The following is a 54502-nucleotide window of genomic DNA, read 5'->3' on the forward strand; positions in this document are numbered from 1 at the left end:
TGCGATGCGTTGGCGTGGTGTTCGTCCTACCGTTCGCGGTGTGGTCATGAACCCGGTCGATCACCCGCACGGTGGTGGTGAAGGTAAGACCGCAGCTGGTCGTCACCCGGTATCGCCATGGGGTCAACAGACGAAGGGTAAGAAGACACGCCGTAACAAGCGTACTACTTCGATGATCGTCTCGCGCCGCGGCAAGAAATAAGGGATAAGACATGACACGTTCATTGAAAAAAGGGCCGTTCACGGACGCCCACCTGGTTAAAAAAGTCGAAACCGCGCAAGCGAACAAAGACAAAAAGCCAGTAAAAACCTGGTCGCGCCGCTCGACGATCACGCCTGACTTCATCGGCCTGACCATCGCGGTTCACAACGGCAAGCTCCACGTGCCAGTGTATGTTTCCGAGAATATGGTTGGTCACAAGCTCGGCGAATTCGCACTGACCCGCACGTTCAAGGGCCATGCCGCTGACAAGAAGGCGAAGAAATAATGGAAACTAAAGCTATCCTCAAAGGTGTGCGCCTGTCGGACCAAAAAGGCCGCCTGGTTGCTGACCTGATCCGTGGCAAGAAAGTCGGCGCTGCACTCGACATTCTGCAATTTAGCCCGAAGAAGGGTGCGACCATCATCAAGAAGGTTCTGGAGTCCGCAATTGCGAACGCAGAACACAATGACGGCGCCGATATCGACGAGTTGAAAATTGTCCAGATCTACGTTGAAAAGGGTCCTATCCTGAAGCGCTTTACTGCACGCGCTAAAGGCCGGGGTGATCGTATCTCGAAACAATCCTGTCACATCTACGTGACCGTTGGTAACTAAGGGGTCACGATGGGACAGAAGATTCATCCAACAGGCTTTCGCCTGTCAGTAACCCGTAATTGGGCCTCGCGTTGGTACGCTGGCAATGGCAACTTTGCCGCCATGCTCAACGAAGACCTGAAAGCACGTGCTTACCTGAAAAAGAAACTGAAGAACGCTTCGGTTGGCCGCATCGTCATCGAGCGTCCTGCCAAGAACGCGCGCTTCACGATCTACAGCTCGCGTCCGGGCGTGGTTATCGGTAAAAAAGGCGAGGACATCGAAGTACTGAAGTCCGCGCTGACCAAGATCATGGGCGTGCCAGTGCACGTCAATATCGAGGAAATCCGCAAGCCGGAAATCGATTCGCAGCTGATCGCCGATTCGATCTCGCAGCAGCTGGAAAAGCGCATTATGTTCCGCCGCGCAATGAAGCGCGCGATGCAGAACGCCATGCGCCTGGGCGCCCTCGGCATCAAGATCATGTCGTCGGGTCGTCTGAACGGCATCGAGATTGCTCGTACCGAATGGTATCGCGAAGGCCGTGTGCCACTTCACACCCTGCGCGCTGACATCGACTACGGCACCAGCGAAGCATCGACCACGTACGGCATCATCGGCGTCAAGGTCTGGGTATACAAAGGTGACCGCTCGCCTACCGGCGAAGCACCAGTCATCGATACCCCGGCTGAAGACAAGAAGAGCCGTGGCCCACGCCGCGACGACGGCAAACCAGGTGGACGTCCGCGTCCAGCCGGCCCAGGCGGCGCCCCAGGCGGCCGTGCTCCAGCAGCACCGCTCGTCAAAGCTCGCCCAGCCGTCAAGCTGCCTGTTTCAGCACCAGCAGCGCCAGTCGCTGCCGCTGAACCAGCTGAGAAAGCAGGAGAATAACCATGCTGCAACCAGCACGCAGGAAGTATCGTAAAGAGCAGAAAGGCCGTAACACCGGCATTTCGCACAGCCGCGGCACCGCGGTCTCGTTCGGTGAGTTCGGCTTGAAAGCAACGGTCCGCGGTCGTATCACTGCCCGTCAGATCGAAGCTGCTCGTCGCGCCATGACCCGTCACATCAAACGTGGCGGTCGTATCTGGATCCGTATTTTCCCGGACAAGCCAATTTCGAACAAGCCAGCTGAAGTTCGTATGGGTAACGGTAAAGGTAATCCAGAGTACTACGTCGCTGAAATCCAGCCAGGCAAAGTCCTGTATGAGATGGACGGCGTTGATGAAACACTGGCGCGCGAAGCATTCCGCCTGGCTGCCGCCAAACTGCCACTGGCTACGACCTTCGTCGTACGTCAAGTTGGTCAATAAGAGGAGTCGGATATGAATGCAACAGAACTCCGCGGCAAGGACCAGGACGCTCTGCAAAAAGAGCTGAATGAGTTGTTGAAAGCTCAGTTCGGTCTGCGCATGCAGATCGCAACCCAGCAGCTGGGCAACACGTCCCAGTTGAAAAAAGTACGCCGCGACATCGCGCGTGTGAAAACGGTCATGAACTCGAAGGATGCCAAATGAACGACACCACTACTGTCAAAACGGCGCTGAAGCGTACGCTGGTCGGCAAGGTCGTGTCCGACAAAATGGACAAGACGGTTACCGTCCTGATCGAGCGTCACGTCAAGCACCCGCTGTACGGCAAAATCATCATGCGCTCGAACAAGTATCACGCGCATGACGAAGCCAACGAAGTCAAAACGGGTGATACCGTCGAGATTTCGGAAGGTCGTCCGATCTCGAAGACGAAAGCATGGACGGTTACCCGTATCGTGCAAGTAGCTCCGATCGTTTAAGTTCGAAACAGCTGTGGTAACACGGCTGCAAAATTAGTTCTTGCGGGCCCGCCAGTATTCTGCGATACTAGCGGGCTTCGTTCATGTGTCGCCGAAATTTGTCACCCCGGTGGCTGCGGCCTGTAACGAAAGTTTTTGGAAAGTCCATCACCCAATCAATGCACTCCAGCAGGAGCGTATTGGCGGGACCAAGACTGACCGCAGGCCCACCTCCGTGGGATTTCTGAGGCTTAAGTTGGGAAAGAGAATACTATGATTCAAACTGAAAGCCGGCTCGAAGTAGCCGACAATACCGGTGCCAAGGAAGTTATGTGCATCAAGGTATTGGGTGGTTCCAAGCGCCGCTATGCAGGCATTGGTGACGTCATCAAGGTAACCATCAAGGTTGCTGCGCCACGTGGCCGTGTCAAAAAAGGTGAAATTTATAACGCTGTGGTTGTGCGCACCGCCAAAGGTGTGCGCCGCCAAGACGGCTCCCTGGTGAAGTTCGACAGCAACGCTGCTGTACTGCTCAACGCCAAGCTGGAACCGATCGGAACGCGTATTTTCGGACCAGTCACCCGCGAACTGCGGACTGAGAAGTTCATGAAAATCGTGTCCCTGGCACCTGAAGTTCTGTAAGGAGTCGTAATGGATAAGATTCGTAAAAACGACGAAGTCATCGTGCTGACCGGTAAAGACAAGGGCAAACGTGGCGTGGTTCAAGTGCGTGTAGACGCAGAACACGTTGTGGTTGAAGGCGTCAACGTCGCTAAAAAAGCGACCAAGCCTAACCCAATGACCGGCGTAACTGGTGGTATCGTCGACAAGACTATGCCGATTCACGTGTCCAACGTTGCATTGTTCAATGCAGCGACTGGCAAGGCAGACCGCGTGGGCTTTAAAGATGTTGACGGCAAAAAAGTCCGCATCTTCAAGTCCAGTGGCGAAGTAGTGAAAGCGTAAAAATCATGGCCCGTTTACAAGAGTTCTACCAAGCAAACGTCGTCGCCGCTCTGACCGAAAAATTCGGTTACACGTCGTCGATGCAAGTGCCACGCCTGACCAAGATCACCCTGAACATGGGTGTTGGTGAAGCGATCGCTGACAAGAAAGTGCTCGAGCACGCTGTGTCCGACCTGACGAAAATTGCTGGCCAGAAGCCAGTGACGACGAAGTCGCGCAAAGCTATCGCTGGTTTCAAAATCCGCGAAGGCTATCCAATTGGTACCATGGTCACCCTGCGCGGTGCCCGTATGTACGAATTCCTGGATCGCTTCATCACCGTGGCTCTGCCACGCGTGCGTGACTTCCGTGGTGTGAATGGCCGTTCGTTCGACGGTCGCGGCAACTACAATATCGGTGTCAAGGAACAGATCATTTTCCCTGAGATCGAATATGACAAGATTGACGCGCTGCGCGGCATGAACATCAGCATCACGACCACCGCAAAGACCGACGACGAAGCGAAAGCTCTGCTCGCCGCCTTTAAATTCCCGTTCAGGAACTGAGATCATGGCAAAACTAGCACTGATTAACCGCGAACAGAAGCGTGCAGACCTGGTGGAGAAATTCGCCCCGAAGCGTGCCGCTCTGAAAGCCATCATCGACGACCAGTCCAAAACGGACGAAGAACGTTACGAAGCTCGCCTGAAACTGCAAGCGCTGCCACGCAATTCGGCTCCGACTCGCCAGCGTAACCGCTGCGCGATCACGGGTCGTCCACGTGGTACGTTCCGCAAGTTCGGCCTGGGCCGTATTAAGCTCCGTGAATTCGCCATGCGTGGTGAAATTCCGGGCATGACCAAAGCAAGCTGGTAATAGGAGAATATGCAATGAGTATGAGCGATCCTATCGCCGATATGCTGACCCGCATTCGCAACGCCCAGGGCGTACAAAAGACGACCGTGGCGATGCCTTCGTCGAAAGTCAAAGTAGCGATTGCCAACGTCCTCAAGGACGAGGGTTACATTGAAGATTTCGCAGTAACTGCCGAAGATGGCAAAGCGGAACTCAAAATCGGTTTGAAGTATTACGTTGGCCGTCCAGTCATCGAGCGCCTCGAGCGCGTGTCCCGTCCGGGCCTGCGCGTCTACAAAGGCAAAGATGAAATCCCAACCGTGATGAACGGCCTGGGTGTGGCAATTGTGTCGACCCCGCAAGGCGTGATGACCGACCGCAAAGCTCGCGCCACTGGCGTGGGCGGCGAAGTCATCTGCTACGTGGCTTAAGGAGTAGACGATGTCTCGAGTAGCTAAGATGCCAATCGCAATTCCAGCTGGCGCCGATGTGGCGATCACTGCAACTGCGATTACCGTCAAGGGCCCGCTGGGCACCTTGACCCAAGCCCTGAACGGCCTGGTCAAAGTAGAAAACAACAACGGCAGCCTGTCGTTCGACATTGTCGACGACAGCCGCGAGTCGAATGCGATGTCGGGTACCTTGCGCGCCCTGGTCAACAATATGGTGACCGGTGTAACCAAGGGCTTCGAGAAGAAGCTGTCACTGGTCGGCGTGGGCTACAAAGCCCAAGCTGCTGGCGACAAGCTGAATCTTTCGCTGGGTTTCTCGCACCCTGTAGCGCACCAAATGCCTGCAGGCGTCACCGCAACCACGCCAACCCCTACTGAAATCGTTATCAAAGGTATCGATCGTCAGCAGGTAGGCCAAGTTGCCGCCGAAGTGCGTGCTTACCGCTCCCCTGAGCCTTACAAAGGCAAGGGCGTCCGCTATGTGGACGAAGTGGTTAAGCTTAAAGAAACCAAGAAGAAATAAGGGCTGACCATGGACAAGAAAGAATCACGTCTGCGTCGTGGACGCCAGACCCGCATCAAGATCGCGGAACTGAAAGTAAATCGCCTGTCGGTGCACCGCACCAACCTGCACATTTACGCCAGCCTGATCAGCCCGGACGCCAAAGTTCTGGTGTCGGCTTCGACCTTGGAAGCGGATGTACGCGCCGAGTTGGCTACCCAGAGCGGCAAAGGCGGCAACGCTGCTGCTGCAGCACTGGTCGGCAAACGCGTCGCCGAAAAAGCAATCCAAGCCGGAATCACCGAAGTTGCGTTCGACCGCTCCGGTTTCCGTTACCACGGCCGTGTCAAGGCGCTGGCTGAAGCCGCGCGTGAAGCCGGTCTGAAGTTCTAAGGAAGAATCGTCATGGCAAAAATGCAAGCAAAAATGCAAAGCGACAAGCCGGATGATGGCATGCGCGAAAAAATGATCGCGATCAACCGCGTGACCAAAGTGGTCAAGGGTGGTCGTATCATGGGCTTCGCAGCATTGACCGTGGTCGGCGACGGCGATGGCCGTATCGGCATGGGCAAGGGCAAGTCGAAAGAAGTACCAGTCGGTGTGCAAAAGGCAATGGAAGAAGCCCGTCGCAACCTGATCAAGGTACCTCTCAAGAATGGCACCCTGCACCACAGCGTGACCGGCCAGCACGGCGCGTCGAAAGTCATGATGTCCCCGGCCAAGCCAGGTACAGGCGTGATCGCCGGCGGCGCAATGCGCGCTATCTTTGAAGTGATGGGCGTGACTGATGTGGTGGCGAAATCCACCGGTTCGTCGAACCCATATAACCTCGTCCGCGCAACGCTGGATGGCCTGTCGAAGATGAGCACCGCTTCCGACATCGCCGCCAAACGTGGCAAGTCGGTCGAAGAGATCCTGGGTTAAGGAATACATCATGGCAAACACCATCAAAGTGCAACTGGTCAAGGGCCTTATCGGCACCCGCCAGGATCACCGTGCCACCGTGCGCGGCCTGGGTCTGCGTCGTGTTAACTCGGTTTGCGAGTTGCAGGACACCCCATCCGTTCGTGGCATGATCAACAAAGTCTCGTACCTCGTTAAAGTTGTCGCGTAAGCCTTCGGGCTTACGACACGGAGAAACATATGGAATTGAACACTATCCAACCAGCAGAAGGCGCGAAGCACTACAAGCGTCGCGTTGGTCGTGGTATCGGCTCGGGCATCGGTAAAACCGCTGGTCGTGGTCACAAAGGTCAGAAATCGCGTTCGGGCGGCTTTCATAAAGTCGGTTTCGAAGGCGGTCAGATGCCTCTGCAACGCCGTCTGCCTAAGCGCGGCTTCAAGTCCCTGAACGCTACGTTCAAGGCTGAAGTGCGTCTGTCCGACTTGAACAACCTGGCGGTCGGCGATGTCGACATCCTGGTGCTCAAGCAGGCCGGCATTCTGCCAGTGCTGGCGCGCGATGTGCGCGTTATCCTGTCCGGCGAGATCACCGTTGCGGTGAACTTGAAGGGCATTAAAGCAACCGTTGGCGCGAAAGCAGCCATCGAAGCAGCTGGCGGCTCGGTCGCTTAATTGCGACTGAACCTGATCGGAGCAGAAATTGGCGACTAATTCACAACTTGGTAAAAGTGCCGCTTCCGGATTCCCTTGGGGCCGGTTGTGGTTTTTGCTCGGCGCGTTGGTCGTGTACCGTATCGGTGCGCACATTCCGGTCCCCGGAATTGACCCGGTACAACTGGCCAACCTGTTCAAGCAGAACGAAGGCGGCATCCTGGGCATGTTCAACATGTTCTCGGGCGGCGCCTTGTCCCGCTTTACAGTGTTCGCACTTGGCATCATGCCGTACATCTCGGCCTCGATCATCATGCAGTTGGTGTCGATCGTTTCTCCGCAGATGGAAGCGTTGAAAAAAGAAGGCGAAGCAGGCCGCCGCAAGATTACCCAGTACACCCGGTATTTCACGGTGGCCTTGGCAACCTTTCAGGCGTTCGGCATTGCCGTGGCACTCGAGTCGCAACAGGGTCTGGTGTTAGATCCAGGCATGGCCTTCCGCTTCGTCACTGTCGTGACGCTGCTGACCGGGACCATGTTCCTGATGTGGCTGGGCGAGCAGATCACCGAGCGTGGCCTGGGTAACGGCATTTCGATCATTATTTTTGCGGGCATTGCGGCCGGTTTGCCGTCAGCACTGAGTGGCTTGTTCACTTTGGTGTCGAACGGTTCGATCAGCAGCTTTTCGGCGATTTTCATTGTGATCCTGGTCGCAGCGGTGACGTATTTCGTGGTGTTTGTCGAGCGTGGCCAGCGTAAAATCCTGGTCAATTACGCCAAGCGTCAAGTCGGCAATAAAGTGTACGGCGGCCAAACCAGCCACCTGCCTTTGAAGCTGAACATGGCCGGCGTGATCCCGCCGATCTTCGCGTCGTCGATCATCCTGTTCCCGGCGACCATTGTCGACTGGTTCACGAAGGGTAAGGACACCAGCAGCCCGGTGATTCGTTTCCTGAAGGACCTGGCGGCATCGATGGGACCTGGCGAGCCGATCCACGCTCTGCTGTATGCAGTGGCGATCGTGTTTTTCTGCTTCTTCTATACGGCGCTGGTGTTTAACAGCAAAGAAACAGCAGACAACTTGAAGAAGAGTGGTGCATTTGTTCCCGGGATTCGTCCAGGCGACCAGACCGCACGCTACATTGACAAGATTCTGATGCGCCTGACTTTGGCCGGCGCGGTGTACATCACTTTGGTGTGCCTGCTGCCAGAGTTCATGCAAGCCCAATGGAAGGTGCCGTTCTACTTCGGTGGTACTTCGCTGTTGATTATTGTGGTTGTCACCATGGACTTCATGGCACAAGTACAAAACTACGTCATGTCGCAGCAGTACGAATCGTTGCTGCGCAAGGCAAATTTCAAGGGCGGCATCCCGTCGCGTTAAGCGGCGCCAACCGGAGCAAATAGAACGCATGGCAAAAGACGACGTCATTCAAATGCAGGGCGAGATTCTTGAGAATCTCCCAAATGCGACATTTCGCGTAAAGCTGGAAAACGGGCACGTGGTGCTTGGACATATCTCGGGTAAAATGCGCATGAATTACATTCGCATTCTCCCTGGCGACAAGGTCACGGTGGAATTGACGCCGTATGACCTGTCCCGGGCTCGTATTGTGTTCCGGACCAAGTAAAAATATTTAAGTAATCGAACCAAGAAGAGAGTGCAAAAATGAAAGTTCTCGCATCAGTCAAGCGGATCTGCCGCAACTGCAAGATCATCAAGCGCAAAGGCGTAGTCCGCGTAATCTGCGTGGAACCACGTCATAAGCAGCGTCAAGGTTAATTTCGAGGAATAACGAATGGCACGTATTGCAGGGGTCAACATCCCAAATCATCAGCACACTGTTATCGGCCTGACGGCGATCTACGGTGTGGGCCGTCCACGCTCGCAGAAAATTTGCGATGCTACGGGTGTTCCGACCAATAAAAAGGTCAAAGACCTGGACGATAACGAACTCGAGAAACTGCGTGACGAAGTCGGCAAGTTTGTCGTAGAAGGCGACCTGCGTCGCGAGCTGTCCATGAACATCAAGCGTTTGATGGACTTGGGTTGCTACCGCGGCATGCGTCACCGCAAGGGCCTGCCAGTGCGTGGTCAGCGTACCCGCACCAATGCTCGTACCCGCAAAGGTCCGCGCAAGGCAGCTCAATCGCTTAAGAAATAATCTAGGAAGCAAACATGGCTAAGCAACAAAACAGCGCAGCAGCAGCGCGCGTCCGTAAAAAGGTCAAGAAGAACGTTGCCGAGGGCATCGCCCACGTGCACGCGTCCTTCAACAACACCATCATCACGATCACCGATCGTCAGGGCAATGCTCTGTCGTGGGCGACGTCCGGCGGCGCCGGCTTCAAGGGTTCGCGTAAATCGACCCCGTTTGCAGCGCAGGTTGCAGCCGAAGCAGCAGGCAAAGTCGCAGTTGAGTGCGGCGTGAAAAACCTGGAAGTGCGTATCAAGGGCCCTGGTCCTGGTCGTGAATCCGCTGTGCGCGCGCTGAACAACCTGGGCATCAAGATCACCGAGATCCAGGACGTTACGCCAGTTCCACACAACGGTTGCCGTCCTCCGAAGCGCCGTCGTATCTAAGACTCAGCTTAAGCGTCACCGCTTAAGTTGAACTTGGCGAGCCTTGGCTCGCCGATTTGTCGTTAGAGGGATACATCTTTGTGCGGTTACTTTTGTCTCCGTCAAAGAAGCGCCGATGCAGTGCCCCGAAATGGGCTATACTGCCCGGCTGTTATCGCCTGCCGTCACGCATTTGTGTGGGGCATCAGCAGGTTTATTGTTAGCCACCGTCCGTTCTCAAGCTGAACTGGACTAGCGCCCGTCACATCCCAGGATGGACTTGGGGCGTCATTTTTAAAGGAAATACCGTGGCACGTTATATCGGACCTAAAGCAAAACTGTCCCGCCGTGAAGGTACGGACCTGTTCCTCAAGAGCGCACGTCGCTCGCTGGACTCGAAGTGCAAACTGGACGTCAAGCCAGGCCAGCACGGTGTCAAGTCGGGTGCCCGCACCTCGGACTACGGCAATCAGCTGCGCGAAAAGCAAAAAGTCAAACGCATGTACGGCATCCTGGAACGCCAGTTCCGCCGCTACTTCGCTGAAGCAAACCGTCGCAAAGGCAACACCGGCGAAACCCTGCTGCGCCTGCTGGAAGCGCGTCTCGACAACGTCTGCTACCGCATGGGCTTTGGTTCGACCCGCGCTGAAGCGCGTCAATTGGTCAGCCACAAAGCTTTCACCGTCAACGGTAACGTCGTGAACATCGCTTCGTACGCTGTCAAGTCGGGTGACGTCATCGCCGTGCGCGAAAAAGCCAAAAAGCAAGTACGTATCATGGAAGCCCTGTCGCTGGCTGAACAGATCGGCATGCCGAGCTGGGTATCCGTTGACTCGAAGAAAATGGAAGGCACCTTCCGTTCGTTCCCAGAGCGTAACGAGATCGCCAACGACGTCAACGAAGCACTGATCGTCGAACTGTACTCGCGTTAAAAAACCCGTCACTCCTTTGTGGGTGACGATGCTATACCGCCTGCTCTTCGAGCGGGCGTTTTCACATTCCATCAGCCTTATCGGTGTAACGAGCCGAGGGTATTGAAGAGGACACTCATGCAAAACAGTTTGTTGAAGCCACGTATCATCGATGTCGAGGCGCTTGGCGCCGGTCACGCCAGAGTCGTGATGGAGCCATTCGAACGTGGTTACGGCCATACCCTTGGTAACGCGCTGCGTCGCGTTCTGCTGTCGTCGATGGTCGGCTACGCGCCAACCGAAGTGACGATCGCCGGCGTCGTGCACGAGTACTCGTCGCTCGACGGCGTTCAGGAAGACGTCGTCGACCTGCTGCTGAACCTGAAGGGCGTGGTCTTCAAAGTCCACAACCGTGATTCGGTGACGCTGACCCTGAAGAAGGAAGGCGAAGGCGCCGTCCTGGCATCGGACATCGACCTGCCGCACGACGTCGAGCTGATCAACCCGGACCACGTGATTGCCCACCTGACCGCTGGCGGCAAGCTGGACATGCAGATCAAGGTCGAAAAAGGCCGTGGTTATGTACCAGGTAACGTCCGTCGCCTGTCGGAAGACACCAACAAGACGATCGGCCGCATCATCCTGGACGCGTCGTTCTCGCCAGTGCGCCGCGTGTCGTACTTCGTTGAATCGGCCCGCGTTGAACAGCGTACCGACCTGGACAAGCTGATCATCAACATTGAAACCAATGGCGTGATCACCCCGGAAGAAGCAATTCGCCAGTCGGCCCGCGTACTCGTGGACCAATTGAACGTGTTTGCTGCCCTGGAAGGCACGGAAGCCGCCGCCGAAGCACCATCGCGTGCACCGCTGGTCGATCCGATCCTGCTGCGTCCAGTCGACGATCTCGAGTTGACCGTTCGTTCGGCCAACTGCCTGAAAGCCGAAAACATCTACTACATTGGCGACCTGATCCAGCGTTCGGAAAACGAACTGCTCAAGACGCCAAACCTGGGCCGCAAGTCGCTCAACGAAATCAAGGAAGTCTTGGCTTCGCGTGGCTTGACCCTCGGTATGAAGCTGGAAAACTGGCCGCCTGCCGGCCTGGAAAAGTAATTTTGTAGCACCTGTCCGGGCGCTTTTGCCCGGGCAATTAACCACCCCTTATAACCGGCCCGCGTCCAATCGACGATCGAAGAGCTGGGATAAACACACTCGAAAGGAATTACCATGCGTCACCGTCACGGCCTTCGCAAGCTGAATCGTACTTCGTCCCACCGCCTCGCCATGCTGCGCAACATGACCGTTTCCCTGCTGCGTCATGAAGCCATCAAAACCACCGTGCCAAAAGCCAAGGAACTGCGCCGCGTTGTCGAGCCAATCCTGACCCTGGGCAAGACCGATACCCTGGCAAACAAACGCCTGGCATTCGCTCGCCTGCGCGACCGCGAGATGGTTCTGAAACTGTTCGCTGAACTGGGCCCACGTTACGCCAACCGTAACGGCGGCTACCTGCGTATCCTGAAAATGGGTTTCCGCGTAGGCGACAATGCACCAATGGCTTACGTTGAACTGATGGACCGTCCAGAAGTCACCGATGCTGAAGAAGCGCCAACCGCCGAGTAATCGACGGCTGCTTCCATAAAAAACCAGGCCGCGTGCCTGGTTTTTTTACGCAGGTACGTGCTGGCGCGGAATGCGCGCCCGGCACACGCCGAGCACCAGTTGGCGCAGCCAACGGTGGGACGGGTCGGCCTCGGCGCGTGGATGCCACATCTGGGAGATGGTCAGCGATTCAACCGTCACTGGCAGCGCAAAGACCCAGCAGCCGTCCGGTTGTGCGGCCGGCAGATAGGAGCCCGGCAGCAAGGCCACCAGGTCGGATGCGCGCGCAATCGCCAGCGCCGCAGGAAAGCCGGGCACCACGGCGACCACCTGGCGTTCCAGTCCAAGCAAGGCCAAAGCCATGTCGACCGGCCCGCTCGCGCGCCCGCGCCGGGACGCGACCACGTGCAGGGCTGCCGCGTACCGCTCGGCCGTCATCGGGCCACTGGCCAGTGGATGTCCTGCGCGGACCACGCCGACATAATGGTCGCGAAACAGCGCCTGCACGCGTACTTCCGGGCCCATATTTCCGACCACCCCAATTTCGAGGTCGGCCGAGCCATCGCGCAGGTAAGCCGAGGTTTTTTCGATTTTGGGCGCGAAGCGCAGGCGCACCAGCGGCGCCGCGCTGCTGGTGGCAGCGATCAGCGCCGCGCCGAAAGACTCGACGAATCCGCCATTGGCGCGAATGGTGAAGGTGCGCTGCAGCCTGGCCAAGTCCGGTTCCAGGCCGCTTGGACGCAGCAGGGCGCGCGCGTCGTGCACGGTTTGGTGGGTACGCTCGCGCAATGCTTCGGCGCAGGGCGTCAACACCATGCGCCGGCCGGCGCGCACCAGCAGCAGATCGCCGGTCGCTTCGCGCAGGCGGGCCAGCGTGCGGCTCATGGCCGACGCACTCAGGCCAAGCCGGCGGGCGGCGCCGGCGACGCTGGCGTCGTTCAGCAGCGCGTCCAGCGCAATCAGGAGGTTCAGGTCAGGGTCTGGCATGGCGCCATCGTACCATTCGATAACATGGCGTCGCGTGCATGGATTCATTGCAGCACGTGCGTCTTCCGCCTTGTTGCTCGCATGTCCATAATGGCGCCAATGAACCTTTGGATGACGCGATGAGCTTATTTATTGACTTGCCCGGCGACGATGGCTTGCCCGGCGCGCAACGGCGCCTGGCCATGATCGCCTTGACCACCGCACTCGCACTGACCGTCCTCGATGGCACGATCGTCAACATCGCGCTGCCGCAAATCGCCACCGCACTCGAAGTGACTGCCGGTGCGGCCATTTGGGTGGCAAATGGTTACCTGCTGGCGGTCGCCATGACACTGGCGACCTTTGCCTCGCTGGCGTCGCGTGTTGGCTACCGCAACCAGTTGGCGGCGGGCATGGCAATTTTTACGCTGGCCTCGCTCGGATGCGCGCTGGCGCCGTCCATCGATGTGCTGATCGGCATGCGCTTGTTGCAAGGGATCGGTGCGTCGGCGATTCTGAGTATCGGCCCCGCCATTGTCCGCACAATTTTCCCGAATCGCCTGCTGGGCAGGATCCTCGGTGTGAATGCCCTGATCGTGGCGTCGTTTACGGCCGTTGGCCCGACGCTGGGCGGGCTGCTGTTGTCGGTGTCTACCTGGGAGTGGCTGTTCGCCATCAATGTGCCGCTGGGCGTGATCGGCGTTGTGCTGGCCCTGCGCGCCATTCCATTCACCCGCAGTGTGGCACGGGGACGCTTCGACGGCGCCGGTGCGCTGTTGTCCGCCGCTGCGATGGGGGCCCTGATCATGGCCGCAGAAGCTTGCCAGCGGCTGGGTGCGCCCGGCCAGGCGGTCCAGGCCGCAGAGGATGCCGTTGCCTACGGTGCCGCCGCCGTCCTGGCCGGCATCGGATTCGTCTGGCGCCAACGCCGCGCCAGCGATCCCTTGCTGCCCCTGGCAATCTTTGCCACAGCGCGCTTTTCGATGGCGGCGCTAACCTCGCTGATCTCCTTCGTTGGCCAGGGCATGGCCTTCATTGCATTACCGTTCCTGTTCCAGTCGAACTACGGCTACAGCGCACTGCACGCGGCGCTGCTGTTCACGCCCTGGCCGCTCGGCATCATCCTGGCCGCGCCGCAAGCGGGGAAATTATCCGACCGCTATCCGCCGATTGCGCTATCGAGCGCCGGGCTGGCCATCTTCACGCTTGGCCTGGCGCTGCTGGCGATGTTGCCGGCGCATGCGCAGACCTGGGATATCTGCTGGCGCGGCTTTATTTGCGGTATCGGCTTCGGTTTTTTTCAGAGTCCGAACAACCGCGAAATGCTGTCGAACACGGCGCGTGAACACAATGCCAACGCGTCGGGCGTGCTGGCCATCATGCGTACCTTCGGCCAGTGCTTCGGCGCGGCGCTGATGGGCATTATCCTGTCGGTGTTCGGCTCGCACCTGGCGCATGGCGCCGGCACGCTCGCCAGTGCGGCGCAGGATGCGCATGCAATCCGCCTGTCGCTGTGGGTCGCCGCCGCCGCCACCGCGATGGCAACCGTCATCAGCCTGAGCCGCCTGCGTGGCCTCAGGCCAGATGCGGCGCCATCACCTCCGCCAGCCAGTCCATGAAACCGCGCGCGCGCCGGCTCAGGTGGCGCCGGCTCGGGTAGAGTAGCGTCACCGGCATCGGCGCCGCGCAGTAATCGGGCAGCACGCTGACCAGGCGACCGTCGGCCAGCATGGCGGCGATCCCGGACAGCGGCGCCTGGATGAGCCCCAGCCCGGCCACGCAAGCCGACTGATAGGCGTCGCTGTTGTTCACGGCCAGCGCGGCCGGCACCTCGATACTGCGCCGCGCGCCGCCTTCCATGTATTCAAACAGCGCAGCGCGTCCGCCCAGCGCCGGCGCATAGTCGACCAGTCGGTGGCGCGCCAGATCGGCCGGGGATGCCGGCGTGCCGAAGCGGGCCACGTACGCCGGACTGGCGCAATTGACCATCGGGAATGCACCCAGCGGCCGCGCCACCAGTGACGAATCGGCCAGCCAGCCGACGCGCAGGATGCAATCGAACCCTTCCTGCACCACATCGACCAGCCGGTCGGTGCTGGACAGGTCGAGCTGCAGGCGCGGGTGCAGTTCGAGAAACGCGGGCAGGGCGGGGATGACGATATTGCGGGCGATCGCCACCGGCAAGTCGACCCGCAGGCGCCCGGACAAGCCCGCATCGCCCTGCTGGAACATGCTCTGCAATTCATCCAGCTCGGCCAGCATGTCGCGGCTTCTCTCGTAGAACGCCAGGCCATCCTGGGTCATCGTCACCTTGCGCGTGGTGCGCTGCAGGAGGCGGGTGCCCAGCTCCGCTTCCAGTTCCCGCACCGCTGCCGACGTGCTCGCCTTCGCCAGCCCCAGGCTGTCGGCCGCCTGGGTAAAACTGCCCAGCTCGGCAACCCGGACAAAAATTTTCATGACATCGATGCGGTCCATGGTTTTCCTCGATTGTATGGCATGAGCGAACAGTCAAACTATACCTGCTATCTTTGTGTGGCATCGATGTCGCAATACACTGGCTGCATCACTCACCCACCAGGAATGGACATGACCCAGAAAATCGCACTCATCACCGGCGGCAGCCGCGGCCTCGGCAAAAACACGGCGCTGCACCTGGCCGCTCAGGGCGCGGGCATCGTGCTGACCTACCGCAGCAAGAAGGAAGAAGCCGACGCAGTCGTCGCCCAGATCGTCGATGCGGGTGGCAAAGCGGCCACGCTGCAACTCGATACTGCGCTGGCCGGCACATTTGCCGCCTTCACCGACAGCCTGCGCGCAACCCTGCAGGCCGGCTGGGGCCGCGCGACGGTCGACTTCCTGGTCAATAACGCGGGCGTCGGTGTGCACGCGCCATTTGCCGCGACGACGGAAGAGCAGCTCGACGAGATGTACAACATCCACCTGAAGGGCGTGTTCCTGCTGACGCAAGCGCTGCTGCCGGTGATCGCCGACGGCGGCCGCATCGTCAACATTTCGTCGGGCCTGGCCCGTTTCGCCACGCCGGGTTTCTCGGCCTACGCCGCCATGAAAGGCGCGATCGAAACGCTGACGCGCTACCTGGCCAAGGAACTGGGCGCACGCGGCATTGCCGTCAACACCGTGGCACCAGGCGCCATCGAGACCGATTTTGGCGGCGGCGTGGTGCGCGACAACGTCCAGATGAACGCGTACATTGCCTCCCAGACCGCACTGGGCCGGGTCGGCGTGCCCGACGATATCGGCGGCGCCATCGCTGCTCTGCTGAGCGAGAACAGCGGCTGGATCAACGCCCAGCGCATCGAAGTATCCGGCGGCATGTACATCTGATGCGTTGCGTGACATGAGGTAGACTTCTGGCTGCGCGCCGGCGCAGCCAGTCTTGCCAAGGAACTCATGTCCCGTTTTCGCTTTTTTTCCGCCCTGTTGGTCGCCGCCTGCCTGTTCCTGACGGGCGCGGCGCGCGCCGCCGACGACGACTTCCTCGATCCGTCCCAGGCTTTCCGCTTCTCGGCCACGATGGCCGACCAGCACACCATCGCCGTCACCTTTCAGATCGCCGACGGCTACTACATGTACCGCGAGCGCTTCAAATTCAGCGCCACCAATGCGACGCTGGGCACGCCGCAAATCCCGGCCGGCAAAGTCAAGTTCGACGAAACCTTCAACAAGAATGTCGAAACCTATCACGCCAGCGTGACGATCCGCATTCCCGTCCAGGCCAGCGGCGCCTTCACGCTCAACGCGGGCGGGCAGGGCTGTGCCGACAAGGGGCTGTGCTATTCGCCGCAGGAATACCGCGCCGAGCTGGTCGCCACCGGCGGCATGAGTACGCCAGCCGCGGCGGCGCAGCCGACATCCCTGATTGCGCGACTGCAAGGCCCGCCGCCGGCCGTCGATACGCCGCCGGCCGCCGTCGCCCCTGCCACAGTGGCCGCCGCCCCGCCCCGCTCCGAGTTGAGTGGCATCGCCGTCGTCCTCGGCGAGGGTAAATTGCTGGCCATCGTCCCCGCGTTCGTGCTGCTGGGCCTGGGCCTGGCCTTCACCCCGTGCGTGTTGCCGATGGTGCCGATCCTGTCGTCGATCATCGTGGGCGAGGGCGCCAGCCAACGCTGGCGCGGCCTGATCCTGTCGATTGCCTATTCGCTCGGGATGGCCATCGTCTACACGCTGCTCGGCGTCGCCGCCGGCCTGGCCGGGGAGGGCCTCGCTGCGGCGCTGCAAAACCCGTGGGTGCTGGGTGCGTTTGGCCTCTTGATCGCGGGCATGGCCCTGTCGATGTTTGGCGTGTATGACCTGCAACTGCCGGCATCGCTGCAGACAAAACTGGCCGGCGCATCCGGCCGCCAGTCGTCCGGCAAGCTGGCCGGCGTGTTCGCCATGGGCGCCATTTCCGCCCTCATCGTCGGGCCCTGCGTCGCGGCGCCACTGGCCGGCGCGCTGGTCTACATCAGCCAGACGCGCAACGTCGTCATCGGCGGCGCGGCGCTGTTTTCGATGGCGGTCGGCATGAGTATCCCGCTGCTGCTGGTTGGTGTCTCGGCCGGTTCCTTGCTGCCACGCGCGGGCGCCTGGATGGATGCCGTGAAACGGTTCTTCGGCGTGCTGATGCTGGGCATGGCGCTGTGGCTGACCGCTCCCGTGCTGCCGCCCGCGCTGCAAATGATCCTGTGGGCTTCGCTGCTGCTGGGCTACGGCATGTTTTTGATGCGCCATACCAAACACTGGGCGGCAATGGCAGCGGGCGCCGTGTTTGCCATTTTGGGCGCGATGCAGGTGGTGGGCGTGGCATCCGGCGGGCGCGATGCGCTGGCGCCGCTGGCGCACCTGGGTGGTGGCAATGCGCACAAGTCGCTGGCGTTTACGCGCATCAAGACCGTGGCGCAGCTCGATGCGGCGCTGGCGCAAACCGGCGGCAAGACCGCCATGCTCGATTTTTATGCCGACTGGTGTGTGTCGTGCAAGGAAATGGAAAAGCTGACCTTCGTCGATCCCGCCGTGCAGGCCTCGCTGGCCAATTCGGTGTTGCTGCAGGTGGACGTCACGGCGAACGATGCCGATGACAAGGCCATGCTGAAACGGTTCGGTTTGTTCGGGCCGCCCGGCATCATCCTGTTCGACCGCACGGGCCGCGAGATTGCCGACAGCCGCGTAATCGGCTACCAGGATGCGCGCAAGTTCAACGCATCCCTTGCGCGCCTGAATTAAGCCGCTGCCGGCTCGGCCAGCAGCGACAGCAGGCGCGCATCGAGCGCCTGCGCCATTTCATTGCCCTTGGTTTTTTTGACCGCTTCCAGATAGGGCGCACGCAAGGCGCGCAAATCGTCCAGCGTATCGGCGCGTTCCACCTTCAGTTGCAAGGCAAAGCCGCGCAAACCCAGATTGCCGCGGATGGTTTCGTTATAAAACCTGTGGACCGACTTGAACCGTTCGGTGTCGCCGGCCGGCAGTTCGGCAAACACCGAAGGCGGCGCCGCAGGTGGCGCCACCGCCTGCGGCGCCACGTCGATGACGCCATCCACGCTGACCAGATCCAGTTCGCCCAGCTTCACCGCACCCCCATGCAATTTGTGCATGCGCCGCAAACCTGGCGGCACCCGCGCAACGACCGGCGCCACGTCGACCACGTCATCCTCGGCGCAGGGCAGTGAGTGGATGAATTCCTGGGTCACCAGCTCATCGAAACTGGTCTTGTCCAGACCCAGCTTGGCAAGGTGCTGCAGCAATTCCGACACGGGCCGGCGACCGTCGATCATCACCAGCACGCTGCGCAAGCGCACGCTCAAATGATGCTTGCGGGTGGCAATTTCTTCACGGCCTTTGTCGGTCTTTTCGTAAACGCGTTTGCTCATGTCGCCCTCATAGAATATTGCCATGTGGATAGGTTGCGCTTGAGCATTGCATCGTCACTTTTAAATGTCAACGTTTTGTCATAAAGCGACGAGCAGGTGTTGCGCTTTTGCCAGCCTAAAAGTAGATGACGTAAAAAAACTGCCCCGGCGCAGTGCGCGGGAGCAGTGCGCGGCAGACGCAGCTTGATCAGCCCTGCGTCGCGTGCCCGCCTTTCCAGAACTGGCCGCCATGGCTGCGGCGATGCATGCCCTGCTTGTCGAAGACGGCTTTCTGTTCCGGCGTCAGTTGCGCATAGAAAGCATTCAGGGCCGGCAAGCGCGCCTCCATCTCGGCGGTGCGCTGCTTCTGCATGGCGATCATTTGCTCCATGCGCGCCGGCGCCGACATTTCCTTGAAGTTGGCCCGTTCGCCCCGGGCATGCGGCGTTTGCGGCTTCAGCGATGCGATATAAGCGCGGAAGGCGTTTTCCTGGGCCGGCGTGATTTTCAATTCATCGTGCAGGCGGGCGCTACGCTTGGCGGCGAATTCTGCCATCTTCGCCTGGCGCTGTTCCTGCGTAGCAGCGGTGCCGTGGCGGCCTTGGGTGCTGTCCGGCGCGGCGCTCTGCGCCTGTACGCCCATGGTGGCGGTCCCCATGCCCAGGACTGTCAGGCCGATCAGGACGTTTTTACGAAAGTTGTTCATGGTGATCCCCGTTGAAGTTAAGTGAGTGCAGCGCCAGGACTGGCTTGCACAGTTCCCATCTTGCGACCTGGATGTAAGCGAGGCGTGTCGCGTACCGCCCTCTTTGTATCAATATGTTTCGACCCGGCGACCATATACACGGCGATACAAATAGGCTGTCCGGAGCAGCATGAAGCAGGGATAATCGCAGGATGGACACTATTTCTACCATTTTGATCGTCGATGACGACCGCGACATCCGCTCCCTTCTGGCAGATTACCTCGAATCGAACGGCTACCGCGCGTTGGTGGCCGCCGATGGTGTGGGCATGTGGAAGACGCTCGACGAAGCCCGTCCCGACCTGATCGTGCTTGATTTGAACCTCCCCGGCGACGACGGCCTGACCCTGTGCCGCAAGCTGCGCGCCAATTCCACGCTGCCGGTCATCATGCTGACCGCACGCAACGAGCCGCTCGACCGCATCCTGGGCCTGGAAATGGGGGCCGACGACTACCTGCCGAAGCCGTTCGAGCCGCGCGAACTGCTGGCCCGCATTCGCAGCGTGCTGCGCCGCAGCCATGCGATGCCGTCGAATACGCCGTCCGAAAATGTCCAGCAGATGCGCTTTGCCGGTTGGACCCTAGACCTCACCGCGCGCCATCTGCTCAATCCGGACGGCCTCGTGATCATGCTGTCGGGCGCTGAATTTCGCCTGCTGCGCGTGTTCCTCGAGCACCCGAACCGCGTGCTCAACCGCGACCAGTTGCTCAATCTCACGCAAGGGCGCGACGCCGACCCGTTCGACCGCTCGATCGACATTCAAATCAGCCGCCTGCGCCAGAAGCTCGGTGAAGACGCGCGCCTGCCGCAAATCATCAAGACCGTGCGCAATGGCGGTTACGTGCTTGCCGGGCAGGTCACCGTGGACCCGACCGCGTGAAAGCGTTTTTTGGTTCGATGACCGGGCGGGTCTTCATTACCCTGTTCCTCGGGATCTTGCTCAGTGCCGCGCTGACCCAGCTGCTGGCCGATCTGGAGCGCCAGCGCGTGCTGGAAGAGTATCGCGACTTTCACACGCTCGAGCGCGCCGAGCAACTGATCATGGCCACCGAAATCGTGCCTTCGTCGGCGCGCCATACGTATCTCGGCATCGCCAACCGCCCCGGCGTGGTGCTGGAAACGGCGCCGTCCGAGGGGCGCAAGGCACCGGCCATCACCGAATTTGCGGCCGGCCTGGCCACCCGCATGGGCAAGGCGTACGGCATCGCGTCGCTGGCCGACCGGCCGCCGGTATGCGACATGCCGCACCAGCAAAAGCTGTTGTACGGCTTGCTGCGTGTGCAATGGCGCGGCGCCTGCGAAGCGCTGAGCGTGACGCTACGCGATGGCGAAAAGCTGCGCCTGTCGGTGCTGCCGCCACAATTTGCGACAGATTTGCCCAAGACCGATTTCCGCGCCGTGCTGGCCCTGTTCGTGCTCAGTATCGCCGCGCTGGCCTACCTGGTCGCGCGCATGACCACCAGTCCCTTGAAGAAACTGGCGCAGGCGGCCAAGAACCTCGGTAACGACATCAACCACCCGCCGCTGCAACTGACAGGCGTGTCGGAAATCCGCCAGGCCAGCGCGGCCTTCAATGCGATGCAGGCGCGTATTCGCCAATACATTGCGCAACGCACGGAAATGCTGGCCGCCATCACCCACGACTTGCAGACGCCCTTGACGCGCCTGCGCCTGCGCCTGGAAAAAGTGTCCGACGGTGAATTGCAGCAAAGACTGATCGGCGATCTGTCGGCCATGCAGGAAATGGTGCGCGAGGGCCTCGACCTGGCGCGCAGTTCCGACACCAATGAAACCATGCAGGCGCTCGACCTCGATTCCTTGCTCGACAGCGTCTGCGCCGACGCCACCGACGCTGGCCAGGACGTGGTGCTGGTCGGCCGCGTCGCCATGCGCGCATTCGGCCGCCCGATGGGGCTGCGCCGCTGCCTGGTGAACCTGATCGACAACGCCGTCAAGTATGGCCACGATGCGCGCGTGACGGTGGAGCGCACTAAGGGCGCGGCGCGCATCCGCATCCGCGACAGCGGTCCGGGCATCGAGGCCGCCGAACTGGCGCGCGTGTTCGAGCCGTTTTATCGCGTGGAATCGTCGCGTTCGCGCGAATCCGGCGGTACCGGTTTGGGCCTGACCATCGCGCGCAACATCGCCGAGCAGCACGGCGGCACGATCGCGTTGGCCAACCACCCTGACGGTGGCCTGGAAGTGACGCTGATGCTGCCAGAATACTACGCGGGAAGGTAATTGCTCTGTAGTAATCCTGTTGTAAACTGTAGCGCCATGAGAAAATGTCAGGTAGTCCTTCGACTGGACCGGCACTCATACAAACTCTTCACTCATTAAATAAAAGAAGCCGCGGGCGACGCGGCGGGGACCTCGCAATGCAAAAGAAGAACCTGGGATACCTGGCCGGCGCGGTCGTGTTGGTGGGCGCTGGTGCGTGGTACTTCACCTCATCGGGCGGCGCAGACCAGAAAGCGCTCGCCGGCAAGGATCGCGCCCAGCCGCCCACCACCGTCAGCGTGGTCGCCCCGCTGCGCCAGGATGTGCCAGTCGAGCTTGCCGCCAACGGCACCGTGACCCCGCTGCAAACCGTCGACCTGCGTGCCCAGACCACCGCCACCATCCGCCAGGTGCACATCAAGGAAGGCCAGTTCGTGAAAGCGGGCACCCTGATGTTCTCGCTGGACGACCGCTCGGACGTGGCGAATGTCGACAAGGCCCAGGCGCAAGTGGCACGCGACCAGGCGACCCTGGCCGACGTCGAGCGTCAATACAAGCGCAGCCAGGACCTGGTGGCCCAGAAGTTCCTCGCCCAGAGCGCCGTCGATACCCTGAAAAGCCAGGTCGACGCCGCCCGTGCCACGTTGCTGGCCGATCAGGCCGCTGTGCGCGCCTCGCGCGTCAGTGCCGGTTATTCGACCATCCGCGCGCCCTTGTCCGGCCGCGTCGGCGCCATCAATGTGTATCCGGGCAGCCTGATGCAGCCAGCCACGTCGCTGACCACCATCACCCAGCTCGATCCGATCAGCGTCTCGTTCACTTTGCCCGAGTCCAGCCTGGGCAGCCTGCTGGCGGCGCAGAAGAGCGGTAACGTCGCGGTCCAGGCCAGCGTCGGCAGCGCCAAGCCGCTGACGGGCAAGCTCAGCTTTGTCGACAATACCGTCGATGCCCAGTCCGGCACCATCCGCGTCAAAGCCGAGTTCGACAACCGCGACAGCAACCTGTGGCCGGGCCAGTACGTCAACACCCGCGTCACGGTACAGACCATCAAGGACGCGGTCGTCATCCCCCAGCAAGCCATCGTTACCAATGCGCACGGCACGTTTGTGTATGTGGCGCAACAGGATCAATCGGCGAAACTGGTGCCGGTCGCGCGCCTGCACGCGTTCGGCCTGAACGCCGCCGTCAGCGGTTTGACGGGCCTTGAACAGGTCATCACCGACGGCAAACAGAACCTGCGTCCGGGCGGCAAGATTCGCCTCGCGAAGGCGGCACCAGCTGCAGCAACGGGCAACGCGTCATGAACGTCTCCGAACTGTGCATCCGCCGGCCGGTGATGGTGATTCTGCTGTCGATCGCCCTGATCCTGGTTGGCGTGCTGTCATACGGAAAAATCCCGGTTGCGGCCCTGCCCAGCTATAACACCCCGGTCATCAATGTCTCGGCCAACCTGGCCGGCGCATCGCCCGAGACCATGGCGTCGTCGGTGGCGCTGCCGCTCGAAAAGCAATTTTCGACCATTTCCGGCATCAACCTGATCACCTCCACCAGCACCCAGGGCAGCACCTCGCTGACGCTGGAATTCGATACCAGCATCGACGTCAACGTCGCCGCGGTGGACGTGCAGGCCGCGCTGCTGGGCGCCCAGCGCCAGTTGCCAAAAGAAATGACGGAGTTGCCGTCCTACCGCAAGGTTAACCCGGCCGATGCGCCGGTGCTGTTCATGACGATGACATCGCCATCGATGAATCTGTCGGAATTGAACGACTACGCCGAAAACCTGGTCTCGCCGAGTATTTCGACCCTGCCGGGCGTGGCGCAAGTGAGCGTGAATGGCCAGAAACGCTTTGCCGTGCGCGTGCGCGCAAAATCCGACCTGCTCAACGCCCGCAACCTGACGCTCGATGAACTGGCCACGGCGATCAACACCGCCAATTCGAACGCACCGCTCGGCATCCTCGACGGCCCCAGCCAGACGCTGACGATCCAGGGCAATGCCCAGCTGATGCGCGCGTCGGAATTTGCCGACCTGATTGTCGCCACCCGCGACGGCCAGCCGGTGCGCCTGAAAGATGTGGCGGACGTGGAAGACAGCTACCAGTCGGTCAAGTCGGCCGGCAGCTACAACGGCGAGCGCTCGATCGTGCTGCTGGTGCAGCGTCAGCCGAACGCGAACACGGTGCAGGTGGTCGACGCGGTGCGCAAGCTGCTGCCGCGCTTCCAGTCGCAATTGCCGGCATCCATCAAGATCAACCTGGTCAACGACCGCTCGGTGTCGATTCGCGAAGCCATCCACGACGTCAACTTGACCCTGGGCCTGACCATTTTACTGGTCGTGCTGGTGATTTTCCTGTTCCTGCACCGCGCCGCCGCCACCTTCATTCCCGCCGTGACGATGCCGATCTCGCTGCTGGGCGCGCTGGCGCTGCTGTACTGGCTCGGTTACAGCCTGGACAACGTGTCGCTGCTCGGCATCACCCTGGCGGTCGGCCTGGTGGTGGATGACGCCATCGTGGTGCTGGAAAACATCGTGCGCCACATCGAGATGGGCAAGAAGCCCATGAACGCCGCCCTGATCGGCGCGAAAGAGATGGGCTTTACCATTATCTCGATCTCGATTTCGCTGGTGGCCGTGTTCATCCCGATTTTCTTCATGCCGGGCGTGATCGGCCTGCTGTTCCACGAATTTGCCGTGGTCGTCGGCCTGTCGATCCTGGTTTCGGCGGTGGTTTCCCTGACGCTGGTGCCGATGCTGGCCAGCCGCTTGCTGCCCGAGCACAAGCACGGCGAAGAAGAAAAAACGTTTATTGGCCGCCATTTCGAAGCCGGCTTTGCCAAGCTGCGCGACGGCTATGTGCGCACGCTCGATATCGCGCTGGCCCACCGCAACGTGGTGCTGCTGGTCGCGCTGGCCACGTTCGGCCTGACCATCTGGCTGTACATCACGATCCCCAAGGGTTTCTTCCCTGAAGAAGATTTGGGTCAAATTCGCGTGAACACCGAAGTGGCGGAAGATGCCTCCTCGGCTCAATTGCTTGCGCTGCAAGAGAAGGCGGCTGCCGCCATCAAGGCCGACCCCAATGTGCAGGATGTGACCTCGTTCACCGGCGCTGGCACCAGCGGGCGCATGTTTCTGGTGCTGAAACCGCGCAATGAACGCAAGGCCATGCCGGCCGTGATGGAAAGTTTGCGCAAGGCCACCCGCGCCATTCCCGGCATCACCGTCTACCTGGCGCCGGTGCAAAACCTGCAGCTGGGCGGGCGCCAAAGTAAAAGCCGCTACCAGTACACCTTGCAAAGCGTGACCGGCGGCGACATCGGCAACTGGGCCACCGAATTCGTCGAGCGCATGCGCAAGGATCCACGTTTCCGCGACGTCACCAGCGATTCGCAAAACAGCGGCTTGCAGGCTTCGCTCAACGTCGACCGCGACAAGGCCAACGCGCTCGGCGTGTCGATGGCCGATATCCGCACCGTGCTGTACGCCGCGTTCGGCGAGCGCCAGGTCTCGACCATTTATTCGACTGCCGCCAGTTATTACGTGATCATGGAAGTGGCCGAGCAGGACCGCCAGTTCGACGATGCCCTGGCCAAATTGTCGGTGCGCAGCAAGACTGGCCAGCTGGTGCAACTGTCCAGCATTGCCAGCGTCAAGCGCACGGTTGGCCCGCTGGCCATCAATCACCAGGGCCAATTGCAGGCGATTACCCTGTCGTTCAACCTGGCGCCGGACGTGCCGCTCGGCAGCGCCACCGCCGCCATCGACCAGATGGGGCAAGACATGAAACTGCCGGCCGCGATCATCACGAAATACGGTGGCGATGCTGCTGTTTTCCAGGATTCGCAATCGAGCCAGCTGATTCTGATCGTGGCCGCGCTGGGCGTCATTTATATTTTGCTGGGCGTGCTGTACGAAAGTTTCATCCACCCGCTGACGATTTTGGCCGGCTTGCCGTCGGCCGCGGTGGGCGCGCTGCTGACCTTGCGCATCTTCGGGCTGGACCTGACGATGATTGCGATCATCGGCATCCTGATGCTCATTGGTATCGTCAAAAAGAACGCCATCATGATGATTGACTTTGCGCTGGACGCGCAGAGAAATGGCGGCATGACGCCGGCAGAAGCGATTCGCGAGGCCTGCGTGCTGCGCTTCCGCCCGATCCTGATGACCACGCTGGCGGCCCTGATGGGCGCCTTGCCGATTGCGCTGGGCCTGGGCGCTGGCGCCGAACTGCGCCAGCCGCTCGGTCTGGCCGTGGTCGGCGGCTTGCTGTTCTCGCAGGTCATTACCTTGTACATCACGCCGGTGATCTATCTGTTCCTCGATAGATACAGCGGCAGCGGGCCCATGACGGACGATGAACTGGCGCAGCACGACAGTCAGGCCGCTTCCGGTGGCGGGACGGCGTTGCCGGGCAAGCAAGGTCGGGCGGAACCGGTACACTAAGCACGCAACGTCAATTGCTGAAACACCTTGTAACAACCATCAGGACGGGGTTCTTGTAAGCTAGTGAGCAATGTCATAACGGTACCGTAACGATGGGGCCGTCGGAAAACGTTTAGACTGCGGCACTGTGCCCGTTTTTGCCCTCGAAGCTCCCTGGAAAGTTTGTACCATTGCGCGATCACTCCCACCATGCCGTTGACGACAGCGACATTTGCTCCCACTGCGGCCAGCCCATGCCCGGCACGCGCGAGCCGAGCTACGGCGGGCGCAAGCCGAACCGCACCAGCCTGATCGTCACCGTCCTGCTGCACTTGCTGCTGGTCGCCATTTATTTGTTGCAGCCAAAGTTGAAACGCCCGAAGCCGGCCTCGGAAGGTGCTTCCATTACTTATATTGCCCCGCTCAAGCAGGGCAAGCCGACCCCGAAACAGCGCGAAATCAAACCTTCCGTCGCCAAGCCGACGCCGCCCCGGAAAACCCCTGCGCGCGTGCCCGAGCGGGTCAATGTGCAGCGCCTGCCCAACACGATTACGCTCCCGGATGAGAAGCCCGTGCCGCTGGCAAAGGCAGAGGAGTCGACAAAATCCGAGCCGGCGCCCCCGACCACGGACATGAACGCCATGATCGAAGAGCGTCGCCGCCAGCGCGGTGCCGCCACGCAGACCTCGCCGTCGACCGAGGAAAGCGAAGATGAACGGGCCAATCGCATCATCCGTCGCAATATCGCGTCGGCAAACAACGCGTCGCGTGAACAAGGCGAGTCCGAGTCGACCGTCTCGACCAAGAACAAATCGTTTAGCCATCTCGATATGAGCATCGTCGGTTTCAATGCGAAATTCAATCGTCCATGGCTCAGTACTTACAGCGTCGAACTGGGTAACGCGGTCGACATCGAAACAGCTGCGGTCGACAAATTGATTGCCCTGCATAAAGCGGCTGGCATTCAAATAATTAACTGGCAAAGGCCGCCCCAGAAGCCGCTGAAATTGAGCTTGCGTCCTGAAGATCTGGATGCAACGCGTGCGTCTCTCCTGAAAGAACTGTTCCCGGGTTACATCAAGCCGCGCTGACCCGAACCTCATCTGCCGGGCGACGGCGCAGCCTGCCAGTTCAAGGGCAGTATGATCATGGGCATGGGAATGGCCTTGACGGAAGAGACGCAGTTCGACGAACGCAATGGTCGCATCAGGAACCCTAGCCTGGCCGAGTATCACGTGCCAGACACCCGGACGTGCCGGAGCTCGAGGTGCTGTGGACAGATATTCCCGACCCGCATGCGCCGATGGGCTCGCTTGGAATTGGCGAGATCGGCATCACGGGGACGAGCGCGGCAATTGCGAATGCGGTCTACAACGCGTGCGGGACGCGGGTGAGGAATTTGCCGATCACGCTCGATAAGCTGATGGACTTTGGCGGTTAAATACCGCCACGTCCGTCACCCCCGCCTGCGCGGTGGTGACGGTTTGAAGCCAGGGGTGAGTTTTACCCGCGTGCCTTCAACAACCGCGCAATATCTCGCGCAAAGTACGTCAGCACCGCATCGGCCCCGGCGCGTTTGAAGGCCATCATCGACTCCATCATGACCTTGTCGTGATCCAGCCAGCCATTCTGCGCCGCAGCCTTGAGCATCGCGTACTCGCCACTGACCTGGTAGGCAAACGTCGGCACCTTGAATTCATCTTTCACGCGGCGCACGATGTCGAGGTAGGGCATGCCCGGCTTCACCATCACCATGTCGGCGCCTTCGGCCAGGTCCAGCGCCACTTCGCGCAGGGCTTCGTCGCTGTTGGCCGGGTCCATCTGGTAAGTATTTTTGTCCGCCTTGCCCAGGTTGGCCGACGAACCCACCGCATCGCGGAACGGGCCGTAGAAGGCCGACGCGTACTTGGCCGAATACGCCATGATGCGCGTGTGGATATAACCCGCGTCTTCCAGCGCGGCGCGGATGGCGCCGATGCGGCCATCCATCATGTCCGACGGCGCCACCACATCGACGCCCGCCTCGGCCTGCGCCAGCGCCTGGCGAATCAGCATGGCAATGGTTTTTTCGTTGACGATGTAGCCCGACTCGTCCGGCAAGCCGTCCTGGCCGTGCGTGGTGTACGGGTCGAGCGCCACGTCGGTCAGGATGCCCAGTTCCGGAAAGCGGCTCTTCAGCTGACGCACCGCGCGCGGCACCAGGCCGTCCGGGTTGGTCGCTTCCACGCCGTCGTAGGTTTTTAGCGACGCATCGATGACCGGGAACAGCGCCAGCACGGGAATGCCGAGGTTGACACAGTCCTGCGCCACTTCCATCAGCAAATCGAGCGATACCCGTTCCACGCCCGGCATCGACGCGACCTGCTGGCGCTGGCCTTCGCCGTCGAGGATGAAGACGGGGTAGATCAGGTCGGCGGCCGTGATCGTGTTTTCCCGCATCAGTGCGCGCGAGAACGGATCGCGACGCATGCGGCGGGGACGGACGGCGGGGTACTGGGCGTGGGGAATGAGCATCGGATATCCTAATAGTTAGTCGGGGGCGCGCTCCGGGGCAGCGCTATCGCCCTCTTCGTCGCCTGCTTCACCTTCAATTGCTTCGTCATCCTGATCGAGGCCAACCAGTTCCAGGATCTTGTCGTTGGCTTCGTCGATACCAACCCGTTTCAGGGCCGAGAACAGCTGCACCGTGAACGGAAAGCCTTCGCCGTCTTCATCGACGTAACTGGCCAGCGTGGCGCGGGCCGAGCGCAGGGCATTGGTCGATTCGTTGCGGTTGAGCTTGTCGGACTTGGTGAGGATGCAGTGAATCGGTTTGCCGGTCGGGGCGAACCATTCCAGCATCTGCACGTCGAGGTCGGTGAACGGGCGACGCGAATCCATGATCAGCACCAGCGCGGCCAACTGGTCGCGCCGCTGGACATAGTCGCCCAACAGTTTTTGCCAGTGCAGCTTGGCCGAACCGGATACTTCCGCATAGCCGTAACCGGGCAAGTCGACCAGCAGTGCTTCGATTTCATCGACGATGGTCGCATCCTTGCGGTGCTGGGCGATATGGGCGCCGCCAATCGAAAAATAATTGATGTGCTGGGTGCGGCCAGGGGTTTTCGACGCGAACGCCAAACCCTTCTGGTTGGTCAGGATATTAATTGCGGTCGATTTACCCGCATTGGAACGGCCAGCAAAGGCGATTTCCGGCACTTGGGTGGTCGGTAAATCACGTAATTGATTCACGGTCGTAAAGAAGCGGGCTTGCCAGAGTTTGGACATGGGGGAGAAGAGGTGAAAAGTGCAACAAATGAGGCGGGGAGCGCAGACAGCTATTGTACAATAAGCTTGCATGGTCTTTTGGATCGGGTTGGTAAAGGGCGATGCGGTGACAATCCCGGAACCTTTATTTACTCTTATTCAGGGTGGTTGAATGAATCGTGCGTTTTTACCAGTGCTCGCTGCGGCGTTGTTGAACACTGCGGCATTTGCCGCCACGGCGCCCGCCGCGCCGGCCGTGAAACCCGACCCCGCCAAGGGTGCCACCCTGTACGCCAACGGCGACACGGCCCGCAATATTCCCGCCTGCGTTACCTGCCACGGCGCCGCCGGTAATTCGACCATGGCCGCCAACCCGAAATTGTCCGGTCAAAATCCCACCTATCTGTACAAGCAGCTGGTCGATTTTACGACCCCCAACCGCGTCAATCCCATCATGACGCCATATGCCAAGGCCCTCACCGACGCCGAAAAACACGATCTGGCCGCTTTCCTGGCCGCCCAGCCGGGCAAGCCGGGCGCCGCCAAAAACAAGGACACCGTCGATCTGGGCCGCAAGATCTGGCGTGGCGGCATTGCCGAGAAGGGCGTCGCCGCCTGTGCCAGTTGCCACGGCGCTGCCGGCGCAGGGATTCCGGCCCAGTATCCACGCCTGGCTGGCCAGCACCAGGAATACACGCTGGCCCAATTGGTCGCGTATAAAGACAACAAGCGCAGCAACAGCGTGCAAATGACGACGCTGGCCAAGCGCCTGTCCGACGACGAAATGAAAGCCGTGTCCGACTACATCGCCGGCGTCAAATAGGCAAGATGGGTCGAAGATGGTATAAGGGGCGGCGGCGTGAGCGGGCTGCCCTTTTTGTTTTCACTGGAAAGTCGAATGAGCACCACAGGAATTGAACTTCAGACGCGGCGTCGCTGGCTGGCCGAAACGGTCGAGCTGGTGTCGTCGATGCGTTTTGCCATCAGCATGCTGGTGATTATCGCGATCTCGTCGATGATCGGCACCGTCATGAAACAAAACGAAGCGGCCCCCAATTACATCAACCAGTTCGGGCCGTTCTGGGCGTCCATTTTCGACAAATTCAGCCTGTATGCGCTGTATTCGAGCTGGTGGTTTTTGCTCATTTTTGCGGCACTGGTGAGCTCGACCGCGCTGTGCATCACCCGCAACGGCCCCAAGATGCTGCGCGACATGCGCAGCTGGCGCGATAATGTGCGCGAAGATTCGCTGCGCAATTTCCACCACAAGGCCGAGTGGCAAGCCGCCATCCCCCGCAGCGCGCTGGCACAGCAAACCGTGCAGCGATTGCAGGATGCCGGCTACCGCGCGAAAATCGTCGACAAGGGAGACGGCACGCTGGTGGCGGCCAAGAAGGGCGCGGCCAACAAGCTGGGCTATATCTTCGCCCACAGTGCGATCATCATCATCCTGCTCGGTGGCATGCTCGACTCCGACCTGCCGATTCGTTTCCAGGAAGCGTTCATGGGCAAGAGCGCCTTCGCCGGCAGCGGGTTGATCGCCCAGATTCCCGCGCAGCACCGCCTCAGCGCGGACAACCCCACCTTCCGCGGCAACACCATGATCCCCGAGGGCCAGGCCAGCGACACCGCCATCGTCGCGCGTGCCGACGGCATCCTGGTGCAGCCGCTGCCGTTCACAATCAAGCTGAACAAATTCATCATCGACTTTTACTCGACCGGCATGCCGCGCCTGTTCGCCAGTGAAATCGTGGTGCATGACAATGAAACCGGCAAAGAGTTCCCCGCCACGATCAAGGTCAACGAACCGCTGATCTACCGCGGCGTGGCCGTCTACCAGAGCAGTTTCGAGGACGGCGGCAGCAAGCTCAAGTTGACCGGGTTTCCCATGGCAGGCACCGAATCGAAGGACTTCCCGTTCGCCGGCGAAGTCAACGGTTCCACCGATTTGCAGCGCGGCGGCTACACGGTGGAGTGGTCCGGCTTCCGGCCATTCAACGTGGAAAATACGCAAGCCGCCGACCTGCGCGCGGTCAGCAAGGGTAAATCGTTCAGCGAGGAATTTGCCCAGGGTCTGGACAAGCATTCCGGTTCGGCTGGCAAGAACGCCAACAATAAAAATTTGAAAAACGTCGGCCCCAGCGTGCAATACAAGCTGCGCGACAAGACCGGCCAGGCGCGCGAATACATGAACTACATGCAGCCGGTCACGCTCGACGGCGCTGAAGTGTTCCTGGCCGGCATGCGCAGCGATCCGGCCGAGAATTTCAGCTATCTGCGCATTCCCGCCGACGATGAGCACAGCGTGCGCCAGTGGATGCTGCTGCGCGCCGCACTGGCCGACCCGGCCTTGCGCGCCGTGGCAGCCCGCGCCTATGCGCAACGCGTCATGCCGGCCAGCAGTACGCCGGCATTGACCGAACAGCTGGCCACCTCGGCCGCCAAGACGCTGGATATTTTTGCAGGGCAGGGCAGCGACGGCGGCTTTGTCGGCGTCGCCAAATTCCTGGAAAAGGTGCCCGCCGCCGAGCAGGAACGCGCCGCCGACCTGTTCATGAAAATGCTCAATGGCGTGATGTGGGAACTGTGGCAAGCGGCGCGCGCACGCGCCGGCATGGTGCCGGTGACTGCCGACCAGCCGCACGGCCGCTTCCTGCAACTGAGTCTGAATGCGCTGTCGGATAACGTTTTCTATGCAGCACCTGTCTACTTGCAGCTGGACGATTTCACGGAAGTGAAGGCGTCCGTGCTGCAGGTGAGTCGCTCGCCGGGCAAGAAAGTGGTCTATCTTGGCTGTATCTTGCTGATCCTGGGCGTGTTTTCCATGTTTTATGTACGCGAGCGGCGCCTGTGGGTCTGGCTGACCGATAGCGCGGACGGATCGCACGCGCTGATGGCCATGAGCACCCAGCGAAAAACGCTCGATTTCGAGAACGAATACAAAGACCTGGCAGCCAAACTGCCACAACTGGCGTAGTCTGGCCGCAGGAGATCACCATGCAACTGACAAGCACCGAAACCTATATCCGTCCCGACGGCTACTTCCGCCGCCTCTCCGCCATCGACTGGCTGTTTGGCGCCGGCCTGCTGGCCGCGGTCCTGTTCGCGCTGAGCCGTTACGGCGCGTACATGGATATCTACGAAAAAATCATCCTGCTGGCGGCTGCGCCGACGTTTGCCGCCCTGGGCTGGCATTTCAAGTCAGTGCGCTGGCTGATGCCGCTGGTGGCCGCGCTGGCGCTGCTGGCCATTGCGCAATACGGCGGGTCGCTCGACGGGGCAAATAAACGCTTCCTGCTGAAATACATGCTGTCGAGCCAGTCGGCTATTCTGTGGATGAGCGCGTTGTTCGTGTTCTCCACCGTGTTCTACTGGATCGGCCTGATCGCGCGCTCGCCCACCGGCGCCGCCATCGGCTCCAAGCTGTGCTGGGCCGCGGTGGTGCTGGGTTTTACCGGCATGATGGTGCGCTGGTACGAGTCTTACCTGATCGGCGCCGACGTCGGCCATATCCCGGTGTCGAACCTGTACGAAGTATTCATCCTGTTTTCGATGATCACCGCACTGTTTTATCTGTATTACGAACAGCATTACCGCACCCGCCAGCTGGGCGCGTTCGTGCTGCTGGTGATCACCGCCGCCGTCACTTTCCTGCTTTGGTATACGGTCGCGCGCGACGCCGCCGACATCCAGCCGCTGGTGCCGGCGCTGCAAAGCTGGTGGATGAAAATCCACGTGCCGGCCAACTTCATCGGATATGGCACCTTTGCCCTGGCCGCCATGGTCGGTGTGGCGTATCTGCTCAAATCGCACGGCATCCTGGCCGACCGCCTGCCTGCGCTGGAAGTGCTCGACGATGTCATGTACAAGGCGATTTCCGTCGGCTTCGCGTTTTTCACGGTTGCCACCATCCTGGGCGCGCTGTGGGCGGCCGACGCATGGGGCGGCTACTGGTCGTGGGATCCGAAAGAAACCTGGGCGCTGATCGTCTGGCTCAACTACGCGGCCTGGCTGCACATGCGCCTGATGGCTGGCCTGCGCGGGCGCGCGGCAGCGTGGTGGTCGGTGGTGGGCTTGCTGGTCACCAGCTTCGCTTTCCTGGGCGTGAACATGTTCTTGTCCGGCCTGCATTCTTACGGCAAGCTTTAAACGCCGGTTCACAGGCGGCGAAACACCGGCAAATGGTGTACTGTTAAGCGTAATCAATACGCTTCCACCTTTGCCGGAGTTCTCCATGCTGATCAAACGCAGTTCCCCGCACGCCGTGCCACTGGCGTCGGAAATCACGCCCCAGGCCATCTACGAAGAGCGCCGCAAGTTCATCGCCAAGATGGCGCTCGGCGCCGTGGCTGGCAGCGCGTTGTGGGAAATGGCCAACCGCGAAGCCTTTGCCCAGGCCCCCGCCGGCGCAAAAATAGCCGCCAAACGCAATGCCGCCTATTCGCTGGCCGAGACGCTTACGCCGGTCAAGGACGCAACGACTTACAACAATTTCTATGAATTCGGCACCGACAAGAGCGACCCGGCAGAGAACGCGCACACGCTGAAAACCCGTCCGTGGACCGTGCAGATCGAAGGCGAAGTCAAAAAGCCGATGACGCTCGATCTCGACAGCCTGATGAAACTGGCCCCGCTGGAAGAGCGCATTTATCGCCTGCGCTGCGTCGAGGGCTGGTCGATGGTCATTCCGTGGGTCGGTTTCTCGCTGTCGAACCTGATCAAGAAGGTTGAACCGACCGGGAACGCCAAATACGTCGAATTCACGACGCTGGCGGACAAAGCGCAAATGCCGGGCATCCGCAGTCGCGTGCTCGACTGGCCTTACGTGGAAGGCTTGCGCATGGATGAAGCAATGCACCCGCTCGCGCTGCTGACCTTCGGCATGTATGGCCAGGTACTGCCGAACCAGAACGGCGCACCGGTGCGCATGGTCCTGCCCTGGAAATACGGTTTCAAATCGGCCAAGTCGATCGTCAAGATCCGCTTTTTGAAAGAGCAGCCGAAGACAGCCTGGAATGTGTCGGCGCCGCAGGAATATGGTTTTTATTCGAATGTGAATCCGAATGTGGATCACCCGCGCTGGTCGCAGGGAACCGAACGCCGCATCGGCGAAGACGGCTTTTTCAAGAAAAAGCGCGAAACGCTGATGTTCAACGGTTATCCGGAAGTCGCATCGCTCTACGCTGGCATGGACCTGAAAAAATTCTTCTGATGGCGTTCAATCCGACTCCGAAACAATTCAAGGGTCTGAAAGCGGCGCTGTTTGTTGCGGCGCTGATCCCCCTGCTGCGCATGGTGTACCTCAGCGTGACGGGCGCCCTGGCCGACCCGCTGGCGTTCATCACGCACAGCAGCGGCGACTGGACCCTGTATTTTCTGGTGATCACCCTGTGCGTGACGCCGGTGCGGCGGCTGTTGAAATGGAACTGGCTGGTACGCATGCGCCGCATGTTCGGGCTGTACGCCTTCTTTTATGCGTTTTTGCACTTCACCGCGTTTCTGTGGTTCGACCACTTTTTCGATCTGGCGGCGATGTGGAAGGATGTGCTCAAGCGGCCCTTCATTACCATCGGCTTTATCGCTTTCGTGCTGTTGATTCCGCTGGCGGTGACCAGCAATAACGCCATGATTCGCAAACTCGGGGGCAAGCGCTGGCAATGGCTGCACCGGCTCATTTATATCATCGCACCGCTGGGGATTGTGCATTACTGGTGGATGAAGGCGGCCAAGAACAATATCGGCCAGCCTTTTCTGTTTGCGGTGATTGTGGCGGTGTTATTGGGTGCACGCGTTTACTGGAGCGTGACGAAGAAGAAGGCGCAGGCGGAAGCTGCGCGCGTCTAGTTGGGGTGACGCTTACTTTAAGACCGACTCCAGCTTGAACAAATCTGCCGGCAATTCGCGCTGGCGCACCACGTGCACCTGGTCGCCGTCGACCAGAATCTCCGCCGCCCGGCCACGCGTATTGTAGTTCGACGCCATCGTCATGCCGTACGCGCCGGCCGTGTGCATCACCAGCAAATCGCCCGCTTCCACACTCAGTACGCGGTCTCTGGCCAGCCAGTCGCCCGATTCGCACACCGGACCGACGACATCGTAGTTGTCGGCATTGCCGTCGCGCTGAACGACCGGCGCCATCTTCATCCACGCCTGGTACATGGCCGGACGCATCATGTCGTTCATGGCCGCGTCGACGATGCAGAAGTTCTTTTCCACGCCGGGTTTCAGGTATTCCACGCGCGTCATCAGCACGCCGACATTGCCGACGATCGAGCGGCCCGGCTCGAAAATGACCTTGATCGGACGGCCGCCGTGGCTGCGTGCGCGCCAGGCATCGATGCGGGCGAACAGGCGGCCCAGGTAATCGGCGACTGGCACCGGCGCCGCTTCGCCCACTTCGCCGTAGTCGACGCCCAGGCCGCCACCGATATCGAGGTGGTGCAGCACAATGCCTTCGTGCGACAGCGTGTCGATCAGGTCGATCAGTTTATCGAGCGCTTCGAGCAGCGGCGCATCGTCCAGCAATTGCGAACCGATATGGCAGTCGATGCCAACCACGTCGAGGTGCGGTAGCGCATGGGCGGTGCGGTAGGTGTCCAGCGCATCGTCGAAGGCCACGCCGAATTTATTCGCTTTCAGGCCGGTGGCGATGTACGGGTGGGTCTTGGCGTCCACGTTCGGGTTCACGCGCAGCGACACCGGCGCGCGCTTGCCCATCGCGCCGGCAACAAAGTTCAGGCGGTGCAGCTCGGGAATCGATTCGACGTTGAAGCACAGGATGCCGTGTTCCAGGGCCAGGCGCATTTCATCTTCGCTTTTGCCGACGCCCGAAAAGATCACCTTGCCCGGATCGGCGCCAATGGCCAGCACGCGCAGCAATTCGCCGCCCGAGACGATGTCGAAACCGGCGCCCTGGTGGGCCAGCAAGTCGAGAATGGCCAGGTTTGAATTGGCCTTCATCGCATAGCACACCAGCGCATCGCGTCCGGCGCAGGCATCGGCATACGCCGCATAATTGCCCAGCAGTTGCGCCTTTGAATAGACGTAGGTTGGCGTGCCGAATTGCGCGGCGATTTGTGGCAAAGGGGTGCTCTCGGCGTGCAGCACGCCGTCCTGATAAGTGAAATGCGACATGGTCTTATTGTTGGGCGGGTACAGGGGAGGCGTCGGGCGGCGACGGTTGTTGCGACGCGGGCGTGCCCGGCGTGGCTGCTGGCGGCAAGACCGTCACGGGACCGGTCGCAACGGGACGGGGGCCGGGCGGTGCTTTCGGCATGTACAGCGGACCGGTCTGGCCACAGCCGGACAGGACAAACGCAGCACACAGAAACGCAAAAGTTGACTTCACGATTAGAATCACGGATTGATTAGCAGACCTTGGAGTGTAGCATGAGCGAAACAGAATTTTTGGACCTGGCCAACAGCACGCTGAACAGCATCGAGGCCGCGCTCGACCGCGCCAACGACGCCGACATCGTGGACGTGGAATGCACCCGCAGCGGCAATGTGCTGGAGATCGAATTCATCGCCAACGGCAGCAAAATCATCGTCAACAGCCAGGCGCCGCTGCAGGAGATGTGGGTGGCCGCCAAGGCCGGCGGCTACCACTACAAACGCGTCGACAATGCATGGCTGAACACGCGCGACAACAGCGAGTTGTTCGCGGTGCTGTCGGAACTGGCCAGCGGCCAGGGTGGCGCTGCGGTGACGCTGCGCGCCTGATTACTTCTTGTCGACGGGCTTCTTGACCGGGCCCTTGACCTGCGGGGCCTGTTGGGCCTGCGCGATCGCACTGGCGCAATCGGTGTCCGGCACCTTAGTCACGTTCACCAGCGGCAACACGGCGGCCAGCGGTGAGACGATCGACGCCAGCACGGCGGCGGCGCCAGCCTTGAGGGCGATCGGCGTCTTGTACGGGCCGATGTCCGGATTGGAAAACGTGCCCTTGGCGTACAGCGGCGTGCGCAGCGTCAGGATGCGCGTGCCTTTGGTCTGGGGCCGTATGTCCAGGTTCAGTCGTTCCTCGGCCAGGTCGACGTAGCCATTCACGTCGATCACGGCGTCATCGGTGTCGAGCACGAAGCGCTGCATGTTGGCGCGGCCATTGCGCACGGCCGACTCGGCCGCCAGGCAATTCATGTGCACCTGCTTGTCGCCGAACAGTTTGGCAGCCACCGCATTCGCCACATTCAAGCCTGCAATTTCCAGGATAAATTTACTCACCGACCCTTCCGTCACCACGGCCTTGATTTCGCCGTTGGATGTGCCCAGCATCGCCGCTACGGTGTTGCCCTTGCCGATCAATACCGCATCGCCATTGATTTCGCCAAAGCTGGCCTGCATCGACTGCAGCTTGGGGAACAGTTCGCGGATTTTCAGGTGGCGCGCCGCCACGCGCGCCTGCGCATCAATGTTCTGCTTGCGGCCATCGAGCTGGATATTGCTCGAAATATTCCCGCCGGCCATGCCGAAATTCAGAGGCGTCAGTTTCAGTACCTTGTCGTGCAGGTGCAGGTCGGCCACCACATCGTCGAGCGGAATGCCATTCGTGCGCACAATGCGTTTGCCGGTGAATTTCACGTCCGCATCCATTGCGCCCCATTTGGCGGTGTTGAATTCGTCGACCGGCAGCGCCTTGCCGGACGGGGCGGCTTTGAGCTTGCCTGCCGCACGGGTGCCAGCGCCTGTATCGGCACCAACCGAAGGGCCCAGGTCGGCCAGGCGCAGCTGCTGTGACGTCAGCTGGCCGCGCAACAGGGGCCGCGTGGCGCGTTGCACGTACGCCAGCGTGCCGGCGATATCGCTGGCGCCGACCTTGCCGCTGAATTTGTCATATGTAAACGTCCAGCGCTGGTCGTCGCCCTTTTGGCCGAGCAGGCGGCCGTGCGTTTCGTAGGGCGGGGTGTCGGGAAGCAGCACGCCGGTCAGCGGATACAGCTCGGCCATGCTGGGCCCGGCCAGCTGCATTTGCAGGTCCATGCCCGACAGGGTTCTGGGGTCGGACAGGGTGCCGCGCAAATCGATCTTGTTGTCGCCGATATTCGCATGCGCCTCGAGGGGGAAGGTGATGTCGCTGTCGGTGAGCGTGAGCACCGCGCCGGCCTTGCCGCCGCCGCTCACGCGCGCCTTGTTGTAGCTGCCGCCCAGCGTGAAGGCCAGGCCGTAGGGTTGCGCGCCTTTGGCGGCTGGCTGGGTGTTGCCGTTGATCGACTTGGCGTCTGCCTGCAGATCCAGGCCAATCGCTTCGTCCAGATAGCGCAAATTTCCGCTCGAAAACGCCAGGCGCTGGATGTCCACGTTCCACTCGGAAGGCCCATTGTCCTTCAGCGTCCACGAATTACTGCCGTCCTTGCGCCGTTGCAGGGCCACCTGCGGGCCGGCCAGGCGCAGGTCGGTGATGATCAATTGTTTGCTCAGCAGCGGAAGGATGCGAAAGCCAACCTCCACCCGCTCCGCCGCGGCCAGTTGTTTGCCCACCGTGGCCCACGTCGGGTTGCTCATGTGGATATTTTCAGCGCTGACGTAGGGGCGCGGCACCCAGCGCCGCCAGCCTTTTTCGGTATCGAGGCCGCGATGGAATGTGACGTCCAGCCTGCCCTCGATGGCGAACGTGCGTCCCGTGCTTTCGGACACCTTGCGGTTGATGTAAGGCTTGAGCATGTTCCAGTCGAACAGCAAGAACAGAACAATAAGCAGCAGGAGCGAGGCAAGCACCAGGGCGCTTGCCTTGCGGGCTGTAGAAAGTTTTTTCATGGCTAGTTACCCAAGTCGATGGATGCACGCACGGAGTGTCGGCGCGACCCCTAACCATAACCATGGTTGAGAAATCTGTTTGTTAAATAACCAGCATTGCGGGTGCATTCGCCCGTTTCATTGGTCTAACGCGGGGCCCGCTGCTTTTCCCTGGCGCGTCATGCGCCAGAAATATTCTATGCATATTATATGGCGGATCAGTCCAGTTGACGTCGTTTTAACGGCTTTTACCGGATTTGCGATATTTTTGTGATCAATTCGACAATTCAAGCGAATTTTCCACGGATTTGCGCAGTCGACTTTTTAAACTTTGCGGAAATTACACCATGCTCTTTCAGCGCACCTCGATCGCCAGCGCCGTCGCCCTTTTTGTCATCACCACGGTCAACCCAGTCCACGCCCAGGCACCGGCGCCGAGCGCCGACAGCGCGCCGCTGCAATCGGTCATCGTCACCGGCACCCGCGGCAGCAATCGCACCCAGTTCGATACCATGGCGCCGGTCGACGTGTTCACGCGCGAGGACATCGCCGCGGTGGAATCGTCCGACCTGAACGACGTGCTGGCGCAGCTGGTGCCGTCGTATGTGGTGCAGCGCCTGCCGATGGCCGACGGCCAGGTGTTCGTGCGTCCCGCCACCTTGCGCGGCCTGTCGCCGGATCAGACCCTGGTGCTGGTCAACGGCCGCCGCTTCCACCGCAGCGCGCTGCTCGGCGCGCGCGGCGCGCAGGCGCCCGACCTGGCGCAAATTCCAACTTCCGCCATCAAGCGCATCGAAGTGCTGCGCGATGGCGCCTCGGCTCAATACGGTTCCGATGCGATTGCCGGCGTCATCAACATTATCCTCGACGACAGCGTCGGCACTGAAATCTCCGTGCGCCACGCGCAGTACGGCGCAGGCGACGGCAAGGCCAACGAAATCAACGCCCGCACCGGCTTTGCCATCGGCGACGGCCGGCTGGCGCTGTTTGCCGAGCTGTCGCAGTCGGACCCGACCTCGCGCACGCGCCAGCGCGCCGACGCCATCGCCTTCCAGGCCGCGCACCCGACCCTGACGGTGCCCAACCCGGTACAGCGCTGGGGCCAGCCCGAGCTGGAAAGCAAGCGTCTCGGCTACAACCTGACGCTGCCGCTGGGCGACGTCGACCTGTACAGCTACGGCCTGTTCGGCACCAGCGAAGGCACGTCCGACTTCAACTGGCGCAATCCGGACACCAGCACCACCGCCTACAACACCAGCAGCGCCTTCCCCGCTTTTAATCTGCGCACCATTTACCCGCTCGGCTTCAGCCCGCAGTACAGCAACGAGCAGGACGACCTGCAAGTGGCAGCCGGTGTGCGCGGCCGTTTCAGCGAACGTTTAAGTTGGGACCTGGGTGCATCGTACGGCCGCAACCGCATCGATTATTCGCTGGCCAACTCGATCAACGCTTCAATGGGGCCGGCCAGCCCGACGTCGTTTTACCTGGGCCGCCTGACGCAAGAAGAAACCGTGGCCAGCGCCAACTTCAACTACGAATTGCCGCTGGCCAGCCTGGCGCAACCGGTCAACATCGGCTTCGGCGCCGAGTTCCGCAATGAGACCTACGGCGTGAACGCCGGCGACCCGGCCTCGTATACGGTGGGCGCGGGCGCGGCCACCGGGCTCGATGCGAATGCGAACGGCGCACCCGGTTTCAGCGCCCGCCAGGCCGGCAGCTGGAAACAGGACAGCTATGCCGCCTTCGTCGATGTCGAAGTGCCGTTGACCCGGCAATGGAGCGTGGGCGTGGCCAGCCGCTACGAACATTTTTCGGAGTTCGGCAGCAATGTCGACGGCAAGCTGTCGTCGCGTTTTGCCATCACCCCCGACTTTGCGCTGCGCGGCTCGTATTCGACCGGCTTCCGGGCGCCGACGCCGGGCCAACTCAATACCAGCAGCACCTCGCAGGGCCTCGACACCAAGACGCTGCTGGTGTTTACCAGCGGCCGCCTGGCTAACAGCGATCCGCTCGCGCTGGCCCTCGGTGCGCAGCCCTTGAAACCGGAAAAATCGAAGAACCTGTCCCTCGGCTTCACCTGGAAATCGCAGATCGGCTTGTCCGGTTCGGTCGACGTGTACGAGATCAAGCTGCGCGACCGCTTCAGCACCTCGGCGTCGTTCGCGGTGCCGGCCAATGTCGCCAATCCGCTGCGCTACACCTCGATTAATTACTTCACCAACGACTTCGACACCACCACCCAGGGCATCGATGTCGTCGGCAACTACCTGCGCCGACTGGGCAGCGGCAAACTGAATACCACGCTGGCCTGGAACTACAACACCACCTCGGTCGACGGCGGCAAGACCGGCGTCGCCACCAACGCGGCGCAGCGCATCGTGTTCGAGGAGCGCCTGCCGCGCCAGAAAGCCACCTTCAGCACGACGTATGAACAGGGCCAGTGGAGTGGACTGGGCCGCGTGCGCCATTACGGCAGCTGGACCGACAGCACCGGCAACGCCACCGGCGACATCTTCCAGCGCTTCGGCGCCATCCAGTTTATCGACCTGGCGGCCAGCTACAAGATCAACGCCAAGCACACGCTGCGCTTCGGCATCGACAACGTGTTCGACAAGTATCCTGACGAAGCCACGTACCAGGCCAGCCGCGGTCTGATCTACTCGCGCAATGCGCCGTACGACACGGATGGGCGCAATCTGTATGTCGAATACAAGGTGAAGTTTTGATGCTCGATCACACCCGCCGCACCCTTCTGCGCGCCGGACTGTTGCTGCCGGTGGCCGCCAGCGCGTCGGCGGCGCCCGCCTTGCCATTGCTGGCGCCGCCGGCGGCCAGCACGCCGGCCGTGCTGGCCACGGACCGGGCGTACTGGGCCTCTGTCGCCGCCCAATACGACATGGTCGACGACGTGGTCCTGCTCGACAACGGCTATTGGGGTTCGATGGCGCGGCCGGTACTCGACACTTACCAGCGCGCCACGGCCACGGTCAACCGCGGCAATGCCTGGTACGGGCGCACGGTGTTTCCCGCCGAATGGGTGGCCGCACACCAGCAGGCGGCTGCGGCGCTGGGCGTGGCGCCGGATGAAATCGTGCTCACGCGCGGCGCGACCGAAGCGCTGCAGGCGCTGATCGGCGGCTACAACCGCTTGCGTCCTGGAGACGTTGTGCTGTACGCGGACGTCGACTACGACAATATGATCACCACCATGAACTGGCTGCGCACGCGCCGTGGCGTCGAGGTGGTCAGGATAGCCTTGCCGGAGCCGGCCACCCATGCCGGTGTAATCGCCGTCTACGCGCAGGCGCTGGCGCGTTACCCGCGTCTTAAAATGATGCTGCTTACGCACGTCAACCACCGCAACGGCATGGTGCTCCCGGTGGCGGAAATCAGCCGCATGGCGCGCGCGCGCGGCGTTGACGTGATCGTCGATACGGCCCACGGCTTCGGCCAGCTCGACATGCGCATTCCCGACCTGGAAGCCGATTTCGCCGGCATCAACCTGCACAAATGGATCGGCGCGCCGGTCGGCGTGGGCGCCGTCTACATCAAGCGCGGCCGGGTGCCGGACATCGACCCGTACATGGGCGAGCGCGCCGGCAATGACATCCGCAGCCGCGTGCACACCGGTACCGTCAACTTCGCCGCCTACATGGCACTGCCGGCGGCGCTGGCGCTGCACCAGCAGATCGGGGTGGCGAACAAGCAGGCGCGCTTGCGGCTGCTGCGCCAGCGCTGGGTCGATGCGGCGAGACAAATCGACGGCGTCGATGTGCTGGCCTCGGACGACCCGCGCCTGGTCAGTGCGATTGCGTCGTTCCGCCTGCGTGGGCAAACCACGCCGGCGCAAAATGCGGCCGTGTCAAAACGGCTGCTGCTTGAGCACCGCGTGTTCACGGTGCCGCGCGATGACCTGGCCTCGGGTTCGTGCGTGCGCGTAACGCCGGCAATTTTCACGACCGAAGCGCACATCGACAGTTTCATCGATGCCCTGCGCCACGTGGCGCGCACGGGATAATCAAGTCAAAAACACACAGGGGTCAGTGTCAAATTATTCAGCAATTTTTCCGGTCGCAATCAAAAATAATGAGGGTCAGAGTCGAATTGTTGAGCAACTAGTTGCCAAACAATTCGACTCTGACACTCCATTTTTACTCAGTGAATTAGTTGCAAATTAATTCAACTCTGACCCTAATTTTTGGGCAATTGATTGGCGGCATTGATGGCGTGCGTGATGGATGGCTTACGATTGCGCTGGGGTCTCGACACCTGAATAGGCTAGCACGGCATCGGGAGGCGCTGGTCTTGTACCTTGAGTGCACGGACATCGCTGTTCAATTTGAACAGTTCGGTCGCGCTGAAGCACACGCTCGATACATTGAGAGGGCAGATGCCGGCCTTCGCCTGACACCCGGCTTCACATCAACGCTGTCATACGCTGCGTGATACCATACCCCCCTATCCTATAAAGAAGGGGCGTCATGGCGGTCAAGTCTCCATGTATCGAACTGTGCAAATTCGACGGTAAAACCGGCTTGTGCATCGGTTGCCTGCGCACGCTCGACGAAACGCGCGGCTGGAAAAAGATGAGCGACCATCGCCGCCATCAGATCGTCAACGAACGCCCGATGCGCGAAACGAAACTGGCGCGCACTCAGGCAACCGAAAAAAAGGCGCGGCCATGAACGCTATCGGGCAGGACCAGATGGCGCTGGCGGCGCTGCGACACGACCACGTTTTCGATGCCGGCAACAAGGTGGCCGAGCGCGGGTCGCGCATCGTGATGTGGATCACGGCCGCGATGATGGTCGTCGAAATCGCCGCCGGCTGGTGGTACAACTCGATGGCCTTGCTGGCCGACGGCTGGCATATGAGTTCGCACGCGCTTGCCATCGGCCTGTCCGCCTTCGCCTACGCAGCGGCCCGCAAATATGCCCGCGACCCCAGGTTCGCATTCGGCACCTGGAAAATCGAGATACTGGCTGGCTATACCAGCGCGGTTTTCCTGCTCGGCATCGCGCTCCTGATGGCCTTCAGTTCGTTCGAGCGCCTGCTCGCACCGCAGCCCATTCACTACCGGGAAGCGATCGTCATCGCGCTGGTCGGCCTGCTGGTCAATATTGTCTGCGCCTTTATTCTGGGCGGCGCCCATCACCACGGCGACGACGATTCGCATGGCCACGCCCATCATGACCTGAACCTGCGCTCGGCCTATGTGCACGTCATGGCCGACGCGGCCACGTCGGTACTGGCCGTGATCGCGCTGGTCGGCGGCTGGCTTTATGGATGGGCGTGGCTGGATCCGCTGATGGGGATTGCCGGCGCCATCCTGGTGGCGGTCTGGGCCAAGAACCTGATCGTCAGTACCGGCAAAGTGCTGCTGGACCGCGAAATGGATGCGCCGGTTGTCGAGGAAATTCGGGAAGTGATCGCGGCAACGGCGCAGGGCCATGCCACCGAACTGGTCGACCTGCACGTCTGGCGCGTTGGCAAACAGTCGTATTCGTGTGCGCTCAGTATCGTCACGCGCGACCCTGGCCTGACGGCGCGTCAGCTCCGTGAACAGTTATCCGTGCACCAGGAAATCGTCCACGCCACCATCGAGGTCCATCTGCTGTCAGCGGCTGCGTGATAGCATACCGGCCTAGATTATCTTCCTGGTAGCCCGACGTGTCGCACACCGCCAAAGAAAAAACCAAGTTGCTCAACCGTGTTCGACGCATCCGCGGCCAGGTGGAAGCCGTGGAGCGCGCGCTGGAAGCCGAAGGCGATTGTGCCGACATCCTGCACTTGCTGGCGGCAACCCGTGGCGGCCTGAATGGCCTGATGGCCGAGGTCATCGAGGACCATATTCGCGAGCATGTCGCCAGCCCTGACATCGACAGCGCCGCCGCGCGTAGCAAGGGCGCCGACGAACTGGTCGACATCATCCGCACGTATTTGAAATAACCGAAGAGGGCATCGCGCGCGCCGTGCGCAGGCCGACCCGGTCAAGCCACGCTTGCCTGACTGGCGCAGCAATACGCGCGAAAACATTCATGAATCGGATTCATGGCGCCATGCCGGTTTTGCAGGCTTATCAAGGCATTGCAGTGTGCTTACACTGCTTGCTGACCTGACCTGTTGAAGAGAGATGCAGATGATCCAAGTAACCGTATTGATTGGCGCCGGCTCGATCGGCCTGGCCATTGCCCGCCGCGTGAGTGCGGGCCGCCACGTGCTGGTGGCCGACCTGCACCAGAAGAATGCCGACGCTGTCGCCAAAACGCTGGAAGAAGCCGGCTTTGCCACCACCACCGCCGTGGTCGCTGTGGCCTCACGCGCCTCGGTGCATGCACTTGCAGCACAGGCCGCCGCAATCGGCGCCGTGCTCGGCGTGGTGCATGCGGCCGGTGTGTCGCCGTCGCAGGCGCCACCGGCCGTCATCCTGCATGTCGACCTGCTGGGCACCGCACTGGTGCTGGAAGAATTCGGCAAGGTGATCGCACAGAATGGATCGGCCGTGGTCATCGCATCGCAGTCGGGCCACCGCCTCAAGGCATTGACGGCGGAAGAAGACAAGCTGCTGGCCACGACGCCTGCCGACGACCTGCTGGCACTGCCGATGCTGCAAGCCGATCAGGTGACCGATTCGCTGCACGCGTATCAGCTGGCCAAGCGTGGCAATGCGCTGCGCGTGATGTTCGAAGCGGTGCGCTGGGCCAAACGCGGCGCACGCGTCAACACGATCAGCCCGGGCATCGTCATCACGCCGCTGGCGCACGATGAATTGACGGGGCCGCGCAGCGAAGGGTATCGACGCATGCTGTCGCTTAGCCCTGCCGGCCGGGCCGGAACACCCGATGAAGTGGCCAATGTCGCGGCGCTGCTGATGGGCGCGGACGGCGCATTCATCACCGGCAGCGATTTCCTGATGGATGGCGGTGTGACTGCGTCGTACTTCTACGGCGAACTGGCGCCGGAGAAGCAGGCTTAGTTTGCATTTGAATTAACGACGTACACCGCCATGCCCGCGGCAAAAGCGCGCAATGCGGCGCGAGCCGTCGCGACAGCGCACCACGCGCTCACGCGGTCGCGGCGGATGGGCGCGTTGATGCCGCTCGACGGCGTGCCGGGCGGCCTGTGGATTATTCGGGCGATCGCTGCCGGAATCGAAGTGCACCTGGGCCTGGGCAGCGCCCATGGCGCCGAAGGCCAGCGCAAGGCTGACGAGTAATTTTTTCATGATCCATCCGGGTGGGTAAGCAAGCAGCCATTGTGGCAGCATCCCAGTTACCGTCTGTTTCCCAACGCACACGACCAATGCTTACCGGTACAATTAAATAAGCATTGCCCGGGTCGCCACCCTGGTCATGGCGTCAGCTGGACAACAGCAGGCGATAGCCGACGCCGGTTTCGGTAATCAGGAAGCGCGGCTGGGCCGGATCGTCTTCGAGCTTGTGGCGCAGGTGGCCCATGTAGATGCGCAGGTAGTGGCCGTTTTCCACGTGCGCCGGCCCCCAAACCGCGCGCAGCAGCTGCGGGTTCGAGACCACGCGTCCGGCATTGGTCACCATCAACGCCAGCAGCTTGTATTCGGTCGGCGTCATGTGCACGTTCGCGCCGCCTTTCGAGACGCGCCGGTCTTTCAGGTGGACCGTCACGTCGCCAAAGTGCACCACGCCCGCATCGTCGGCACTTGGCTGGCGCTGGCGCCGCAGCGTGGCGCGCACGCGCGCCTGCAGTTCGCCCACGCCAAACGGTTTCGTCAGATAGTCGTCGGCGCCCGCGTCGAGCGCGCGGATTTTTTCGGATTCCTGCACGCGCGCCGAGAGCACGATGATCGGCACCGGCGACCATTTGCGGATGTCGGCAATGAAGTCGATGCCGTCGCCGTCCGGCAGGCCGAGGTCGAGCACGATCAGGTCGGGCGTGCGCGTGCCGGCGTCGATCAGGCCGCGCTGCAGCGTGACGGCCTCGAACACCTGCCAGCCTTCTTCCTCCAGCGCGGCGCGCACGAACCGGCGGATCTGCGGCTCGTCTTCGACCAGCAGGGCGGTCAGGGCTGGTTCATTCATTCACATTCTCCAAACTGTTGCTGCGGGCGCGGGCGCAGCCGGCGCAGCGCGGCGTCCAGGCGCGCGCCAATGCCGAACAGTTTACTCATATATTCGTCGGCACCGGCGTTCAGCGCACGCATTTTCTCACTGTCGTCGACGCGCGCGGCCAGGACAATCATCGGCACGTGCGAGCGTTGGCGGACCTGCACGATGTAATCCACCGCGCCGCCCTCGGGCATGCCCAGGTCGAGCACGATCAGGTCCGGCTGCCCGGACCAGGTGTCGATCCGTGCGCGCGCCAGGCTGGCCGCTTCGCGTACTTGCCAGCCGTCTTGTTCCAGCGCGGCGCGCACGAAGCGGCGAATTTCATGGTCATCTTCGACCAGCAGTGCGGTTGGCATCGATTCATTCATCTGCGTTCTCCATGTGCGCCGTTTCAATTGCAGGCGGTGCCGGCGGGGTGCCGCGCGGCAGGGCAATCACAAAGCCGGCGCCGCCTTCGGGCGAGGCGCAGGCCTTGATGGTGCCGCCATGCGCTTCGATGATTGCGCGGCAGATGGCCAGCCCCAGGCCCACGCCCGGCTTGGCCGATTCGCGTTCGCCGCGGGTAAACTTCTCGAACAATACGTCTTCCTTGCCGTGCGGGAGGCCGGGACCATTGTCGTACACCGTGACATTCACCCAGGCGCCGAACGGCTGCGCCGCGATGACGATGCGCGAACCGGGCGGTGTATATTTGGCCGCGTTTTCCAGCAGGTTGCACAATACCCGTTCGATCAGCACCGCATCGAACAACACCAACGGCAGGTCGGGCGCCAGCTGGGTGCTGACACGGTGCTCCTTCAACAGCCCCGCACAAATGCGCAAGGCGCTGCCGACGACTTCTTCCAGGTCGTGCCACTGTAAATTGAAGGTCACTTCACCGCTCTGGATGCGTGCCATGTCGAGCAGGTTGGCCACCAGTGCGCTCATGCGCAGCGCTTCGTCGTGCAGGTCTTGCGCCATGGCCAGTTGCAGCGGCGCCAAAGCAGGCTTCGAGCTCGCGAGCGACTCCGACACGCCCACCAAAGAGGTGAGCGGCGTGCGCAGATCATGCGACAGCGCCGCCAGCAGGGAATTGCGCAGGCGTTCGGATTCCATCGTCACCAATGCGCTTTGCGCCACTTCGATGTAATGCACGCGTTCGAGCGCGATGGCGGCCAGCGCCGCGAACGTGTCGAGTTGCTGGCGCTGCTCCGGAATCAGGATCCAGCGCGCATGTTCGGGCTCGATGGCCAGGATGCCGCGGGTGCGCATGGGCGCCACCAGCGGCAGATAAAATACCTTGCTGGCCGGAAGGGTGTCGGTGCCGAGGCCGGCGGCCTCCGCATGGTCGAAGGCCCACTGGGCGATGCCCACGTCCAGCGTGGTCGGGTCGTGCGGCGCCAGCAGGCGGCCGTCCGCGTCCGGCACCAGCAGCACGGCGCGGGCACGGAACGCGCGCTGGATGACCGTGCGCGTGGTTTCGAAAATCTGGTCCGTTTGCAGGGCGCCCGACAATTCGCGCGCGAACTCGTACAGGGCACGCGAGCGTGCTTCGCGCTGCGACGCCACGCGCGCCTGGAAGCGCAGGTTCGAGGTCAGGTGGCCGGTGATCAGGCCCACCGCCAGCATGACGGCAAACGTGATCAGGTACTGGAAATCAGATACAGCGAAGGTGAAGCGCGGCGCCACGAAAAAGAAATCGAAGCAGGCCACGCTGACACAGGTAGCCAGCACTGACGGGCCACGCCCGAAGCGCACCGCCACCAGCACCACCACCAGCAGGAACAGCATCGCGATATTGGCCAGGTCGAGATATGCCAGTAGCGGCGTGGTAAGCAGCGCAGTGCCAATGCTGGCGATGGCGGCCCAGGCGTAGGACCAGACCCGGCGCTTGCTGCGCAGGGTTGAGGCGTCCAGTTCGCGCTGGTCGCGGCTAGCGGCTTTTGCAGGCGCCGTCTGGTTGGCGGCGTCGCCGATTTCGATCAGGTCGATATCGGGCGCGTAGTCGGCAATGCGGCGGATATGCGCGGTGCGCCAGGGCCAGCTGCGGTGCCCCCGCCCAAGCGCAATCTTCGACAGATTGTGGCTGCGTGCGTACTCCACGGCTGTCAGCGCGATGTCGCTACCCGACAGCACCGCCGTGGTCGCGCCCAGATCCTGAGCCAGCTTCAGGTTTTTTAAAGTCTGTTCGCGCTGTGCGGCTGGCAAATGCTGCAAGGCCGGCGTCTCGATATAGATTGCGTGCCAGCCGGTTCCGAGTTGTCCGGCCAGCCGCGCCGTGCTGCGCACCACGTGGTCGCACTCGGGACGCGGACCGACGCAGGCCAGCAGTGCGGCGCCGGTTTTCCAGATCGCGTCGATCGATTTTTCGACGCGGTAGGCCCGCACGTCGTCGTCGATGCGGTCGGCCGTGCGGCGTAGCGCCAGTTCGCGCAGGGCGATCAGGTTCCCTTTGCGGAAAAAATTCCTCGATGCGCGCTCGGCCTGCTGCTCCTGATAGACCTTGCCGTCTTTCAGGCGCGCCAGCAATTCGTCGGCGGGTAGGTCGACCAGCACCACTTCATCGGCCAGGTCGAATACCGTGTCGGGCACGGTTTCGGCAACCCGGATGCCGGTGATGCCGCCGACCACATCGTTGAGGCTTTCCAGGTGCTGGACGTTGACCGTCGTGAAGACGTCGATGCCGGCGTCGAGTAATTCTTCGACATCCTGCCAGCGCTTCGGATGGCGCGAGCCGGCGGCATTCGAATGCGCCAGTTCATCCATCAAAATCAGCGGCGGCGCCCGTTCCAGCGCGCCATCGAGGTCGAATTCGCTGATCGACTTGCCGCGGTAGTCGACTGTCTTGAGCGGCAGCACGTCCAGGCCTTCGAGCATGGCTGCGGTCTCGCTGCGGCCATGTGTTTCGACCACGCCCACCAGCACCGTGCTGCCGTCGCCCTTCAGCTTGCGGGCTGCCGCCAGCATGCTGAAGGTCTTGCCGACGCCGGCCGAGGCGCCAAAATAGATGCGCAGCTTGCCGCGCGCGGCGCGCCGGTCCTGCGCCTGCACGTGCGCTAGCAGGGCATCCGGATCCGGTCGTTGTGGGTCGTTTGAAGACATGGGCAGTCTTGAAATGGCAATTTAGCGAGTGTGCACTGCTTCGGCATCGAGCGCCAGATTCAATGCCAGTACATTCACGCGCGCTTCCCCGAAGAAGCCAAAGTACTGGGGCTGGGTATGCGACTGGACCAGGGCGACGACCTGCTCGCGCGGCAGCTTGCGTAGCGTCGCCACCCGGCTGGCCTGGTAAATCGCTGCGGCGACGCTGATCTCCGGGTCCAGCCCGCTGGCCGAGGCCGTCACCAGGTCGACCGGAATCGGCGTGGTATTCGATGGGTCGGCCGCTTTGAGCGCATCGACGCGACCCTTGACCGCGTCGACCAGGGCCGGGTTTGTCGGGCCCTGGTTGGCGCCGCTCGAACCGGCCGCATTGTTCGGCATCGGGCCGGTGGCCGATGGACGGCCCCAGAAGTATTGCGGCGACGAGAACGACTGGCCAATCAGGCGCGAGCCGATCGCCTTGCCGTCACGTTCGACGATGCTGCCGCCGGCCTGGGATGGAAAAGCTACGCCGCCGATGCCAGTGACGGCGAGCGGATAGAGCACGCCGCACAGCAGGGTCAGGGCGCCGAACAGGACGATGGCGGGACGCGTTGTGGAAAATAAGGTGGAGAGCATGATGGTTCCTTTATGCGAGGTTCAGGAGCGACAGCAGCATGTCGATCAGCTTGATGCCGATGAACGGCAAAATGATGCCGCCGACACCGTAGACCAGCAGGTTACGGCGCAGCAGTGCGGCGGCGCCAATCGCGCGGTACTGCACGCCCTTGAGTGCCAGCGGAATGAGCACGACGATGATCAAGGCATTGAAAATCACGGCCGACATGATTGCCGACGACGCGCTGGTCAACTGCATGATGTCGAGCGCCTTCAGTTGCGGGTAGGTGCCGACAAACGCCGCCGGGATGATGGCGAAGTATTTCGCGATGTCGTTCGAGATTGAGAAGGTCGTCAGCGAGCCGCGCGTCATCAGCATCTGCTTGCCGATTTCGACGATCTCCAGCAGCTTGGTTGGATTCGAATCCAGGTCGACCATATTGCCCGCTTCCTTGGCAGCCTGGGTGCCCGAATTCATCGCCACCGCCACGTCGGCCTGGGCCAGCGCCGGTGCGTCGTTGGTGCCGTCGCCCGTCATCGCCACCAGGCGCCCCTCGGCCTGGTAACCGCGGATGAGTTTAAGTTTGTCTTCCGGGGTGGCTTCGGCGAAGAAGTCGTCCACGCCCGCTTCGGCGGCAATCGCGGCCGCCGTCACCTTGTTGTCGCCGGTGATCATGACGGTCTTGATGCCCATGCGACGCAGCTCCGCAAAACGCTCCTTGATGCCGCCCTTGACGATGTCCTTCAGCTCCACCACACCCATCACCTTGCCGCCATCGGCGACCACCAGCGGCGTGCTGCCGCGGCGCGAGACATCGTCCACGGCGCGGGCCACGTCGGCCGGGTACGGCATGCCCATTGCTTCGACATGGCGTTTCACGGCGTCGGCCGCGCCCTTGCGCACCGAACGCTGATGCATGTCGGCGCCGCTCATGCGGGTATTCGCCGAAAACGGGATGAACACCGCGTTCAGGGATGCCATTTCGCGTTCACGAATATTAAAACGCTGTTTGGCCAGCACCACGATCGAGCGGCCTTCCGGCGTTTCATCGGCCAGCGAGGCCAGTTGCGCCACGTCGGCCAGCTGTTCTTCGGTCACGCCCTGGGCCGGAATGAAGGCGGAGGCCTGGCGATTACCCAAGGTGATGGTGCCGGTTTTATCGAGCAGCAGCACGTCGACGTCGCCGGCCGCTTCCACGGCGCGACCGGAGGTGGCGATCACATTGGCCTGCATCATGCGGCTCATGCCGGCCACGCCGATGGCCGACAGCAGGCCGCCGATGGTGGTCGGGATCAGGCACACCAGCAGCGCGATCAGCACCGTGATGGAGACCGGGACGCCCGATTTAGCGGCGTCCACGGCGAACAGCGAGAACGGCAGCAGCGTGACGGTGACGATCAGGAAGATGATCGTCAATGCGACCAGCAGGATCGTCAACGCGATCTCGTTCGGCGTCTTCTGGCGCTTGGCGCCTTCGACCATGGCGATCATGCGGTCGAGGAAGGTCTCGCCGGGGTTCACGGACACCCGCACGACCAGCCAGTCGGACAGCACGCGGGTGCCGCCGGTGACGGCACTGAAATCGCCGCCAGACTCGCGGATCACGGGCGCCGATTCGCCGGTGATGGCGCTCTCGTCGACCGAGGCCACGCCTTCGATGACTTCGCCGTCGATGGCAATCACGTCGCCCGCTTCGACCAGGATGATGTTCCCTTTGCGCAGGTCGTTGGCGGTGATCGGCAGCCAGGTGGTGCCGTATTTCGGTTCGCTGAGCTTCTTGGCCATCGAGGCCTGCTTCAGGTTGCGCAAGGAGGCGGCCTGCGCCTTGCTGCGGCCCTCGGCCAGCGCTTCGGCGAAGTTCGCAAACAGCACCGTGAACCAGAGCCAGACGCTGATCGCGCCGATGAAGCCGGCACTCGCTTCACCCTGGCCGAACAGTGACTGGACGAACAGCAGCGTGGTGATGATGCTGCCAATGAAAACGACGAACATGACCGGGCTGCGCAACTGGGTGCGCGGGCTCAGTTTCTTGAATGCGTCGAGGACGGCGGGGCCAAGCAACGCTGAATCGAACAGCGTCAGGCCTTTGCGTGACGTGGATACTTGCGACATCTGGTACTCCTATTTATTTTGCAAACAACTGCAAGTGTTCGATGACGGGACCGAGCGCCAGCGCCGGGACATAGTTCAGGACACCGACCAGCACCACCACGCCGATCAGCAGACCGATGAACATCGGGCCGTGGGTCGGCATGGTGCCGGCGTTGGCCGTCAATCTCTGCTTGCCTGCCAGGGACCCTGCAATGGCGAGAATCGGCACGATCATCGCGAAGCGGCCGAACCACATGGCCAGAGCCAGCATGCTGTTGTAGAACGGTGTGTTGGCGGACAGGCCGGCAAACGCGCTGCCGTTGTTGTTGGCGGCCGAACTGAAGGCGTACAGGACCTCCGAGAAGCCGTGCGCACCCGGATTGGCCATACCGGCGCGGCCAGCATCGAGCATGACCGCAATCGCCGTGCCGGCCAACACCAGCGTTGGCGTGACCAGGATGGCGATCGCCGTCATCTTCATTTCGTAGGCCTGGATTTTCTTGCCCAGGTATTCCGGCGTGCGGCCGATCATCAGGCCGGCGATGAACACCGCCATGATCGCGAAAATCAGCATGCCGTACAGGCCCGAGCCAACCCCACCAAAGATCACTTCACCGAACTGGATCAGCAGCATCGGCACCATGCCGCCGAGTGGCATGAACGAGTCGTGCATGGCATTCACGGCGCCGCACGAGGCAGCCGTGGTGACCGCGGCGAACAGGGCGGAGGCGCTGATACCGAAGCGGGTTTCCTTGCCCTCCATATTGCCGCCGGCCTGCGTCAGGCTGGCCAGCTGGTCGATGCCCATGGCTTGCAGGGCAGGGTGGGCTTGCTGTTCGGCGCCCAGTACCACGGCGGTAGCGACCACAAAAATCAGCGTCATGGCCGCCAGTACCGCCCAGCCTTGCCGGATGTCGCCCACCATGCGTCCGAAGGCGAAGCACAGGCCGGCGGGAATGAGGAAGATCGCCAGCATCTCGACGAAATTCGACAGCGCGGTGGGGTTTTCATACGGGTGCGCCGAGTTGGCGTTGAAGAAGCCGCCGCCGTTCGTGCCGAGCATCTTGATCGCTTCCTGCGAGGCGACCGGGCCCATTGCGATGGTCTGCGTGGTGGCCGTCAGGGTTTCGGTCACTGGCTGGCCTTTGGCGTCGACCATCGGCTGATCCTGCGCGTCTTTTTTCGGCTGCGAGTACGTCACCGGGTCGAGCAGGGTCACCTCTTTATAGGCAGAGAAATTCTGGATCACGCCCTGGCCCGTCAGGAGCACGGCGATGATGAGCGACAGCGGCAACAGCACGTACAAGGTCGACCGGGTGATGTCGGCCCAGAAGTTGCCGATCGATTTGACCGAGCGCGCACTGAAGCCGCGCACCAGTGCGAAGGCCACGGCCATGCCAGTGGCGGCCGAGAAGAAGTTCTGGCCGGTCAGCGCCACCATCTGGGTCAGGTAGCTCATGGTCTGCTCGCCGCTGTAGCCCTGCCAGTTGGTGTTGGCGACGAAACTGACGG

At 61.5% G+C, this 54502-nt stretch carries 62 protein-coding genes (2 of these 62 cut by a window edge); 46 read left to right on the forward strand and 16 right to left on the reverse strand.

What is annotated here, in order from left to right; all coding sequences use genetic code 11:
* The 25 genes from rplB to rplQ form a co-directional block, all read left to right on the forward strand.
* Positions 1 to 202 carry the 3' portion of a 50S ribosomal protein L2 gene (gene rplB / locus V6M87_RS16455; RefSeq protein ID WP_332877735.1) on the forward strand. Its footprint begins 626 nt before the window's first position, so 202 of the gene's 828 nt are visible here — the last part of the coding sequence; the start codon falls outside the window, past its left edge; it ends in the stop codon at positions 200 to 202.
* A gap of 10 nt (positions 203 to 212) precedes the next feature.
* Positions 213 to 488 (forward strand): 30S ribosomal protein S19, encoded by a 276-nt coding sequence (gene rpsS, locus V6M87_RS16460; protein ID WP_025603566.1) that lies wholly within the window; start codon positions 213 to 215, stop codon positions 486 to 488.
* Entirely contained in the window at positions 485 to 817 is a 333-nt protein-coding gene (gene rplV, locus V6M87_RS16465; protein ID WP_180279404.1) for a 50S ribosomal protein L22, read from the forward strand. The genes rpsS and rplV overlap by 4 nt, the downstream gene beginning before the upstream one ends.
* Positions 818 to 826: 9 nt before the next feature.
* Positions 827 to 1687, forward strand: a complete 861-nt coding sequence (rpsC, locus tag V6M87_RS16470; protein WP_332877736.1) for a 30S ribosomal protein S3 — start codon at positions 827 to 829, stop codon at positions 1685 to 1687.
* A gap of 2 nt (positions 1688 to 1689) precedes the next feature.
* Positions 1690 to 2109 carry a 50S ribosomal protein L16 gene (gene rplP, locus V6M87_RS16475; protein ID WP_332877737.1) on the forward strand — a complete coding sequence of 140 codons (420 nt, stop codon included), beginning with the start codon at positions 1690 to 1692 and terminating at the stop codon, positions 2107 to 2109.
* A 12-nt stretch (positions 2110 to 2121) separates the two neighbouring features.
* Positions 2122 to 2313 (forward strand): 50S ribosomal protein L29, encoded by a 192-nt coding sequence (gene rpmC / locus V6M87_RS16480; RefSeq protein ID WP_332877738.1) that lies wholly within the window; start codon positions 2122 to 2124, stop codon positions 2311 to 2313.
* Complete coding sequence (gene rpsQ, locus V6M87_RS16485) at positions 2310 to 2588, forward strand: 30S ribosomal protein S17 (protein ID WP_332877739.1); 279 nt, start codon at positions 2310 to 2312, stop codon at positions 2586 to 2588. The genes rpmC and rpsQ overlap by 4 nt, the downstream gene beginning before the upstream one ends.
* A 252-nt stretch (positions 2589 to 2840) precedes the next feature.
* Entirely contained in the window at positions 2841 to 3209 is a 369-nt protein-coding gene (gene rplN, locus V6M87_RS16490; RefSeq protein WP_099916730.1) for a 50S ribosomal protein L14, read from the forward strand.
* Positions 3210 to 3218: 9 nt separating this feature from the next.
* Positions 3219 to 3533 (forward strand): 50S ribosomal protein L24, encoded by a 315-nt coding sequence (gene rplX, locus V6M87_RS16495; RefSeq protein WP_332877740.1) that lies wholly within the window; start codon positions 3219 to 3221, stop codon positions 3531 to 3533.
* 5 nt (positions 3534 to 3538) lie between these two features.
* Positions 3539 to 4078 (forward strand): 50S ribosomal protein L5, encoded by a 540-nt coding sequence (gene rplE / locus V6M87_RS16500; protein ID WP_332877741.1) that lies wholly within the window; start codon positions 3539 to 3541, stop codon positions 4076 to 4078.
* A gap of 4 nt (positions 4079 to 4082) precedes the next feature.
* Positions 4083 to 4388, forward strand: coding sequence for a 30S ribosomal protein S14 (rpsN, locus tag V6M87_RS16505; protein ID WP_332877742.1), 306 nt, complete (start codon positions 4083 to 4085; stop codon positions 4386 to 4388).
* A 14-nt stretch (positions 4389 to 4402) separates the two neighbouring features.
* Positions 4403 to 4798, forward strand: a complete 396-nt coding sequence (gene rpsH / locus V6M87_RS16510) for a 30S ribosomal protein S8 (RefSeq protein WP_332877743.1) — start codon at positions 4403 to 4405, stop codon at positions 4796 to 4798.
* Between the two features lie 10 nt (positions 4799 to 4808).
* Positions 4809 to 5342 (forward strand): 50S ribosomal protein L6, encoded by a 534-nt coding sequence (gene rplF / locus V6M87_RS16515; RefSeq protein ID WP_332877744.1) that lies wholly within the window; start codon positions 4809 to 4811, stop codon positions 5340 to 5342.
* A gap of 9 nt (positions 5343 to 5351) precedes the next feature.
* Positions 5352 to 5714 carry a 50S ribosomal protein L18 gene (gene rplR, locus V6M87_RS16520; RefSeq protein ID WP_332877745.1) on the forward strand — a complete coding sequence of 121 codons (363 nt, stop codon included), beginning with the start codon at positions 5352 to 5354 and terminating at the stop codon, positions 5712 to 5714.
* A gap of 12 nt (positions 5715 to 5726) precedes the next feature.
* The gene (gene rpsE, locus V6M87_RS16525; protein ID WP_332877746.1) at positions 5727 to 6245 is read left to right on the forward strand and encodes a 30S ribosomal protein S5; all 519 of its coding nucleotides are present in this window, start codon (positions 5727 to 5729) and stop codon (positions 6243 to 6245) included.
* Positions 6246 to 6255: 10 nt separating this feature from the next.
* A complete protein-coding gene (rpmD, locus tag V6M87_RS16530) occupies positions 6256 to 6435 on the forward strand; it encodes a 50S ribosomal protein L30 (protein ID WP_332877747.1) in 180 nt (59 codons plus the stop codon).
* 29 nt (positions 6436 to 6464) lie between these two features.
* A complete protein-coding gene (gene rplO, locus V6M87_RS16535) occupies positions 6465 to 6896 on the forward strand; it encodes a 50S ribosomal protein L15 (RefSeq protein WP_332877748.1) in 432 nt (143 codons plus the stop codon).
* A 28-nt stretch (positions 6897 to 6924) separates the two neighbouring features.
* A complete protein-coding gene (gene secY / locus V6M87_RS16540; protein ID WP_332877749.1) occupies positions 6925 to 8259 on the forward strand; it encodes a preprotein translocase subunit SecY in 1335 nt (444 codons plus the stop codon).
* Between the two features lie 28 nt (positions 8260 to 8287).
* Positions 8288 to 8506 (forward strand): translation initiation factor IF-1, encoded by a 219-nt coding sequence (gene infA / locus V6M87_RS16545; RefSeq protein WP_005663428.1) that lies wholly within the window; start codon positions 8288 to 8290, stop codon positions 8504 to 8506.
* 38 nt (positions 8507 to 8544) lie between these two features.
* Entirely contained in the window at positions 8545 to 8658 is a 114-nt protein-coding gene (gene rpmJ / locus V6M87_RS16550; RefSeq protein WP_010394471.1) for a 50S ribosomal protein L36, read from the forward strand.
* Positions 8659 to 8674: 16 nt separating this feature from the next.
* Entirely contained in the window at positions 8675 to 9040 is a 366-nt protein-coding gene (gene rpsM / locus V6M87_RS16555; RefSeq protein ID WP_332877750.1) for a 30S ribosomal protein S13, read from the forward strand.
* Between the two features lie 14 nt (positions 9041 to 9054).
* Positions 9055 to 9459, forward strand: a complete 405-nt coding sequence (rpsK, locus tag V6M87_RS16560) for a 30S ribosomal protein S11 (RefSeq protein ID WP_070245981.1) — start codon at positions 9055 to 9057, stop codon at positions 9457 to 9459.
* A 287-nt stretch (positions 9460 to 9746) separates the two neighbouring features.
* Entirely contained in the window at positions 9747 to 10370 is a 624-nt protein-coding gene (gene rpsD, locus V6M87_RS16565) for a 30S ribosomal protein S4 (protein WP_332877751.1), read from the forward strand.
* A gap of 117 nt (positions 10371 to 10487) precedes the next feature.
* Positions 10488 to 11465: a DNA-directed RNA polymerase subunit alpha gene (locus V6M87_RS16570; RefSeq protein ID WP_332877752.1), complete on the forward strand. Its 978-nt coding sequence runs from the start codon at positions 10488 to 10490 to the stop codon at positions 11463 to 11465.
* A 114-nt stretch (positions 11466 to 11579) separates the two neighbouring features.
* Positions 11580 to 11975 (forward strand): 50S ribosomal protein L17, encoded by a 396-nt coding sequence (gene rplQ, locus V6M87_RS16575; protein WP_332877753.1) that lies wholly within the window; start codon positions 11580 to 11582, stop codon positions 11973 to 11975.
* A gap of 45 nt (positions 11976 to 12020) precedes the next feature.
* Here the strand turns inward: rplQ and V6M87_RS16580 are convergent, their stop codons facing one another.
* Entirely contained in the window at positions 12021 to 12941 is a 921-nt protein-coding gene (locus V6M87_RS16580; RefSeq protein WP_332877754.1) for a LysR family transcriptional regulator, read from the reverse strand.
* Positions 12942 to 13060: 119 nt separating this feature from the next.
* Between V6M87_RS16580 and V6M87_RS16585 the strand changes: the two genes are divergently transcribed.
* Entirely contained in the window at positions 13061 to 14539 is a 1479-nt protein-coding gene (locus tag V6M87_RS16585; protein ID WP_332877755.1) for an MFS transporter, read from the forward strand.
* On the opposite strand, the gene V6M87_RS16590 is transcribed toward V6M87_RS16585, so the two are convergent.
* Entirely contained in the window at positions 14496 to 15395 is a 900-nt protein-coding gene (locus tag V6M87_RS16590; RefSeq protein WP_332877756.1) for a LysR family transcriptional regulator, read from the reverse strand. The two genes, V6M87_RS16585 and V6M87_RS16590, sit on opposite strands and share 44 nt — an antisense overlap.
* A 111-nt stretch (positions 15396 to 15506) precedes the next feature.
* Between V6M87_RS16590 and V6M87_RS16595 the strand changes: the two genes are divergently transcribed.
* Both V6M87_RS16595 and dsbD read left to right on the forward strand, forming a co-directional pair.
* Positions 15507 to 16265, forward strand: a complete 759-nt coding sequence (locus V6M87_RS16595; protein WP_332877757.1) for an SDR family NAD(P)-dependent oxidoreductase — start codon at positions 15507 to 15509, stop codon at positions 16263 to 16265.
* A gap of 66 nt (positions 16266 to 16331) precedes the next feature.
* Positions 16332 to 18143: a protein-disulfide reductase DsbD gene (dsbD, locus tag V6M87_RS16600; RefSeq protein ID WP_332877758.1), complete on the forward strand. Its 1812-nt coding sequence runs from the start codon at positions 16332 to 16334 to the stop codon at positions 18141 to 18143.
* Here dsbD and V6M87_RS16605 read toward each other — a convergent pair.
* Both V6M87_RS16605 and V6M87_RS16610 read right to left on the reverse strand, forming a co-directional pair.
* On the reverse strand, positions 18140 to 18787 hold the full coding sequence (locus tag V6M87_RS16605; protein ID WP_332877759.1) for a hypothetical protein: 648 nt from the start codon (positions 18785 to 18787) through the stop codon (positions 18140 to 18142). The two genes, dsbD and V6M87_RS16605, sit on opposite strands and share 4 nt — an antisense overlap.
* A gap of 187 nt (positions 18788 to 18974) precedes the next feature.
* A complete protein-coding gene (locus tag V6M87_RS16610) occupies positions 18975 to 19472 on the reverse strand; it encodes a Spy/CpxP family protein refolding chaperone (RefSeq protein ID WP_332877760.1) in 498 nt (165 codons plus the stop codon).
* A 191-nt stretch (positions 19473 to 19663) separates the two neighbouring features.
* Between V6M87_RS16610 and V6M87_RS16615 the strand changes: the two genes are divergently transcribed.
* The 6 genes from V6M87_RS16615 to V6M87_RS16640 all read left to right on the forward strand — a co-directional run bounded on the left by V6M87_RS16615 (position 19664) and on the right by V6M87_RS16640 (position 27599).
* Positions 19664 to 20392 carry a response regulator gene (locus V6M87_RS16615; RefSeq protein WP_332877761.1) on the forward strand — a complete coding sequence of 243 codons (729 nt, stop codon included), beginning with the start codon at positions 19664 to 19666 and terminating at the stop codon, positions 20390 to 20392.
* Positions 20389 to 21753, forward strand: coding sequence for an ATP-binding protein (locus V6M87_RS16620; RefSeq protein WP_332877762.1), 1365 nt, complete (start codon positions 20389 to 20391; stop codon positions 21751 to 21753). Before V6M87_RS16615 ends, V6M87_RS16620 begins: the two co-directional genes overlap by 4 nt.
* A 137-nt stretch (positions 21754 to 21890) precedes the next feature.
* Complete coding sequence (locus V6M87_RS16625; protein WP_332877763.1) at positions 21891 to 23036, forward strand: efflux RND transporter periplasmic adaptor subunit; 1146 nt, start codon at positions 21891 to 21893, stop codon at positions 23034 to 23036.
* Entirely contained in the window at positions 23033 to 26179 is a 3147-nt protein-coding gene (locus tag V6M87_RS16630) for an efflux RND transporter permease subunit (RefSeq protein WP_332877764.1), read from the forward strand. The genes V6M87_RS16625 and V6M87_RS16630 overlap by 4 nt, the downstream gene beginning before the upstream one ends.
* Positions 26180 to 26412: 233 nt before the next feature.
* Positions 26413 to 27249, forward strand: coding sequence for a hypothetical protein (locus tag V6M87_RS16635; protein ID WP_332877765.1), 837 nt, complete (start codon positions 26413 to 26415; stop codon positions 27247 to 27249).
* 176 nt (positions 27250 to 27425) lie between these two features.
* Positions 27426 to 27599: a hypothetical protein gene (locus V6M87_RS16640; RefSeq protein WP_332877846.1), complete on the forward strand. Its 174-nt coding sequence runs from the start codon at positions 27426 to 27428 to the stop codon at positions 27597 to 27599.
* Positions 27600 to 27661: 62 nt separating this feature from the next.
* On the opposite strand, the gene hemB is transcribed toward V6M87_RS16640, so the two are convergent.
* Together hemB and yihA are read right to left on the reverse strand one after the other, a co-directional pair.
* Positions 27662 to 28672, reverse strand: a complete 1011-nt coding sequence (gene hemB, locus V6M87_RS16645; protein ID WP_332877766.1) for a porphobilinogen synthase — start codon at positions 28670 to 28672, stop codon at positions 27662 to 27664.
* 15 nt (positions 28673 to 28687) lie between these two features.
* Complete coding sequence (gene yihA / locus V6M87_RS16650; RefSeq protein ID WP_332877767.1) at positions 28688 to 29425, reverse strand: ribosome biogenesis GTP-binding protein YihA/YsxC; 738 nt, start codon at positions 29423 to 29425, stop codon at positions 28688 to 28690.
* A 151-nt stretch (positions 29426 to 29576) separates the two neighbouring features.
* Here yihA and V6M87_RS16655 point away from each other — a divergent pair, with 151 nt between their 5' ends.
* The 5 genes from V6M87_RS16655 to V6M87_RS16675 all read left to right on the forward strand — a co-directional run bounded on the left by V6M87_RS16655 (position 29577) and on the right by V6M87_RS16675 (position 35248).
* A complete protein-coding gene (locus V6M87_RS16655; RefSeq protein WP_332877768.1) occupies positions 29577 to 30227 on the forward strand; it encodes a c-type cytochrome in 651 nt (216 codons plus the stop codon).
* A 75-nt stretch (positions 30228 to 30302) separates the two neighbouring features.
* A complete protein-coding gene (locus V6M87_RS16660) occupies positions 30303 to 32381 on the forward strand; it encodes a cytochrome c biogenesis protein ResB (protein WP_332877769.1) in 2079 nt (692 codons plus the stop codon).
* Positions 32382 to 32401: 20 nt separating this feature from the next.
* Positions 32402 to 33553 (forward strand): c-type cytochrome biogenesis protein CcsB, encoded by a 1152-nt coding sequence (ccsB, locus tag V6M87_RS16665; RefSeq protein ID WP_332877770.1) that lies wholly within the window; start codon positions 32402 to 32404, stop codon positions 33551 to 33553.
* Between the two features lie 85 nt (positions 33554 to 33638).
* Entirely contained in the window at positions 33639 to 34616 is a 978-nt protein-coding gene (gene msrP, locus V6M87_RS16670; RefSeq protein WP_332877771.1) for a protein-methionine-sulfoxide reductase catalytic subunit MsrP, read from the forward strand.
* On the forward strand, positions 34616 to 35248 hold the full coding sequence (locus tag V6M87_RS16675) for a sulfite oxidase heme-binding subunit YedZ (protein ID WP_332877772.1): 633 nt from the start codon (positions 34616 to 34618) through the stop codon (positions 35246 to 35248). Before msrP ends, V6M87_RS16675 begins: the two co-directional genes overlap by 1 nt.
* 12 nt (positions 35249 to 35260) lie before the next feature.
* On the opposite strand, the gene lysA is transcribed toward V6M87_RS16675, so the two are convergent.
* A complete protein-coding gene (lysA, locus tag V6M87_RS16680) occupies positions 35261 to 36538 on the reverse strand; it encodes a diaminopimelate decarboxylase (protein WP_332877773.1) in 1278 nt (425 codons plus the stop codon).
* A 4-nt stretch (positions 36539 to 36542) separates the two neighbouring features.
* Positions 36543 to 36752, reverse strand: a complete 210-nt coding sequence (gene lptM, locus V6M87_RS16685; RefSeq protein ID WP_332877774.1) for an LPS translocon maturation chaperone LptM — start codon at positions 36750 to 36752, stop codon at positions 36543 to 36545.
* A gap of 41 nt (positions 36753 to 36793) precedes the next feature.
* Here lptM and cyaY point away from each other — a divergent pair, with 41 nt between their 5' ends.
* Positions 36794 to 37126 (forward strand): iron donor protein CyaY, encoded by a 333-nt coding sequence (gene cyaY, locus V6M87_RS16690; RefSeq protein WP_332877775.1) that lies wholly within the window; start codon positions 36794 to 36796, stop codon positions 37124 to 37126.
* Here the strand turns inward: cyaY and V6M87_RS16695 are convergent, their stop codons facing one another.
* Entirely contained in the window at positions 37127 to 39157 is a 2031-nt protein-coding gene (locus V6M87_RS16695; protein WP_332877776.1) for an AsmA family protein, read from the reverse strand.
* 326 nt (positions 39158 to 39483) lie between these two features.
* Between V6M87_RS16695 and V6M87_RS16700 the strand changes: the two genes are divergently transcribed.
* The 6 genes from V6M87_RS16700 to V6M87_RS16725 all read left to right on the forward strand — a co-directional run bounded on the left by V6M87_RS16700 (position 39484) and on the right by V6M87_RS16725 (position 46112).
* Entirely contained in the window at positions 39484 to 41862 is a 2379-nt protein-coding gene (locus V6M87_RS16700) for a TonB-dependent receptor plug domain-containing protein (protein ID WP_332877777.1), read from the forward strand.
* A complete protein-coding gene (locus V6M87_RS16705; protein ID WP_332877778.1) occupies positions 41862 to 43154 on the forward strand; it encodes an aminotransferase class V-fold PLP-dependent enzyme in 1293 nt (430 codons plus the stop codon). The genes V6M87_RS16700 and V6M87_RS16705 overlap by 1 nt, the downstream gene beginning before the upstream one ends.
* A 463-nt stretch (positions 43155 to 43617) precedes the next feature.
* Positions 43618 to 43821 (forward strand): DUF1289 domain-containing protein, encoded by a 204-nt coding sequence (locus V6M87_RS16710; RefSeq protein WP_332877779.1) that lies wholly within the window; start codon positions 43618 to 43620, stop codon positions 43819 to 43821.
* Positions 43818 to 44768, forward strand: coding sequence for a CDF family Co(II)/Ni(II) efflux transporter DmeF (dmeF, locus tag V6M87_RS16715; RefSeq protein WP_332877780.1), 951 nt, complete (start codon positions 43818 to 43820; stop codon positions 44766 to 44768). The genes V6M87_RS16710 and dmeF overlap by 4 nt, the downstream gene beginning before the upstream one ends.
* Positions 44769 to 44806: 38 nt before the next feature.
* Complete coding sequence (locus tag V6M87_RS16720) at positions 44807 to 45085, forward strand: metal/formaldehyde-sensitive transcriptional repressor (RefSeq protein ID WP_332877781.1); 279 nt, start codon at positions 44807 to 44809, stop codon at positions 45083 to 45085.
* A gap of 190 nt (positions 45086 to 45275) precedes the next feature.
* Positions 45276 to 46112, forward strand: a complete 837-nt coding sequence (locus tag V6M87_RS16725; RefSeq protein ID WP_332877782.1) for an SDR family oxidoreductase — start codon at positions 45276 to 45278, stop codon at positions 46110 to 46112.
* A gap of 12 nt (positions 46113 to 46124) precedes the next feature.
* On the opposite strand, the gene V6M87_RS16730 is transcribed toward V6M87_RS16725, so the two are convergent.
* The 7 genes from V6M87_RS16730 to kdpA form a co-directional block, all read right to left on the reverse strand.
* On the reverse strand, positions 46125 to 46361 hold the full coding sequence (locus V6M87_RS16730) for a hypothetical protein (RefSeq protein ID WP_332877783.1): 237 nt from the start codon (positions 46359 to 46361) through the stop codon (positions 46125 to 46127).
* A 133-nt stretch (positions 46362 to 46494) separates the two neighbouring features.
* Entirely contained in the window at positions 46495 to 47193 is a 699-nt protein-coding gene (kdpE, locus tag V6M87_RS16735) for a two-component system response regulator KdpE (protein ID WP_332877784.1), read from the reverse strand.
* Positions 47190 to 47588 carry a response regulator gene (locus tag V6M87_RS16740; RefSeq protein WP_332877785.1) on the reverse strand — a complete coding sequence of 133 codons (399 nt, stop codon included), beginning with the start codon at positions 47586 to 47588 and terminating at the stop codon, positions 47190 to 47192. Before V6M87_RS16740 ends, kdpE begins: the two co-directional genes overlap by 4 nt.
* Positions 47581 to 50301 (reverse strand): two-component system sensor histidine kinase KdpD, encoded by a 2721-nt coding sequence (kdpD, locus tag V6M87_RS16745; RefSeq protein WP_332877786.1) that lies wholly within the window; start codon positions 50299 to 50301, stop codon positions 47581 to 47583. Before kdpD ends, V6M87_RS16740 begins: the two co-directional genes overlap by 8 nt.
* Before the next feature lie 21 nt (positions 50302 to 50322).
* Entirely contained in the window at positions 50323 to 50919 is a 597-nt protein-coding gene (kdpC, locus tag V6M87_RS16750; RefSeq protein WP_332877787.1) for a potassium-transporting ATPase subunit KdpC, read from the reverse strand.
* A gap of 10 nt (positions 50920 to 50929) precedes the next feature.
* Positions 50930 to 53011, reverse strand: coding sequence for a potassium-transporting ATPase subunit KdpB (gene kdpB, locus V6M87_RS16755; protein WP_332877788.1), 2082 nt, complete (start codon positions 53009 to 53011; stop codon positions 50930 to 50932).
* 13 nt (positions 53012 to 53024) lie between these two features.
* Positions 53025 to 54502, reverse strand: the 3' portion of a protein-coding gene (gene kdpA / locus V6M87_RS16760) for a potassium-transporting ATPase subunit KdpA (protein ID WP_332877789.1). Its footprint extends 328 nt past the window's final position; the window shows 1478 of its 1806 coding nt (coding positions 329-1806); its start codon lies off the right edge, out of view; it ends in the stop codon at positions 53025 to 53027.

The sequence above is a fragment of the Massilia sp. S19_KUP03_FR1 genome (assembly GCF_036688685.1).
In the GTDB taxonomy this organism is placed as follows: Bacteria; Pseudomonadota; Gammaproteobacteria; order Burkholderiales; family Burkholderiaceae_D; genus JALYUM01.

What these genes read in the sequence shown, in the direction of transcription:
- rpsS (WP_025603566.1), top strand. Translation starts at nt 213, where the DNA reads ATGACACGTTCATTGAAAAAAGGGCCGTTCACGGACGCCCACCTGGTT.
- rpsC (WP_332877736.1), top strand. Translation starts at nt 827, where the DNA reads ATGGGACAGAAGATTCATCCAACAGGCTTTCGCCTGTCAGTAACCCGT.
- rplP (WP_332877737.1), top strand. Translation starts at nt 1,690, where the DNA reads ATGCTGCAACCAGCACGCAGGAAGTATCGTAAAGAGCAGAAAGGCCGT.
- rpmC (WP_332877738.1), top strand. Translation starts at nt 2,122, where the DNA reads ATGAATGCAACAGAACTCCGCGGCAAGGACCAGGACGCTCTGCAAAAA.
- rpsQ (WP_332877739.1), top strand. Translation starts at nt 2,310, where the DNA reads ATGAACGACACCACTACTGTCAAAACGGCGCTGAAGCGTACGCTGGTC.
- rplN (WP_099916730.1), top strand. Translation starts at nt 2,841, where the DNA reads ATGATTCAAACTGAAAGCCGGCTCGAAGTAGCCGACAATACCGGTGCC.
- rplX (WP_332877740.1), top strand. Translation starts at nt 3,219, where the DNA reads ATGGATAAGATTCGTAAAAACGACGAAGTCATCGTGCTGACCGGTAAA.
- rplE (WP_332877741.1), top strand. Translation starts at nt 3,539, where the DNA reads ATGGCCCGTTTACAAGAGTTCTACCAAGCAAACGTCGTCGCCGCTCTG.
- rpsN (WP_332877742.1), top strand. Translation starts at nt 4,083, where the DNA reads ATGGCAAAACTAGCACTGATTAACCGCGAACAGAAGCGTGCAGACCTG.
- rpsH (WP_332877743.1), top strand. Translation starts at nt 4,403, where the DNA reads ATGAGTATGAGCGATCCTATCGCCGATATGCTGACCCGCATTCGCAAC.
- rplF (WP_332877744.1), top strand. Translation starts at nt 4,809, where the DNA reads ATGTCTCGAGTAGCTAAGATGCCAATCGCAATTCCAGCTGGCGCCGAT.
- rplR (WP_332877745.1), top strand. Translation starts at nt 5,352, where the DNA reads ATGGACAAGAAAGAATCACGTCTGCGTCGTGGACGCCAGACCCGCATC.
- rpsE (WP_332877746.1), top strand. Translation starts at nt 5,727, where the DNA reads ATGGCAAAAATGCAAGCAAAAATGCAAAGCGACAAGCCGGATGATGGC.
- rpmD (WP_332877747.1), top strand. Translation starts at nt 6,256, where the DNA reads ATGGCAAACACCATCAAAGTGCAACTGGTCAAGGGCCTTATCGGCACC.
- rplO (WP_332877748.1), top strand. Translation starts at nt 6,465, where the DNA reads ATGGAATTGAACACTATCCAACCAGCAGAAGGCGCGAAGCACTACAAG.
- infA (WP_005663428.1), top strand. Translation starts at nt 8,288, where the DNA reads ATGGCAAAAGACGACGTCATTCAAATGCAGGGCGAGATTCTTGAGAAT.
- rpmJ (WP_010394471.1), top strand. Translation starts at nt 8,545, where the DNA reads ATGAAAGTTCTCGCATCAGTCAAGCGGATCTGCCGCAACTGCAAGATC.
- rpsM (WP_332877750.1), top strand. Translation starts at nt 8,675, where the DNA reads ATGGCACGTATTGCAGGGGTCAACATCCCAAATCATCAGCACACTGTT.
- rpsK (WP_070245981.1), top strand. Translation starts at nt 9,055, where the DNA reads ATGGCTAAGCAACAAAACAGCGCAGCAGCAGCGCGCGTCCGTAAAAAG.
- V6M87_RS16570 (WP_332877752.1), top strand. Translation starts at nt 10,488, where the DNA reads ATGCAAAACAGTTTGTTGAAGCCACGTATCATCGATGTCGAGGCGCTT.
- rplQ (WP_332877753.1), top strand. Translation starts at nt 11,580, where the DNA reads ATGCGTCACCGTCACGGCCTTCGCAAGCTGAATCGTACTTCGTCCCAC.
- V6M87_RS16580 (WP_332877754.1), bottom strand. Translation starts at nt 12,941, where the DNA reads ATGCCAGACCCTGACCTGAACCTCCTGATTGCGCTGGACGCGCTGCTG.
- V6M87_RS16585 (WP_332877755.1), top strand. Translation starts at nt 13,061, where the DNA reads ATGAGCTTATTTATTGACTTGCCCGGCGACGATGGCTTGCCCGGCGCG.
- V6M87_RS16590 (WP_332877756.1), bottom strand. Translation starts at nt 15,395, where the DNA reads ATGGACCGCATCGATGTCATGAAAATTTTTGTCCGGGTTGCCGAGCTG.
- V6M87_RS16595 (WP_332877757.1), top strand. Translation starts at nt 15,507, where the DNA reads ATGACCCAGAAAATCGCACTCATCACCGGCGGCAGCCGCGGCCTCGGC.
- dsbD (WP_332877758.1), top strand. Translation starts at nt 16,332, where the DNA reads ATGTCCCGTTTTCGCTTTTTTTCCGCCCTGTTGGTCGCCGCCTGCCTG.
- V6M87_RS16605 (WP_332877759.1), bottom strand. Translation starts at nt 18,787, where the DNA reads ATGAGCAAACGCGTTTACGAAAAGACCGACAAAGGCCGTGAAGAAATT.
- V6M87_RS16610 (WP_332877760.1), bottom strand. Translation starts at nt 19,472, where the DNA reads ATGAACAACTTTCGTAAAAACGTCCTGATCGGCCTGACAGTCCTGGGC.
- V6M87_RS16615 (WP_332877761.1), top strand. Translation starts at nt 19,664, where the DNA reads ATGGACACTATTTCTACCATTTTGATCGTCGATGACGACCGCGACATC.
- V6M87_RS16625 (WP_332877763.1), top strand. Translation starts at nt 21,891, where the DNA reads ATGCAAAAGAAGAACCTGGGATACCTGGCCGGCGCGGTCGTGTTGGTG.
- V6M87_RS16630 (WP_332877764.1), top strand. Translation starts at nt 23,033, where the DNA reads ATGAACGTCTCCGAACTGTGCATCCGCCGGCCGGTGATGGTGATTCTG.
- V6M87_RS16635 (WP_332877765.1), top strand. Translation starts at nt 26,413, where the DNA reads ATGCCCGGCACGCGCGAGCCGAGCTACGGCGGGCGCAAGCCGAACCGC.
- hemB (WP_332877766.1), bottom strand. Translation starts at nt 28,672, where the DNA reads ATGCTCATTCCCCACGCCCAGTACCCCGCCGTCCGTCCCCGCCGCATG.
- yihA (WP_332877767.1), bottom strand. Translation starts at nt 29,425, where the DNA reads ATGTCCAAACTCTGGCAAGCCCGCTTCTTTACGACCGTGAATCAATTA.
- V6M87_RS16655 (WP_332877768.1), top strand. Translation starts at nt 29,577, where the DNA reads ATGAATCGTGCGTTTTTACCAGTGCTCGCTGCGGCGTTGTTGAACACT.
- V6M87_RS16660 (WP_332877769.1), top strand. Translation starts at nt 30,303, where the DNA reads ATGAGCACCACAGGAATTGAACTTCAGACGCGGCGTCGCTGGCTGGCC.
- ccsB (WP_332877770.1), top strand. Translation starts at nt 32,402, where the DNA reads ATGCAACTGACAAGCACCGAAACCTATATCCGTCCCGACGGCTACTTC.
- msrP (WP_332877771.1), top strand. Translation starts at nt 33,639, where the DNA reads ATGCTGATCAAACGCAGTTCCCCGCACGCCGTGCCACTGGCGTCGGAA.
- V6M87_RS16675 (WP_332877772.1), top strand. Translation starts at nt 34,616, where the DNA reads ATGGCGTTCAATCCGACTCCGAAACAATTCAAGGGTCTGAAAGCGGCG.
- lysA (WP_332877773.1), bottom strand. Translation starts at nt 36,538, where the DNA reads ATGTCGCATTTCACTTATCAGGACGGCGTGCTGCACGCCGAGAGCACC.
- cyaY (WP_332877775.1), top strand. Translation starts at nt 36,794, where the DNA reads ATGAGCGAAACAGAATTTTTGGACCTGGCCAACAGCACGCTGAACAGC.
- V6M87_RS16695 (WP_332877776.1), bottom strand. Translation starts at nt 39,157, where the DNA reads ATGAAAAAACTTTCTACAGCCCGCAAGGCAAGCGCCCTGGTGCTTGCC.
- V6M87_RS16700 (WP_332877777.1), top strand. Translation starts at nt 39,484, where the DNA reads ATGCTCTTTCAGCGCACCTCGATCGCCAGCGCCGTCGCCCTTTTTGTC.
- V6M87_RS16705 (WP_332877778.1), top strand. Translation starts at nt 41,862, where the DNA reads ATGCTCGATCACACCCGCCGCACCCTTCTGCGCGCCGGACTGTTGCTG.
- V6M87_RS16710 (WP_332877779.1), top strand. Translation starts at nt 43,618, where the DNA reads ATGGCGGTCAAGTCTCCATGTATCGAACTGTGCAAATTCGACGGTAAA.
- dmeF (WP_332877780.1), top strand. Translation starts at nt 43,818, where the DNA reads ATGAACGCTATCGGGCAGGACCAGATGGCGCTGGCGGCGCTGCGACAC.
- V6M87_RS16725 (WP_332877782.1), top strand. Translation starts at nt 45,276, where the DNA reads ATGATCCAAGTAACCGTATTGATTGGCGCCGGCTCGATCGGCCTGGCC.
- V6M87_RS16730 (WP_332877783.1), bottom strand. Translation starts at nt 46,361, where the DNA reads ATGAAAAAATTACTCGTCAGCCTTGCGCTGGCCTTCGGCGCCATGGGC.
- kdpE (WP_332877784.1), bottom strand. Translation starts at nt 47,193, where the DNA reads ATGAATGAACCAGCCCTGACCGCCCTGCTGGTCGAAGACGAGCCGCAG.
- V6M87_RS16740 (WP_332877785.1), bottom strand. Translation starts at nt 47,588, where the DNA reads ATGAATGAATCGATGCCAACCGCACTGCTGGTCGAAGATGACCATGAA.
- kdpD (WP_332877786.1), bottom strand. Translation starts at nt 50,301, where the DNA reads ATGTCTTCAAACGACCCACAACGACCGGATCCGGATGCCCTGCTAGCG.
- kdpC (WP_332877787.1), bottom strand. Translation starts at nt 50,919, where the DNA reads ATGCTCTCCACCTTATTTTCCACAACGCGTCCCGCCATCGTCCTGTTC.
- kdpB (WP_332877788.1), bottom strand. Translation starts at nt 53,011, where the DNA reads ATGTCGCAAGTATCCACGTCACGCAAAGGCCTGACGCTGTTCGATTCA.